The organism is Martinezella miluonensis (assembly GCF_900094545.1).
Taxonomy (GTDB): domain Bacteria; phylum Pseudomonadota; class Alphaproteobacteria; order Rhizobiales; family Rhizobiaceae; genus Rhizobium; species Rhizobium miluonense.
The window spans coordinates 1-55981 of sequence record NZ_FMAH01000030.1 but is presented as its reverse complement, the minus strand read 5'-3'; the positions used below and the strand labels follow the sequence as shown (position 1 = coordinate 55981).

The window sequence follows — 55981 nt, the reverse complement described above, 5'->3', positions numbered from 1 at the left end:
TGGCGCAGCGGCAGGGAAAGACCTCCTTCTATATGCAGCACCTTGGTGAGGAGGCGGTCAGTTCCGCTTTCCGCAAGGCGCTGAACAAGGGAGACATGAACTTCCCGACCTACCGGCAGGCGGGGCTGCTGATCGCCGACGACTATCCCATGGTCGAGATGATGAACCAGATCTATTCGAACGAGGCGGATCCGCTGCGTGGCCGGCAACTGCCGATCATGTATTCGTCAAAGGAACATGGCTTCTTCACCATCTCCGGCAACCTTGCCACCCAATATGTGCAGGCCGTCGGCTGGGCCATGGCGTCGGCCATCAAGAACGACACCAAGATCGCGGCCGCCTGGATCGGCGACGGCTCGACCGCCGAATCCGACTTCCACTCCGCTTTGGTCTTTGCCTCCACCTACAAAGCGCCTGTCATCCTCAACATCGTCAACAACCAGTGGGCCATTTCGACCTTCCAGGGCATCGCCCGCGGCGGCTCCGGCACCTTCGCCGCTCGAGGTCTCGGCTTCGGCATCCCGGCGCTGCGTGTCGATGGCAACGACTATTTGGCTGTTTATGCCGTTGCCAAATGGGCTGCCGAGCGCGCACGGCGCAACCTCGGCCCGACGCTGATCGAATATGTTACCTATCGCGTCGGCGCCCACTCCACATCCGATGACCCGAGTGCCTACCGTCCGAAGACCGAATCCGAGGCCTGGCCGCTTGGTGATCCGGTGTTGCGGCTGAAGAAGCATCTGATCGTGCGCGGTGTCTGGTCTGAAGAACGCCACGCCCAGGCGGAGGCCGAGGTCCTCGATGAGGTCATCGAGGCACAGAAGCAAGCCGAAAGCCACGGCACGCTCCATGCCGGCGGAAAGCCGTCGGTGCGGGACATCTTCGAGGGCGTCTATGCGGAAATGCCCGCCCATATCCGCCGCCAGCGGCAGAAGGCAGGATACTGACATGGCAAGAATGACAATGATCGAGGCCGTGCGCAGCGCCATGGACGTCTCGATGGGGCGTGACGACAATGTCGTCGTCTTCGGCGAAGACGTCGGCTATTTCGGCGGCGTTTTCCGTGCCACGCAGGGGCTGCAAGCCAAGTATGGCAAGACCCGCTGCTTTGATGCGCCGATCAATGAATCCGGCATCCTTGGCACCGCGATCGGCATGGCGGCTTATGGCTTAAAGCCATGCGTCGAAATCCAGTTCGCCGACTATATGTATCCCGCCTATGACCAGATCACCCAGGAGGCGGCACGCATCCGCTATCGCTCCAACGGCGACTTCACCTGCCCGATCGTCGTGCGCATGCCGACGGGCGGCGGCATCTTCGGCGGGCAGACGCACAGCCAGAGCCCCGAGGCGCTGTTCACCCATGTCTGCGGCCTGAAGGTGATCGTGCCTTCCAACCCCTACGATGCCAAGGGCCTGCTGATCGCGGCGATCGAGGATACGGATCCGGTGATGTTCCTCGAACCCAAGCGGCTCTATAACGGCCCCTTCGACGGCCATCACGAGCGGCCCGTTACGCCCTGGTCGAAACATGAGCTCGGCGAGGTTCCGGAGGGGCACTACACGATCCCGATCGGCAAGGCGGAAGTCCGCCGGGCCGGCAGTGCGGTTACCGTCATCGCCTATGGCACGATGGTGCATGTGGCGCTCGCCGCGGCGGAAGAGACGGGGATCGATGCCGAGGTGATCGACCTGCGCAGCCTCCTGCCGCTCGACCTCGATACCATCGTCCAGTCGGTGAAGAAGACAGGCCGTTGTGTCGTCGTGCACGAAGCGACGCTCACCTCCGGCTTCGGCGGCGAAATCGCTTCGCTGGTTCAGGAGCATTGCTTCTATAGTCTCGAGGCGCCGATCGTGCGCGTGACCGGCTGGGACACGCCCTATCCGCATGCACAGGAATGGGACTATTTCCCTGGCCCCGCCCGTGTCGGCCGGGCGTTGAAAGAAGTGATGGAGGGCTGAGGATGGGCGAGTTTGTCATCAAGATGCCCGATGTGGGCGAAGGCGTGGCCGAGGCCGAACTGGTCGAATGGCATGTCAAGCCGGGCGACCCGGTACGTGAGGACATGGTGCTCGCCGCTGTCATGACCGATAAGGCGACGGTGGAAATTCCCTCTCCGGTCGATGGTGTCGTCCTCTGGCTCGGCGCCGAGGTCGGCGACACAGTCGCCGTCAAAGCACCCTTGCTGCGCATCGAGGTTGCCGGCGAGGGCGGAGCCGAAGAGGCTCGAGCCACCACGATTGAGCCGCCGGTGAAGGTGGAAGAAGTCAAAGACAAGCCCGCAGAGGCGAAGTCGGCACCGTCGCCTTCGACCAGACCGTTGGTCGAAGCCTTAATCACCGAGCCGGAAAAATTCGCCGAGCATGCTGTCGCTCGCGAACCGACGGAGCGACCGCTCGCTTCCCCTGCCGTCCGCTTGCGTGCCCAGGAGGCCGGCGTCGATCTGCGCCAGGTGACCGGTACCGGCCCGGCCCGTCGCATCACCCATGACGACCTTGACCAGTTCATTGCGCGCGGCGCCCAGTCCGCCGCTGTTGCTCCAACCGGGCTTGCTCGCAAGACTGCCATCGAAGAGATCAAGGTGACCGGCTTGCGCCGCCGCATAGCCGAGAAGATGCGTTTGGCAAGCTCGCGCATTCCGCACATCACCTATGTCGAAGAGGTTGATGTTACCGACCTCGAGGACCTGCGCGCGACGATGAATGCCGGCCGCAAGTCTGATCAGCCGAAGCTGACCATCCTGCCGTTCCTGATGCGCGCGCTCGTCAAGACGATTGGCGAGCAGCACGGCGTCAACGCCACATTCGACGACGATGCCGGTGTCGTCACCCGCTACAGTGCCGTCCATATCGGCATCGCCACGCAGACGCCGTCCGGCCTGACGGTGCCCGTCGTCCGGCACGCAGAGGCCCGGTCGATCTGGGACGTCGCCGCCGAACTCACGCGCCTCGCCGATGCCGCTCGCAACGGCACTGCCGCGCGTGAGGAGCTTTCCGGCTCCACGATCACCATCACCTCGCTCGGCGCGCTCGGCGGCATCGTCACGACGCCGATCATCAATCATCCGGAAGTGGCGATCGTCGGCGTCAACAAGATCATGACCCGGCCCGTCTGGGACGGCACGCAGTTCGTCCCGCGCAAGATCATGAACCTGTCGTCGAGCTTCGACCATCGGATCGTCGATGGCTGGGACGCAGCGGTTTTCGTGCAGCGGATCAAGGCTCTGCTCGAAACCCCCGCACTAATCTTCATCGAAGGTTGATGACATGAAAGAAATCGTCTGCAAGCTCCTCGTCATCGGCGCCGGCCCCGGCGGCTACATCTGTGCCATTCGCGCCGGCCAGCTCGGCGTCGACACGGTCATCGTCGAATCGACGAAGGCCGGGGGCACCTGCCTGAACATCGGCTGCATCCCGTCCAAGGCGCTGATCCATGCGGCCGAGGAGTTCGAGAAAGTCAGCCAAATGACCAGTGCCAATGCGCTCGGCATTACGGTCGAGGCGCCGAGGCTCGATCTCGCCCAGACTATACGATGGAAGGATGGCATCGTCGGCCGGTTGAATAGCGGCGTGCTTGGCCTCCTGCGCAAGGCCAAGGTCAAGATCGTGCACGGGCAGGCGAAGTTCCGCGACGGCAAAACCGTCGAGGTTGAAACCGAGACCGGAACCCAGATCATCCGCGCCGATACGGTTGTGATCGCGACAGGCTCCGAACCGGTCGAGCTGCCGTCGCTGCCCTTTGGCGGCGCGGTCCTCTCTTCCACCGAAGCGCTGGCGCTGACGAGCGTTCCGGCCGCGCTTGCGGTTGTCGGCGGCGGCTATATCGGCCTGGAGCTCGGCACCGCCTTCGCCAAAATGGGCGCGCATGTCACTGTGGTCGAGGCAATGTCGCAGATCCTGCCGCAATATGATGCCGAGCTCGTCAAGCCGGTCGCAAAGCGCCTGAATGAACTGGGCGTGCGCGTTTTGACCGGCGCAAAGGCAAAGGGCTATTCCGGGGAGGCGTTGGTAATCGAGACCGCCGCCGGCGAGGGAGAGCGGATCGCCGCAGACAAGGTGCTCGTCACCGTCGGGCGCAAGCCGCGTACCGAAGGATGGGGTCTTGAAGAACTCGATCTCGATCGCACCGGACGCTTCATCCGCATCGACGAGCGCTGCCGCACGTCGATGCGCGGCGTCTATGCGATCGGCGACGTCACCGGCGAGCCGATGCTCGCTCATCGTGCCATGGCACAGGGCGAGATGGTTGCGGAGATCGTTGCCGGCCGCAAGCGCGCCTGGGACAAGCGTGCGATCCCCGCCGTCTGCTTCACAGATCCGGAGATCGTCACCGCGGGCCTTTCGCCCGACGAGGCCCGCGCCCAGGGTTACGAAATCCGTGTCGGCCTCTTCCCCTTCGCTGCCAATGGCCGTGCGATGACCACCCAGTCGGAAGACGGTTTCGTCCGCGCCGTGGCGCGCGTGGACACGAGCCTGGTGCTCGGTCTGCAGGCTGTCGGCGCCGGCGTCTCGGAGCTCTCCAGTGCCTTTTCGCTGGCGCTCGAAATGGGCGCGCGGCTGGAAGATATCGCCGGCACCATCCACGCCCATCCGACCCGCAGCGAAGGCCTGCAGGAGGCCGCATTGAAAGCACTTGGCCATGCCCTGCACATCTGAACCCGCAATGCGGGTCGAAGCCCCCTTTGGCGGAAGACCCTGATCGGCGCATCGGTCCGTCCGTCCGAATCCAGCTCAATCTGTCGGAGGCGCTGACAGCCTAACGCCTCCGCTCGTCCTCGGACTGTCTCTCGATCAATTCAGGTCAATCGACTTTGGCTATCATCAAGAGGTTGCTATCGAGATCCTCGAAGCTGAAATAGGCATCATGCGGGGTGCAAAATCCTTGCCATCGAGAACGAGTTTCGTCTCGCGGACCATGGGGACGGTCCAGAGATGGCCGAAGACCATGTCGCCCTGCGGTGCAGTATCGAGCGGGCGTGCATATCATGCTCGGGCGGCGATAATCTCGGGGCGGGAATGAAGACTGCGCCAATATCTCGGATGATCAAATTCTTCTCCACCGACTAAAGCCGGTTTGCCGCACTATGGCGCTGAAAATTGCGACAAGATTACATGAAGCGAAAACAATCGCTGATGGACGGCGGTTTGGCGGTGAAGCTGTTTGCTGCTTGTAGGTGCAACGAAACCACAGGGCTATCGCCGTGCATTCCGGCACGCCGTCAACGCGTCAGGGCATCACGCGGAAATCCGGCGGCAAGGCTATCGATGAATTTTCGCACAGCAGGTGGGAGGCCTCGTCTGGTGGTGAATACCAGATGCACCAATCCCCGCATCCCACTCCAGGCCGGCAGGACGCGAACGAGCGAACCAGCGTCGAGTGCCTGCCGACAGGTATGATCGGGGAGGAAGGCGACGCCCAATCCTGCGATCGCGGCCGAACGAACCGCAGAGAAATCGGCACAACCCATTCGCGGCGCATGCCGAAGAATGTGCGTACGACCGTCGTTTGTCGTCAGGTGCCAGTCGATCTCCCCTTGCTCCTCCGTGGTCGCCAGAGTTGGAAAATGTTTGAGATCGTCGATATCGGCCATCTTGCTTGCAAGCTGCGGACTGGTGACAAGGATGCGAACGGACTCCCCGAGCGACCGCATCGTCAGCGAGGCGTCGCTATCGAGCGAAGTCCGGACACGCAGCGCAACGTCAATCCGCTCTTCGATGAGGTCGACCGGTCGGTCGGCGACGACGAGCTGAAGACGAACTTTCGGATAGCGGTCGAGAAACTGCGTCAGGAGGGGCGAGATGGCTTCAATAAGCCCCGTCGGGCAGCTCATGCGTACAACACCGTGCGGTTCCGACTGTGCTTCCGCTATCAAAGCTTCGGCACGCTCGGCCTCCGCCAGCATGGTCTTACAGTGCTTGTAGAAGCTCTGGCCGACGTCGGTTACCCTGAAACGCCGACTTGACCGCTCGATCAAGCGGACGCCGAGACGCGCCTCCAGACCGGCAACGCGGCGGCTAAGCTTTGATTTTGGCTCGCGCAGCGCGCGACCTGCCGCCGCAAAGCCGCCATGCGCTACCACTTCGGCAAAATACGCGAAATCGTTCAGGTCAGTTCGCACCATCGTTCCTCATTTGGAACGATGGATATCATATATACTGACTATTTGCATCATCGTTCTCCTGGCATGCTCTTCATCAGCAGGCGATTAGACCGCGATTAAGGAGAATGACCATGATGAAGAGGTTCGAAAACAAGGCTGCGATTGCGCCAGGCGGCACGAGCGGTATCGGACCGGCCGCAGCAAAGGCCTCCGCCAATAATGGCGCTTCGATCGTCGTCAATCGCATCGAACGTTTCGTCGACGGCGGCGAGGCCAAGATCTGATCGCTATCCAGCTTCATCCTCACATTGGAGAACAACTATGTCCTATGACGTTGCTACCTTGCTTACCCGCAATCTTCACGAGGTGTTCGGCGAGGGCGATGATGCCCGTCGTCGTGCGGTAGTGAACGAAATTTTCACGGAGGACGCAGTGTTTTATGAACCGAACGGCGTCTATCGCGGCCGCGACGAGATCGTACGGATAGCCGGGGTGATCCGCGCCACTCATCCGAGCTTCCGGTACACGGCCCTAAAGGCACCCGAAGTTCTGCATGATCGGGCGGGCCGCGTCCAATGGGTCTCAGGCGCCCCGGGCGCATCGCCGGCATATGCGGGCACGGATGTGATTGTTGCTCGGCAAGGCAGGATCGCCGAGATCTATCTGTTTTTCGATCCCTTGCCACTCTAGCCGACACATCGGAGGGAAACTCCTGTGCGTGGTGAGGGCTGTTCTCAGCGACTAATGCGGCCAAATGCAAATTTGGTGGGTTGAGCTGACATCGTGCAGCGGCTATCTGGTGCCAACCCCGAAAGGGCTCTTCGCTAGCATTAAGGTTTATCGCGGCATGATTCCAAATTTCCTTATCACCCACTCCGGTGGCTTTCATGCTGATGAAATACTTTCCAGCGTCATCCTCACCCGGCTGTTCCCGCAGGCTCGCCTCGTCCGCAGCAGGGCTCCGGAATGGATCATGCCCGGCGCGGACCGCATCGTCTACGATGTGGGTGGAAAATATGATGCCGCAGAACGGATCTTCGATCACCATCAGCGCGGCGCGCCGTTGCGGGACGATGGTCAGCCGTTCAGCTCATTCGGCCTGATTTGGAAGCACTATGGCCGTGATTATCTCGTCGCCAGCGGCCTTCCCGAAGCGCATATCGAGGCGGTTCATGCCTCCTTCGATGCGAGCTTTGTGCTGCCGGTCGATCTGATGGACAATGGTGCAATCAGCCCCGCAATCGCGGGGCCGCTGGCCGGGCTCACTCTGCCGGCATTGCTGGAAACCCTAAAGCCTGTTTTCGACGAAACCGACCCGGAGGCCGACGATCGCTGCTTCCACAGCGCACTCGCCATTGCCCGCAGCTTCGTCGAGGCAAAGATTGCTCAAAGTGCCGCAAAGCTGCGCGCCGAGTCGCTTGTGCATCAGGCGATCAGGGATGCGGGTGAAGGACGAATTCTGGAACTGCGAATGGGAATGCCGTTCCGTCCCGCCATCGTAAAGGCTGGCGCCGATCATCTGCTATTTGTCGTGCATCCGCGCGAAAAGGATTGGTGCCTGACCGGCATTCGTCGCGCGGACGAGGGATTTGAGCTGCGCGCCGATCTGCCTGCGGCCTGGGCTGGTTTGACCGATGGCGACCTGGAGGCGGCTTGCGGCGTAAAGGGCGCGAGCTTTTGCCACAATGGCCGTTTCATTGCGGCTGCCAAGACCCGTGAGGCTGCTCTCGCTATGGCCGAGTTGGCGGTAAGGGAAGCGACCTCCAACCACTAGGCGTCGAGAATAGATGTCGCATTGGGCCGCGCCGCCTGATGATTGACGGCGTTGTCATGTGGTCGGCGAATGATGGGTGAGGGCGTGCCTGCCCACCTTTGCTCCCACTCCAAACGACACCTATCCACCCAAGCGGCAGCCCGCGCGAGCAAACATGTCCTCGACAATGATGGGGGTCGCGGGGATGTCAGCCGGCGATGTGCTCGGCGCGGCATGCGAACCGGTGACGAAGCAGGGTAAGGTCAAGGGAGTGAGGTTCGATACGCTCGAACGAATTTGCTGCTTTCTTGAATGCCAGCCGGGCGACATTCTGCGTTATGACCCTGACGATCCCGTCGAATGAGCCTCCGGCGTAGCGAGTGACCTCAGATCCGGCAATGCTTACCAAAGAGCAAGATGCCGTCACGGCCTTCGCTCGAGGCGCCGTGGCGAGCTCGGCCGTTAGCGTTTGGAACAGGGCTGAAAAGCGGAAAATTCCCCATGGAAATCAATTGGCTGGTTTGCTGATGCGGTCCATCTTATGGCAAGGTGAGCCGTGTGGCTGCCGGGCAGTCTAGCGCCTTAGATTTGCCATCCTCATAATCGAATTACGAGCAATAGGTTTGATCTTGTATTCATTTGATCGATTCATGCGATCGAAGTCGACTAAGTACAGCGTTGGTTCCGTCGACATAATTGTGTTTGGTGCATGCAGCGCCTCCATATGCGTATAGTGAAAAGCTCTCTGGCTTCGCAACAGATATGCCCAATGTTGCAGTTTCGAGACACGAACAGTGACTTAGATCCTTTGAAACTTCGGAACATACGCATGAACGCCCATTGGAAGCGATACAACTGTCGAGTCTAACATGTCGATCTCTTGATAATGGACGGTAGATGCTCTGTTGCCAAAGATCGTATATGCGGGCTGCCGCCAATACACTTTCCATAGGCCAATATGGCACGTAGTTCGAGCAACAAGCCAGCATGCCTTCAATCGGGAATTTCCTTTCCTGCCATATACATGCGATCATCATCCGATGATCTCATGTGATGCAGCTAATGGAATGCGCTTACAGGACAGCAGATCCTGTAGCTGTCGTCGTTAGGAGCGTGCGAGAAATGCACCAGTTCACCCCATCGGCAGGAACTGATCATAATGAGGATTTTGCTTGTTGAGGATGAGGAGCAGATGGCTGCTGCCCTTGCGGCGGTACTCGCGAAACAGGGCATTGTCATAGATCATACCAAGTTTCTGGAGGATGCGTTCGAGCTCACGTGTCAACACGTCTATGATGCTATTCTCTTGGACCGTCATCTGCCTGATGGCGAGGGTTTGACGATCATTCCGCGACTGAGAGCTAGGGGCTCTGATACACCTGTTATCGTTCTTTCGGCTAAAAACAACCCGCAGGAGCGGATCGACGGGCTCAACGCTGGCGCCGACGACTATCTTGGAAAGCCATTTCTGGTAGACGAGCTTATGGCTCGCTTACGCGCAGTCATTCGTCGCCCGCCGCACATAGCGGCTCCGCAAATCACGGTCGGCGATCTAACCATAGATGCACTGCATTTCAGCGCCACCGTTGCAGGGGTGGCGCTCGAACTGCCGAGACGAGAACTCCTCGTGCTTCTCACATTGGCGAAGCGCCAGGGAAAGACGACGACACGCACAGTCCTCGAATCGGCGGTCTACAATTATGAGGAGGAGATACAGTCGAACACACTGGACGCTCATGTCTCCAGACTAAGAAAAAGGCTGCTTGATGCCGGATCGGCTGTGACGATCCGCAATATCAGAGGTGTCGGCTTTCTGATGAGAGAAAATTGATGCTTATTTGTCGTGCCAAGCCGCAAGGGGCGGCCTGGGTGGTGAGACAGATGGCAACCAATCATCGAAGCCCCGTCGCCATCGTAAACACCTGCGGAAGGACCTCTGCAGCGCGGCCCAGCCTATCACATAACGCCGCCGCCGAGGCTTCACGTCAGACTATCACAATGATCCCCGGTTAAATCGTCTCCATCATTTCGATAGCTGCAGGGAAACGAATGGAACCGAATTTGACGATGCCTGGACCCGTGTACCATCACTGGCGCAAAAGGGGGGCGGTGATGTCCTTCAAGGTAGCTCCCCTTTTTGTCCTGCCTATAGCGATGGTGATGGTGGGGTGCAGCAGTATTCCCCTTAAGGACGCCGGCACGCTGTCAACCTATAAAAATCTCGGTCCAGCAAAGGGAAACACAAGCAAATCTCGAACTTTCGTTGACAAGAACGGACTGGCCAACGTTCGCACCGTCAAGATTTTTCCGACAAGCTATGGGTTTAATGCCGGCGCTCAAATCAAGGATCCGCAGGATCGGGCACTTGTCTCCAATGCCATCAATCGTGCCCTGTGTATCGCGCTGAGCAACAAGTATCAGATCGTCCCACTCGGCCAGCCGGCGGATCTGACCGTCAAAGCGGTCATCAGCGATATGGTTCCGACGAACAAGAAGGTCGCCGGAATATCGAAGGCGGCCTCCCTTGGATCCAGTGCCGTCATAGGGTTTGGAATACCGCGTCTTCCTATCGGGTTCGGAGGATTGGCGGTCGAAGGCGAGGCGGTCGATGCGTATGGCGTTCAACGCGCTGCAATAATTTGGGCGCGAGGAGCCAATTCTTTCACGACCGGCGCGCGAGTGTCGGATGTGGGGGACGCATACAGCCTCGCATCCAGTTTCGGCAATCAGTTTGCAGAAATGCTCAAAGACGGAAAGCAGCCCGGCGGCTTCAAGCTCTCATTGCCGTCTTCGGATCAGATCAAAGCCACACTGGGCGGGAAGCCAAAATATGCCGCGTGTGAGGCTTTTGGCGGCACGAAGGGTCTTGTCGGTGTGGTGGCCGGCGAGTTCGGAGCGCCGCCGTCCTGGACCGATCGCGCGGGCGCGGCTCCAGCGAAAGATCCCAGTCATCAGTAGCAACGATACATTGCCGGCGACAACTTTCAAAAGGTTTCTGCCCCATTGTCGGGATATTGGTCAGCCTCGCTTTCACGTATGCGCCATCTTCCCGCAAGATCGCCGTATCAAGCGAGGCAACATGTCTAACAGGCTGAAAACCCGTTTTCTCAGGTCTATTGCAGCTGTCGTTATCATGGTCTCGTTGCTTGGCGGCCCGGTTTTCATATTCATCTTAAAATATCAGCAGGTGATAGCCCCTATCTATTCGTCGCTGTACGAGAATGGAGCCTTGTCACTGCATTGCAGCTCATGCGTAAGGCAGAGGGCTTATAGACCATGAATGTGTTCCATCTATCTTTCACGTCAACAGCGTTTCAGTGTATCTCTTGAGGGGAACCATAGCCGATGACGGGTGCCTACAGGTCGATTTTCGGGCAGGAATTGCAAAAGTCGAAAGGTGGCAGACGGTTGACTTATACCGCTATCTTCGGTTTTTCTGTATTGCTGTCTATCGCTATCTCATTTTTGTTTGAGTTCTATCTACTCGAAGTCGGGATGTGGGGCTCTGCCTTCTTTCTCAGTTCTACGACTGCAGCTGGCCTGCTCTGTTTGTTGGTTGGTAGCCTCGCCGCAAGCAGTGAGCTAAAAAATGCGGCGTTCCAGTCTAAGTGGCTGCTAGTAATTGTACTTTCACTAACCCTCGGATATCTGGCCATAATATCTGGACAAAACCTGGGGGAATCGCTGCTGAGCCCGGACTTCATGATCTTTTGGGCGCTACCCTCATAATGACTGTGTGTTGTCAGTCGATCTGCCTGACGCGCGCAGGAAAGGTGGGAGACTGCCGAGAACCTTTCTTGATTGCCTGCGGCGCGACCAGATGGCGACAAGGAACCTGCGGCAACGACCCGTCACGAAAGCTTAACTTAAGTTTGGAATTTTGCCTCCGAAGCGGCAGCCAGGCGGGATAGGAAACTTGCCGACGCTGCACAGCCATCTTTGGCAAAGTACGCTGTCAAAGATACAAGCGAGGTAGGATTCCATGCAAGGAAAACAGACACGAACGCTGAGCTTTCAGCAGGTCGATGTATTCTCTTCTCATCCCCTGCGGGGTAACCCTCTGGCCGTCGTCATGGACGCAGATGATTTGCCGGATGCGCAGATGGCCGCCTTTGCAAATTGGACCAACCTGAGCGAAACGACCTTTCTCTTGCGCCCACAGCATCCGGAAGCCGATTATCGCGTTCGGATATTCACTCCCCAGACTGAACTGCCGTTTGCGGGACATCCCACGCTTGGCAGTTGCCACGCATGGCTCGTCGCTCGGGGAGAGGGCGCGAAGGGAGATATCGTTCAGGAATGTGCGGCCGGTCTCATTCGCGTGCGAAAGTTTGAGGATGGCCTGGCGTTTGCAGCTCCACCGCTCGTGCGGCAAGGCGACCTCGAACCGGCCTTGTTCAAGCAAATCTTGAGTGGCCTCCATCTTTCGCCCGAAGATGTCGTTGCGGCGCAATGGGTGGATAACGGCCCGGGATGGCTGGCCTTGCTCCTCAAAAGCCGCAGGGATGTTCTCGCTTTGAAGCCCGACTTCCGGGCAATCTCCGGCATTCGAGTTGGGGTCTGTGCCCCATGGCATCCGGACGAGGATGGCCGGGAGGCGGATTTTGAGGTTCGGGCATTCACGGCGGCCGGTTTCGAAGATCCCGTAACCGGCAGTCTCAATGCGGGAATAGCGCGCTGGCTGATTGGCAGCGGCATCGCCGGAACCGCATACATTGCGGCCCAAGGGACCGTCCTTGGACGTGAAGGGCGCGTCCGCGTGGTACAGGACAGCGATGCGATATGGATCGGCGGAAACGTGAGTACCTGCATAACAGGAACGGTTTCGTTTTAGGCCACGTAGCGGATCTTGTCGGTGGCCCGCCGGAGGAAGTCTTCGATCCCTGTGACGCTTGTCATGACCGTGCCTCTTCGGCGGGAACATGTGGGGCGGAGCGGGCGAGCCCGCCGAATGCGTCGAGAAGGCGATCACGCCAATGGAAGACCGGATCGTCGGCTGCGAGCAACTCGGCCGGGCTCGAGCAGCGTGCCCACATGAACATGCCGAACACGCAGTAATCGGCATAAGCGGGCTCCGAACCGCATAGGTAGGCGCGTTCCCTCAGGACATGCCGCAGCGGCGACAAGGCGCTCCGCAATGCCGAGAGATGAGCCGGCCGATCGGTGACGACGGCTTCGAGGCTCTCGCCGAAACGCTTTTCGCGCGATGTGCGGAAATAGGCTTGATCGACCGGCGCCAGACAGTCGTGAATGTCGCGCAGGATGATGCGGGCGATCAGGGGCAGCAAGGTTTTATCGGCCCAGGCATTGATGAAGCCGGCGAGTTGCGCGGCAGCGTCGCCTCCGAACAGGGTGGGCGTGTTCGGATATCGCGCTTCCAGATACTGTGCGATGTGCCAGGAATCGCTCACTGTCTCGGTGCCATTGACCAGCACCGGCACAAAGCCTTGTCCGGAAAAGGCGATGGCGTCTTTCTCCGTGAAGCGCCAAGGCCGGCTTTCCGCTGTAAGCCCCTTGTGCGCAAGCGCCATGCGCACCTTCCAGCAATGCGGGCTGAAAAGCAGATCGTCATCGCTTCCGGCGAGTTCATAGAGCACCATGCCCATGGTCACTGCTCCCCAACGGTCTTTATCGTCTGAGCGAAGAGGCCCTTCTTGCCATTCTCGGTAACCAGAGCGACGCGATAATGCTGCCGCATCTTCTCTGGAGAGGCCGTGATCTTCCGCCTGTTCGAAGTGTTCGAGCAATGGAGGTCGATCATTCTTTGGCCCTCAGCGGCAGCGTCCGTGGCCCTTCTTTGGTACGATCACCAGGTTTGACTGTCGTGTCAAGAATGAACCGGGATAACCAAGGCCTCCAGCTGTGTAGCCGTGACTTTCAAATGGGAAGCCGGGGCTGTCGATGCCGCCCCGGCCTGTTTTCTGATGCTGCTGTGATGGTTGGAACTCGCAGTTGCGAACGATTTCGGCGCGGGCAAGCTCCTCGCTTGTTCCGTGCGCAGGCGCTACTTGCCTTGCTTGCGCAACGCCTCGATCAGAAGTTCGGCAGCTGGGCCGGAAGACGCCGGATTCTGCCCCGTGATCAATCGGCCATCGACGACGGTGTGGACACCCCAATCCTTGACCTTCGAGAAGATGGCCCCGAGGCTCAGCAGCTCGTCCTCCACCAGGAACGGCACGATCTCGGTCAGGCCGACAGCTTCCTCTTCGCCGTTGGTGAAGCCAGTCACGCTCCGTCCGGTTACGAAGGGCGTGCCGTCGGAGTTCTTCACACGATGCAGAACGCCAGGCGCATGGCATACAAGAGCGATGGTCTTGCCGGCGGCGACGAAGGATTCGATCAGGCTGATCGAGTCCGGATCCTCAGCGAGATCCCACATCGGCCCATGGCCGCCCGGATAGAATACCGTATCGAAGTCCTCCTGCTTCACGCTGCTGAGGCGCACCGTGTCGGCGAGTTGCGCCTTGGCGGCTTCGTCGGCATTGAAGCGCCGGGTCAAGTCGGTCTGGAAAGAAGACTCGTCGCTCTTCGGGTCCAGTGGCGGCTGGCCGCCCCTGGGCGATGCGAGGGTAATTTCTGCGCCGGCGTCCTTGAATGCATAGTACGGTGCCGCCAGTTCTTCCAGCCAGAAGCCGGTCTTGCGACCGGTACTGCCAAGCTGATCGTGCGACGTCAAAACCATGAGAACTTTCATTTCAACCTCCTGATGTGTCCGGTCCAAAGTCGCTGTTGCTTTTCGATGCGGTAGTGACCAATCGCTTTTCTGCCGTCGTTCTCGTTCGGCTTGCGCCCGATTGATACTGCCGGCGACGACATGCCCCATGCTGCGTTTGCTAGGAGCCTCAAAGGAGGCTCCGCTTCTCAGGATGCACCGGCAAGTTCAGTTGCTAGTGCCATCTTCGTGGAGCTTCTTTGAAGCCGAACCTTGTGCGGCCAGCTTGTTGCGATACTCGGCAACGGGCATGCCACCCCAGCCCCAGTCTTCCATCTCCACTTCCTCGACAACCACCCAGGTCCATTCCGGCGGCTTGCCGAGCACATCGAACAGAACCTGGCTGATGCCCTTGTAAATCTCGGCCTTCTGCGCGGCCGTCGTGCGATCGACGCCGGGCTCCGTGCCTTCTCGGGTTAGTTTAACAGTAACGAATGGCATTGACGTGTCTCCTTTGGGACTTTCGATCAGTGGCCGGCGCTCTGGCCGCCATCGACATGCAGGATCTCGCCGGTCACGAAGGGCGTGGCTTCGAGATAGAGGACGCCATTGACAATATCGGTGATTTCGCCGATCCGGCCGACCGGGTGCAGCGCGCCGAGAAACTCATGGGTTTCGGGCTTGTGCATCGGGGTCTTGATCACGCCCGGCGCGACTGCATTCACGCGGATGCCGCGACGGGCATATTCGATAGCTAGGCTCTTGGTCGCGGCAGCAATGCCACCCTTCGACAGCGAAGCGAGAACGGAAGGAACCGAGGACAGCGCATGCTCGACCAGCGTCGTGGTGATGCTGACGATATGGCCGCTGCCCTGCGTCTCCATCGCTGCGACGGCTGCCTGAGTGATATAGAAAAAGCCGTTGAGGTTGGTCGAGACGACCTGGGCATATTGTTCAGGAGAATACTCGGTGAAAGGTGCTGCGAGGAAGATGCCAGCATTGTTCACCAGCGTATCGACGCGGCCGAACTGGCGAAGCGCCTCGGCGATGACGCGCTGGCCGGTCTCAGGATTGCCAATGTCGCCGGCGATGGTGAGAACGTCGGGATCGCTGGACGGTTTGATCGACCGCGATGTCGCGACGACGCGGTAATTGCGGTCGAGATAGGCCTTGACCAGGGCCTCGCCGATGCCTTGCGATGCGCCGGTGATGACGGCGACTTTGCGTTCCTTGCTCATGTTCGAACTCCGATGTTTGCGTTGATCCCGGTTCTTGACCGGACGCAAAAGATCTACATCTCATCGGAATTCGAGCGAATACCTACTATTCGGAAGATATTCTTCCGCCATTCGGTTGAATGCTGGCATGATCGGCCTCCACGCTTAAGCGTGCGAAATGAGCCTTGAGCCGCGCGATGGCGAAATCGGCGAAAGCGCGCACCTTGGGCACCTGAAGCCGACCGTGCGGCGCAATCAGATGCACGGGCAGCGGCGGCGCCTCGTCGTTCGCAAGCAGTATCTTGAGCGATCCGTCTCGCAGCTGCGGGGCGATATGATAGGAAAACATACGCGTGACACCCCGCCCGGCGACAGTGCTTGCAACCGCGCCACGAATGCTGTTGACGATCAGTCGCGGTGTAAATTGGACGGCACGCGGCACCGTCGACCCAGGGGCGGGCGGAAAACTCCAGCTATCGATGCCGAAATGCGTCATGGCGACGATCTGGTGGCGGGCAAGATCGGCCGGCTCACGGATCACTGGATTGGCATCGATATAGCGCGGCGAGGCGGCAACTACGCGGCGTACCTCGCCGACACGCAGAGCCACCAGCGTGGAGTCCGCAAGATGCGCGATACGCAGCGCCAGATCGATGCCCTCGTCGATCAGATTGGCGGGGCGGTCGAGGAAGTAAAGCCGGACATTGACAGCCGGATGCTCATCCATGAAGGCATCGACGATCGGCCGCAGGATCTCCTCGCCGGCCGCGACGGGGGCGGTAATGGTCAACAATCCCCGCGGCGCGGATCGCTCACCGGCCGCGGCGATGTCGGCCTCCTCGAGGTCCGTCAAGACGCGCCGGCAGGCGACGGCATAGCGCTCCCCTGCCTCGCTCAGCTTGAGCGAGCGCGTGGTGCGATGAAGCAGCTCCGTGCCGACCCGCTCCTCAAGGAAGGCGATGGCCCGGCTCACGGCGGCCGGCGACTTGCCGAGTTTGCGCCCAGCGCCCGCCAGGCTGCCCTCGTCGAGTGCCGCGACAAAGACCCTCATTGCATCGATGCGATCCATGGCATTCCGATTTGCGAAACAATCTCGGCCACAGCCTAGTCAACCGTTCAGAATTCGGCAATCAAGCAACCCGACAGAAGTGGTTGGGATAGTTTGACTTTGGAAGGAAAGCGGAACGATTCACAGGATGAGCGTCAGAGTTGTGTCCTCGCTGAGGAACCGGAAGGCGACGGCCGGCGGACGAAAACATTTCAACACGTTAGTTCCAACACGCTACGCTGGGGGTGAATGTATGGATCACCGATTCGATTTCGTCCAAGGCGCACAATCCTTGTTCGGGATTTGCAATCGGTTTGCCTGGGCCAACGCAAACTGGAAGGGGACCGTGTGAGAAAAAGAATGCTTGTTATCGCGGAGTTGGCGGCGCTGGTCGCAACGTCGGCTTTAGCCGGTCGTTTGACCAGTCAATCGACACTTGCCGAGTGGGAGAATAGCCGAAGGGATGCCCGGTTGGATCTAGCGAAGAGCATACTCGCGAGAACGGCCAAGCGCGATGTCGGCAAGGCGATGGATCTTTTTGCCTGTATTGAGAAAGTTGCGCGAGATCCGGCTCACGCGAACATTCCGATCCATAAGATTTCGTCGCCATGTCTGGTTCTGATCGGCGCCGAATAGCATGCAATCTCACGCAGAAGCGCGGCAGCGGTGTTCTATTTGCGCGTCCCCTTAGGCCACTCGCACCCCGCCATCGGCAATCTTTTCGGAAGGAAACGTCATCCTCATGCAGGCGCCTTTGGAGCCGGCATTGACGACTGCAATGCCGCCGCCGTGGAGCTGCATGATCTCCCGAACTAGATTGAGCCCCAATCCGGCACCGCGTCCGTCGGGGCCGAGGCGGTTAAAGGGTTCGAAGATCTGCTCGCGCGCGTCCCAGGCAATGCCGTTGCCTTCGTCGGAAACTTCGATGAAATGGCTTTTGCCCACCCTCACCGTGATCGTTCCGTGGCGTCCGCCGTGATCGATGGCGTTCTGGACAAGATTGGTCAAAGCCCGCTCCAGCGACGTCTGGTCGCCGATCACCAACACCTCGTCGCCTTCCGGCTCGAAGTTCACCTCATAGCCGGCACCCAGCGCCAGGGGACCGAGGTCAAATAGCACCTGCTTGGCCATAGCGGTCAGATTGACCGGTTGAAAGTGATTGCGCTTCTGGTCGAGGCGCTGAAGATCGAGCAGCTGACCGGCGAGCGTCGTCAGCCGCGCGGCGTCTTCCAACAGGTCGCGCTTGTCCGTGCCGGCGGGCAGAGCTGAAATGCGCGCATTCAGGATGGCGATCGGAGTGCGCAGTTCATGGGCTGCCTGGGCCAGAAAATGTTGATGCCGCTCGTAGCCTGCATCGAGGCGCATGAGCGCGTCGTTGACTGCCCTCACAAGCGCGCGGATCTCGATGGGCACGTCACTCGCCTGCAGTTGGGTGCCACGCTTGTCGAACTCGATGTGAGCGGCTTGTGCCACGGTCCGGCGGAGACCGGCCAGCGCCCGGCGAACCACCAGCGGGGTGGCGAGCGATGTTGCGAGCGCCATCAACACGATGACGGGCAGGATCAATGAGGTGAGCCCGCCTGAAATACCTCTTGCAAGTCGTTGCACCGACATCTGCCCTTTCGTGCCCGTCAGGATCTGGATCCGGCCCGCGGGGCTGTCGACCCATTTGATCACCGCGTCGGGTTTACCGGCCAATTCAGGCTGGTTGCTCAGCCGTGCGTCGCTGAGCTGGTCGAGCATCGCGATAGCAGGCAGATAGGCTGGCGGAATACTGCCCTTTTGCAGACGGTGCCCCTGTTTGTCGCGGATCGCGAACCACAGGTCGGGCGCCCCCGTCCGAAGATTGACGAGGTCAGGGGTCTCTCGCAGGACCAATTCGCCAGCCATGTCCCGCTCCGTCGCCTCGGCCAGTACGTCGAGGCTGGCACCTTCATAATCATCGAGCAGATAGCCGGTGCTCCAGAGCGCTGCCGTGATGATGAGCAGGGCGGCCGCGATCATGCATGCCTGCAGCGTCACCAGCCTGCTGACGAGCAGCCATTTCAGCGAAGGCTGTCGCATCATGTCGTCTCACTGAGGAGATAGCCGACACCGCGGATGCCGCTGATGGCGACACCGGCGTGGGCGTCGGTGAGCTTGCGGCGGAGGCGGGAGATATGCGTATCGAGCGCGTTGGACTCGATCTCATCGTTCATGCCGAAAACGGCCTCCATCAGCGTCTCGCGCAGCACCATGCGCCCCATGCGTCGCATCAGAGCTTCAAGTACGAGCAATTCCCGGCGCGGCATACGCAGGCGAACATCTTCCACATGCGCCTCAAGATGAGCGAAATCGAATGACATGCGGCCAAGTCTGACGATATCGGGCTGCAGTTGCGTCGGACGGCGCAGGATTGCGCGCAGCCGGGCCAAGAGCTCGTCGAAGGCGAAGGGTTTGCCAAGATAGTCGTCCGCGCCGCTGTCGAGACCGGCAATCCGATCGAGCAGGTCGCCCTTCGCAGTCAATACCAGCACCGGCACGATATCGCCCCTCGCACGCAGCGATTTCACCAGCGAAAGGCCGTCCCCGTCAGGTAATCTGCGATCCAGAACCACGGCGTCGTAAACGTCGTCATAAAGGGCGGTGTCGGCGTCCGCCAGGTTCTCCACATTGTCCACGACCATGCCGTGGCGCACCAGCCCGTTGCGCAAGACAGCGGCCATAGGTTTCTCGTCCTCGACCAAAAGCACACGCATTCAGTGAACTCCATCGCTTGCCCGCGTCGATAGGGCATTCACGCGCTATTAGCATCCCTCCATTGAGATAACCTTGCAGACCCGGTTCGATGCCGCGGTTTTTTAGGCCTCCGAAGGCAGCGCGCCTTGCTCATTTTAAAAGTCTTTCTACGTGACAGGTTTTCGCAATCCGGCTGTGTAAGACCTCACTTCCTCATTTCGAGAGGAAAAACCAATGCCCACAGCCTGGACTTTTCAGCCAGCTTCCGTCCATCGGATCGCCAAAGTGCGAGATTGCAGCGTCCCGAGCGATGCCGGATCCCTGGGGGCACCGCTCACATGACGGCGCACGAACTGATTGCACAGGCGCCCGGCGCTGTCACGCTATTGATGAGCTTCGGACTTGCAGGGATATTCTGTCTCGCTATCCTCGAGAAATTCGTCCCGCTTTTTCCGTCGTACATCCTCTTGATGCTCCTGGGACTGATGGTGCCCGATCTCTCCATGCTCGCCCTCTCCATTGCGGCGGTGACGGCGGGTTCGGTCGTTGGCGGGCTTGGCTGGTATGGTATCGGCTGGGTGTTTGGGCCGCATAGGGTAAGGCGAGCCGTCGCCAGCTATGGCGGATGCGTGCTGCTCAAGCTCTCCTTCTACGACCGGCTGGCCGATGCCTACCGCCGCAACCACTTCTGGGTAACATTTTCTGGTCAGGTCATCCCGGCTGTCAGGATCTATCTGGCCCTGCCGGCTGGTGCTCTGCGGCTCGAGCCCATGACCTTCATCGCGGCGACGTCGCTTGGTTGTTTGACGTGGAACGGGCCGTTCCTCTGCCTCGGCTATGTCTTGCGCCATAGTGGACGCGATGTGACCCAGACTGGCTTCTGGCTTGCCATCGCAATCGTGATAATCGAGGGGGCTGTGTTGATCGCCGTGAGCCTGCGCAACAAGGCTGCTAACGGCAGAGAGTACCATAGGCTATCGCCGGATCGGGCGGGGTCCGGGGGGAAAGGCCCGACCCGGCGATAGAGCCGGCGGGCGGGCCGGCTATGGAGTAGCGTCCGTCGACGCCAGTCCGTTGGAGGGTGGCCTCAGAGGACTGTCGCCATGGGCACACTCCCCGAAACCGCTATTGCAGCGCCTTAGTTGGCAGTCTCAATCTCGTCTGTGTCGCTCTGAGATGGGGCCGAATTTTCGGCTTTCCTTTCCAGTGCCTCGCGAACTTCCGCGATTTTTCCCGTGTTCGTTCCGACGCCGAGGATGCTCTTTGCTTCGGCGAGCTCCTGGTTCGTTACCGGCTTGTTCGACAGCTGCTGCAGCGCCGAACGCAAGGCGTTGTCGCTAAGCGCGGGATCTGTGGGCACGGCTGTCGTTCCGTATTTCGTTTCGAATTCGGCATATGCCTTCACATAGGCCGAGAGAGCCGCCATCTTGGGATCCTTCGAGTTCAAGTAGGCGTGGTAGTTCCTGTTGAGTGAATGGAGGCTGCCTTCGAACTTTTCAGTGTGTGTCTTCGCGCTCGCATGATGGGCCTTGGAATGCCTATCGGAATCCCTGTCAAAATGATGCGTTGTGAACGGCGAGGAAGTGCCCTGCGTCGTAGCCGTGCTCGCGGTAGTGCTGCTTACATCGTCGCGGTCGCGATCACGGCCAGACTTGTCGTGGTCGGATTTTCCCTCGCCATGACCTTCACCATGGCCTCCGCCGTTACCACCGCCGTTGCCGTCGCCACCTTTTGCGAAAGCAGCTTGTATGAAGCCAACGGCGGCTCCTCCCATGGGAGCGACAGCTAGCGCCAGACCGAGGCCAGCAGCACCAATGACAGAACGGATTTTCATGCGCACTTCCTTCATAAAAAGCTCGCCACCTGTTGCGGTGGGCGTATCCAGCAAATCACTGCGCACTACAATATTGCCGAAATCTCAGGTTTCTACACCGCTCGGACCTATGCCTTGCCTATTTGGACCATAGTCTGATTGAGTATCCCCGATGGTCTCCTAGATGGTATGTGCCGCGCAACAAGGCCATCTTGCGGTGACGATACGAGTGATGCCGACTTGCGGCAGTTGACACCCCATCCTGCTGGGATAGCTATAGGGGGTTGGGAGATCAGTGCGGACGATGCCAGTTCTGCAGACAAACAGTAAACACATGCTATCTCTGGTAAGTCTAATCGCAGGTTGGAACGCTCAATCCTTGGCGAGACAGTTCCTGCTGGCTGGCGGCTTCGTCGCCATCTGTGCAATGCTCGTTGTCGGCTCCATCGTTGCCAGTGTGATCGAAAATGCCGTGACACGCAATTCTGCGGCGACGACAGCGCTTTACGTCGATAGCGTCATCGCCCCGCTACTACCCGATATGCAGACCACCAAGGCTCTCGACGACACGGTAACGCGGGCCCTAGACGAGACGCTCGGCCAGGGAGCGCTTGGTGAGCGGTTGTTTTCGTTCCGATTATGGCGCGATGACGGGACGATCCTCTACTCCAACAACAAAAACCTCTCCGGCAAGCAGTTCCCGCTTTCGGACAGCCTCAAAACTGCATTTTCAGGCCAAATGGTTGCCAAGTTCAACCAGATCGACGATGTGGAAAGTGTTGCCGAGCGCGATAGCGGCAGGCCACTCCTTGAGATCTACAATCCGGTGCTTCAACCCTGGTCCGGCAAGGTCGTCGCTGTTTCCGAGTTTTACGAGGTTGCCAACGATTTCGAAGGGAGCCTCAATCAAGCCCGACTGTTGAGCTGGCTTGTGGTTGCCCTGTTCACGCTCACATTCTTCGCCCTGCTATCGATCATCGTCCTGCGTGGCAGTCGCACCATAGACAATCAGCGCAAGGCGCTTAACGGCCGCATCGCAGAACTCTCAAGGCTACTGGAGCAGAACAAGGCGCTTCGCGCCCGCGTTCAACGCGCAACGCAGCGCTCAGCCGCACTCAACGAGAGCTATTTGCGCCGTATCGGCGCCGACCTGCATGACGGTCCAGCCCAATTGGTCGCTTATGCCTCTCTGCGTCTGGACAGCCGGACGCTGACCAGTCCCGCCACCCCATCGAATGAGCGTGAGGCGTCGCTGCACACCATCAAGACCAGCCTTGATGACGCCATGACCGAGATCAGGAGTATCTGCAGTGGGCTGATGCTCCCTCACATCGAGACGGACAACCTCGCCGATCTCCTGCAGCGCGCGATCCGCGCGCACGAGCGGCGCACCGGTGTCGACGTCGCGCTCTCCACGGGCAATATACCAGCTGACCTATCCACCTCCGCAAAGATATGCGTTTATCGTTTTGTCCAGGAGGCCTTGAACAATGGCTATCGCCATGCCGGCGGGATCGGGCAAAAGGTCGTGCAATCTTTCGAGGATGGTCTGGTCGTCGTCGAAGTCGCCGATGAAGGGCAGGGGTTTGATCCGAAAGACGTCGGCCCACAAAAGCTGGGCCTTGCCGGCCTCAGGGATCGGGTCGAAAGCCTTGGTGGTACTTTTCAGCTTTTATCATCGAACCGGGGAACCACCGTTCGAATGTCTTTGAACATCGAAGAAATGGAGCAGGCATGACAGCTGCAATCAGTTTGGCAGTCATAGACGATCACCCGCTTTTCAGGGAAGGCGTCATCCGAAGCTTGACTGAAATGGATGGATTTAGCGTCCTCGGCGAGGGTAGCAGCAAGGAAGACGCGGTGCGCATCGCCGCGGAGTGCCATCCAGACATACTGCTTCTCGACATCTCGATGCCGGGAGGAGGGCTGGAGGCTATCCCGCTCATACTTGAACAGATGCCCGATCAGAAGATCGTGATGCTGACGGTCTCCGAGGCAAGCGATGACGTGATGGCTGCGCTCAAGAGCGGCGCGAAGGGTTATGTTCTGAAAGGCGTTGGGTCTCAGATGCTGGCGGATATCATTCGCAGCGTCGCGGCCGGTGACAGCTACGTCGCGCCAACCTTGTCAGCTCGTCTGATTTCGGAAACCGGATCACGCGCTCGGATCAATCCATTCAACGCGCTGACGGACAGGGAAAGGGAAGTGCTGGAACTGGCCTCTGCGGGGCTGAGCAACAAGCATATCGGCCTGAAACTCGATCTACATGAAAAAACCATCAAGCATCACATGACGCAAATCTTCACCAAGCTCGAAGTAAGCAATCGAACGGAAGCTGCGATGGCCTTCCGGGATGAGCTTGAAAAGCGCCGTCAGTGAAAGAAGGATTTGAGCCGCTGCTCGTCGGCTATGGTCGCATTGCGGTTGACGATCGTACGCCCCTTTGAATCCTGCATGACGTAGCGTCCGCTCTGTATTTTTTCGCTCATCCCATCTTTGTGGCGGACGCTCATGGAGCCATTGCCTTCATCGGTAGACTGATCGGAATCGACCTGGCTTTGCGTTACGCTCTTGGTGCTCGACGACTGGCCATTGTCGTTTCCCTTGCCTTTGCCATTACCACTGCCGTTCCCGTTGCCACCGCCATTACCGCTATTGCCACCGCCGTTTCCATTGCCTCCGCCATTTCCATTTCCGCCACCATTCCCGTTGCCGCCACCATTGCCGTTGCCCCCTTTGGCCTCCGCCAATTGCTGTACAACTTTCGCGGATACTCCTTGAATTTTCACGGTATAGGGGAGCGCCGTGCTGACCAAGGTCAGCGACAGACATGGCAAGACAGCAATAAGCTTTCGACGCAACTGCACCTGTAGCCTCCCGAGGCTCCAACTGGATTTGGCGGCGAGCGGATATCGTTCCCTGGCACGAAAGTGTGCCGCTCTACATCGCCGATTGACGAGATTCTGATCTCAATATCAGATCGCCATAAGACTGCGAGCGGTCAAGTTTTATCATACGAATAATGTCCGGCTTGGACTTCAGCAATCACGATCGGGACCTTTTACCGACATAGGATCAGACCAACGTCGGAAAATGGGGGCAGACCGAAGCCCAATTGCATGATCTCATTATTGAAAGCGTCCTCCTCCAGCCGATATGACTGCGGCATGCCGGGGTCTTGCCGACGCAGAATCGGCGCTTCGGATCCCAATAACGTCTCTGTAAAAATTGCCGCGCGCGATACATCCCTACCAGCGCGCTCGGTCCGATGAGAGGGGTACTATGATGACCCAACACTGGAGGATATTTCTGGCGCGCTCATCGCCGCCGGGCGCAGTATTGGATTTTTCCGCCGCCGAATTCGTCCTCGAGGTGGCCATCAATTTGCGGTATTGCCTGAACCTCGTCCAACCAACGCCGGAATGCCTCGATCTGGCTGATCTCGTCTTGCTGCGCGCCACAAATTACGGCGCAGCCAGAATGGGCGACAAGTCACATTTGTTCGCCGAGGCGGAAGACGCGCTGGCGCGGGCAACGAGGCTTCTTGAGATCGAGCTTGAATATTGCTCGCAACGGGTCGTGAAACAGAGCTGCGATCAAGCCGCATAAGTTTTTCACCGCGCATCTTAGAGCTCGATATCATTCTGTCAGCTGTGCTCGCTCTTCGCTCCGCTCCATCCGTCCGCAAGCAACAAGTGCTGCAGCAAGCAACGCGGCGAAGAGGGCAATGTCCGCCGCATTCGTCGCCAGCGTTACGATACCTGGAAGCGGGGCGGTGGTGCTGGCCGCATTAGCGCAACGAACGCAGAAGCGCTGCGCGATGCCGCCTTGTTGGGATTTGGCATCTTGGATTGCCAAGGCCTCTAGTTGAGGAAGACGTCCGTATGGGGCGTCTGCGGCAGAGCCTGAAAGAGTGGCGTCGGATGGCGAACCGATCCGCGTCCCTTTCCCGGCAAGCGCGGACCGCCGCCGACCTCCAGTTAGAGGATACTCGTCAGAAAGCGGTCGACACCTGTCGCAGGCTTGTAGAGGGCTTTGACCAGGGCCGCCGCGAAGATCGCCGTCAGCGCGCCGCCCATGACGTCGCTGATGTAGTGCGTACCGAGATAGACGCGCGACAAGGACACCAGAATTGCCGCCACAAGAAAGAAAAGGCCGCGTTTCGGCAGATTATGGATCAGGAAAGCCGCGGCGATCGCAAAGGTCGCCGTCGCATGGTCCGACGGAAATGAAGGATCGCTGCTGCGCTCGATCAGAAGTCGAGTGACTCCGGCGTCATAGGGCCGGATACGCTGATCGAAAAGCAGAATGACCTGGTTGATCCCAAGACCGATCAGAAAGGTCAGGCCGGCAGCGATCAGGATGTGGCGCGTTTTCGTCCGCTCGGGGCCGGTCCACCATTGGGCGGCCACGGCCAGTATGAGCAATGGGACGCCGAGGTTGGAGATGGTGATCAAGGCATGGTCGAGAAGGCTGTTTCCGGACAGGCTATTGATCCATCCGGTAATGGCGGCGTCGAGTTTGTACATTTGGTCTCCTGTCGTCTTGCGACGGGATGCCTTATTCGACTGACAGCTGCCTGAAGTATCAAGGCAGCATTGTGATCGCGGCCAGACAGTTCAAGCGCTTTTGAGGTGCTTTCTGAAAGCAAACAAGGTCAGGCCGGCTATGGATGCAAACGCTGCGCCGGCGGCAAAAGTGCTGTCGGGTCCGATCCATTCCCACAGTCCACCAGCAAGGATGCTGGCAAATAGCAGGGCGATACCGGAAACGAGATTGAAGAACCCGAAGGCCGTTCCTCGCAGATCGCTCGGAGAGGCGTCCGCAACCAATGTTGCAAAGATTCCTTGCGTGAAGCCCATGTGCAGGCCCCAGAGCAAAACGCCAAGTGCTAGGCCGGGGAGCCCAGGAACGAAAGCCAAGGCCAGATCGGCCGCGACCAGGAGCCCGACGCCGATCAAAAGCAGTGTGACGCGGTCAACCCGGTCAGCAAGCACTCCGACCGGATATGCCGATATCGAATAGACGAAATTCATGCCGATCAGCACAAGCGGTACCAACATGACGGGAATATCGAGCCGCTGGGCATCGAGCAGCAGGAAAGCTTCGCTGAAGCGAGCGAGGGTGAAAATCGCTGCAATCACCGTAACAAGCCAGTATGCGCTTGGGAGGCGCAAGAGATCGGCTTTCCGTAACGGAACTCGCGCGTCGCTATTGCTCGGGGATTTTGAAGGTTCTTTGACGAAGAAAAGGATGAGGCCGACCGCTACGAAGGCAGGTATAACCGCAATCCAGAAAACCGTGGCATACCGATTGGATGTCCACCACATCAAAAGCAGCGCGAGGACGGGGCCGAGGAAGGCGCCGACGGTATCCAGAGATTGCCGCAGTCCGAAGCTTGCGCCGCGAACTTCCGGTGGGGAAATGTCCGCAATCAGGGCATCTCGCGGCGCACCGCGAATGCCCTTGCCGATACGGTCGATGAAGCGGGCGGCGACAAGCCAACCGATCGACGGTGCAATCGGGAAGATCGGCTTGGTCAGTGCGGCCATCCCATATCCCAGCAAGACCAACAGCTTCCGCTTGCCGAGCCAGTCGCTTACGGCTCCTGAGAATACTTTCGTGATCGCAGCTGTAGCTTCCGCGATGCCTTCGATGATGCCGACGGAAAGCGTTGAGGCACCAAGGACGGTGACCATGTAGACGGGAAGCAGGGCGTGGATCATCTCGGAGGAGACGTCCATAAAGAGTGAGACGAAACCCAGTGCCCAAACGCCGCCGGGTATTGCTGGCACCGATCGCCGGCTTTTTGCAGTTACATCAACCACTGTCGGGTCCTTTCGGTGCATCTTGCTCAGCCGCCTTTGTTCTCTTCGTTGGCTTCGAAAACCTGGCGCGCGTAGTCATCGAGCAAGACTCCGCAGGCTTTGAGCTTCTCGCCAGCCAACGTCGCCAATTGTGCATCGTAGAAATCGAGCTTCTTGATCCGCTCAAACCACTCCTGGAGCTTCCTCAGGTCGGTGTCTTCCTCTTCCAATTCGGCATATGTGAATTTCTGCTTCGATACTTCCTTGGCGATTTCCTTCTCGAAGTCATCGCAGCGTCCGATGAACTCTCGGTAGAGTTCATCGCGGTCTGCGTTGAAGCGTTCGATCACTTTGTTGAGTTGCGTGTCATCGAGGGGTGCGGAGTCCAGAAGCACGGACTCTCCACCCATCTCGGAGATATCCAGCTCTGACATCTTTAGCCGTCGGAGGTTCTCGTCGGTGCGTGGCAGGAGACAAACCCCGTTCTGGAGGTAGATCGCGCCCAATCCCTTGAGGCGTCGCCAAAGAGCAACCCTTCGAGCCGCAGGTTCGGTGGGAACCTTGTAGGTGAGCAAGATCCATTGACTCAAACCGTTTCTCCATTTTGTAACGGCCGTTACATCCAATTCGTTCCATAACGGATGGACCATGTGGCCGTCAACTGCCGTTTGGGTGCAATCTACTTGACTATATCCTCTCCAGGGGGATAGGAATTGAGCAATCTTACGGCGCCGGAATAATGGTGGCCGGATAATCGATTTCAATGAGGATTTCATGTTCACGACGATTAAGGACTGGCTTGGTTTCGGTGTGCACGACCATCACGGTGCCGGTCACAGCCATGGGTCTCATGGGCATTCCCACGGCGATGCCGGGGGGCACGGCCACACCCACGGGGTTGTCGATCCAAGCATCGCGACGTCGGAGCGGGGAATCTGGGCCATCAAATGGTCCTTCGTCATCCTGGCGATCACGGCAATCCTGCAGTTGATCGTTGTATTCGTATCCGGCTCGGTGGCCCTGCTGGCGGACACGATCCATAATGTCGGGGATGCGACCACGGCCATTCCGCTCTGGATTGCCTTCGTGTTGGTCCGGCGCCCGCCTACGGCCAGGTTCAACTACGGCCTCGGCCGCGTCGAGGACCTGGCTGGCATGCTGATTGTTCTCATCATTCTGTTCAGCGCGATCGTCGCCGGCTACGAGGCCATCAACCGTCTTATCCATCCGCAGCCGATCGCTCAGCTTGGCTGGGTGACTGCCGCAGGCATCGTCGGCTTCATGGGGAACGAGATCGTGGCGATCTTCCGCATCAAGGTCGGCCGCGAGATGAACAGCGCTGCCTTGATTGCCGATGGCTATCACGCGCGAACCGACGGGTTGACGAGCCTTGCCGTCGTGCTGGGCGCAATCGGCGTCTGGCTGGGCTTTCCGCTTGCCGATCCGATCATCGGCCTTCTCATCACCATCGCGATTTTCGGCATCGTCTGGCAGTCGGCTCGCGCAGTCATCACGCGAAGCCTTGATGGCGTTGAGCCCGGCATTACTGATGAGGTGCGACATGCGGCGGAACATGTGCCTGGCATCCAGAAGATCACTGACGTCAAGGCGCGCTGGCTCGGCCACAAGCTACACGTCGACGTGACGATTGCGGTGGAGCAGGAGAAATCGATCGCAGAGGCAAATGGCATCGCTCTTGCCCTCCGCGAAGAGCTGCATGTGCATCTTCCGCCGCTTGGCAGCGCAACGATCCAGTTCGACATGGCGGGTACTTCGGCCGTGATCGCAAGTCATGCTGGCCATGGGCATCATCATGCTCCGGATCCCTTTGCCGTCAGCTCTTCGCTGGCGACCGGGCTTCTCGAGATTATCGACACTCCCGATGGCGAACGGATGCGGCTGTCGATCGCCAGCCACGCACATGGCCTGCAAGCCGTCGTCAACATACAGCGACCGGGTGGTATCGTAGAGACGTTGACGCTGTCGCCGTCTCCGAAGGACCATCATGCGATGCTGAGCGCGCAGACCCCGGACGAGCCGCATGAGTTCGATGCCGAGCTCGTGCTCACAGCAGGGGACGAAGTCGAAGTTCTGCCGTTCCGGATGGAGGAGCCAGAGGGCCATCATCATTAACCTCACGCGACTTGGTCCGGCGACCCCTTGTCCCCTCAGTCAAGTGCGCTGTCGTCGGCTACGTCTGCGCCATTGGCACTACGCTGGCAAACCAGCAACCACTGAACGCGTGCATGACGCGTTCGCGCTTTCAATGGTTGTGCTTCCGCTGCAATGCCGCCAGCGTTGACAGTGATCCCCTCTAGGAGGATACAGACAGTCATGACAGAGCACACACATGCCACCCATCCCGAAATCGTCAAGCGGCTCAAGCGAGCTCACGGGCATCTGAAGAGCGTCATTGCCATGATCGAGGACGGCAAGCCATGTCTCGATATCGCTCAGCAGCTATCGGCGGTCGAGAAGGCGATCATCAACGCCAAGAGAACCCTCATCCAGGACCATCTCGATCATTGCCTCGAGGAAACAGTCGGAGCTCTCCCGCGCGACAAGCGGCAGTCCATCGATGGGTTCAAAGCGATTACGAAGTACCTCTGACGGTAAGGCCGAGCTGCTTGCCTAGCCGTGTAGATCTGGCTTGGCCGCCACCGCACGCTAGAGCTTTTCCGCTTTTCTTCGAATCGCGAAAACGCCCTATCTTCGTGTTTCCTTGCGCATTCCGGACGGAAAACCGCTGCGCACTTTTCCTGGAAATGCTCTAGGAGCGTGATCAGGATGGGTCGACTCTAGCGCGCTCAAGTCGGTGTTGCGCACGGTTGTCGATTGCCCGCTCTGCCGAGAGGTATGATCCGCACGGTCGTCTGTATCAGATGGCTTTCGGGCTCATCTGATACTTAGACTGGCGGCGGCTCCGTCACCCACGCGGATCGACGCAAGGCGCCGGGTCGGATGGCGAAGTGGCGTTGGAGCGCCCGGCTCAGCGCCGCCTCGGATTGATAGCCGACATCTGCAGCGATCTCGCCCAATGCATCGGCCGTGTGCGTAATGCGGTTCCGCGCGATTGAAAGTCGCACTTCCGTCAGGAACGCCAGGGGCGGCATGCCGCATATGCGCCGAAAGGCGCGCACCAGTGTCGCGCGCGAAACCGCAGCGATGGCAGCCAGTTCGTCCAGGCTCCACTCCCGAGCGGGATCGCCCAGCATAGCAAGGGCGGCTTTTGCCGTCTCGCGGTGGCCGAGCAGCGCCAGGAGCCCGTCCGCCGGCGGCTCCGCTTCCAGATGCACCCGCAACAGCATGACGAACAGTGCGCTGGCCAGGTCGCGCGCGATAGCGGCCGCGCCTGCGCGGTCGGCGTCCAATTCGTCACGGATGGTCTCCACCAGCCTGCTGCAAGCTTGCTGCCCGCTGAGCCGAAGGACGATGGTATGCGGCAGCAGGCGCAGCAGCAGATCGTCCGTGGCGCTTTCGAGGTATAGCCGGCCGCAGATCAGTTCGGTCTCGAACTCCGCCCCTTCTGTCTCCTTGACGCGGATGGCGTTCTTTTGGGTGGTCCCGATGATCTGCTGAGGGCTGCGCCCGTCGCCGCCACGAGCGACATGCGCGTCACCATGGGGCAGCAGCAGTACGTCGCCCGCCTCCAGGCGAACCGTCGGTTGTCCCTTGCGCTCTACGGAGCACGCACCCTTCGTGAGGATATGGAATGCTGCCCAGCCTTTTGCTTCGGACTGATGTGGTGAGCTCCAGTCACCGCCGAAGCGGCAGAAGTCTTGCAATTCGGGCCGCACCCTGAGCATGGGCGCAAGCAGGCTCAGTACGTCACGGTGTGGGCTCATGGGCGCTCCAGATCTTTTTGATCCGTTCGGTCATATCGTTGCGCCTGGCGGATATCAACATTGGAGCAGGTCGGACGCATTATCTCCTCACCAACAAAGGAGGCCTAAAATGCATATGATGGATTGGAACGCCTATCGAAATCAAGTTCTCGCCGGGGTCGGCGATGTGGCAAAACTCTCGCCGGATACGGTGAAGGGCTACGCTCAGTTGAGCAATGCCAACGCCAAGGACGGCCATTTCGACGCGAAGATGCGAGAACTGATTGCTCTCGCCGTCGCCGTCACGCTGCGCTGTGACGGCTGTATCACGGTCCACACTGCCGCGGCCAAGAAGGCTGGCGCCACCGCGAGCGAGATCGCCGAAGCGCTCGGTATCGCAATAAGCGTCAACGCCGGCGCCGCGCTGGTCTACACGACCCGGACGCTCGACGCTTTCGCCGCCGCTGCAGAGCAGGGCTGAACAGGGCTTTTCGGGGTTCGAAGGGGTGCGGCGCCTGTGGCGGCGCATCCCGTTTCCATGCCGGTGACCTACGTGAGGCTCCCTCAGATGCCAAGCGTGTTGAGCCAGTCGCCAAATGTCGCTGTTTCCATCATCCGCGGCAGATGTTCGGCCTTGCATTCCCCCGTGTGCCTGCGGACCTCACTTGGGCTGTAGCCGAATTCATGTGTGAAGGCTCGGCTGAAATTGGCCGCCGATTCAAAGCCAAGCTCCTTTGCAATGTCGGCTATTCGTTGACCGTTATCCAGGTCTGCAAGTGCGGAACGTGCTGCCAGAAGTCGTTTTCTGCGGACATAGTTCAAGACGCCGCCTGATGCCTGGAACAGTTCATAAAGTCTGGTGCGTGAGATCGCCAGTTCACGGCTCAATGCTTCAGGGGTTAGATCTGCCGATCCAAGATTGTTCTGGATGTAGCGGCGAGCTTTGGCCATCAGTCCGATTTCGGAGCTGTGGTCGCTGATCATGCGACTGTGCACGAGCGGTGCGACGCTACTGAAAATCATCTCCTGAAGCTGGTTGCGCACGCCGTGCAGATCATCTCTCGTCATGCGGCTGAGGTTCGCTTCGAGAAAAGCGATATAGTTCGCCAGCAGCTCGACGCGTGCGCCTCCCAAAATAACGTTGTTGCTTGAGCCGGGCAGTCCACCGTGATCGGCAAAGAGATCGGAGGGCAGAATGAGTGTGACTGACTGCGCGCTTAAGGTGCGACCATAAAACGGGCAGCCAAGCGCACGGATCTCCATCATGCCCGGCTCGTTTTCGACAACAGTCCCATTGACGCTGGTCCACGTCTTTCCAGTGCGCAAGAACGTGATCTGCCAATGATCTATGGCGCTGAAACGGACTTTGTGCGGCGAGCGCTCATAGCTGAAAGCCGGCGTCTCCTGCTGGATAAAAAGCGCTCCTTCCAGATTCCAGACGGTCTGATCTGCTGCAAAGCAATCGGCAGCTCGGGAACTTTCTGGAAGATAGGTATCTATCAGCGGCGCCATACGCTCTTGCCAGGCGGAGAATTGGTAACCGGGGATTGCATCTGAGGTGGAGAATGGCAAGGAGTCCAGCTTTGGCATGTCTATGAGAGTATTACAGAGCGGAGCTTGCGAACTGCGAGGCCACCGACGTCTCTCCACAAAGGTTGATTGCCCGGAGGAAACCTCGGTTTTATTCCACATCATTATGGTGGCCTTTCGATAGTGCAGGGTAAGTTGGCTGATCGCTTTCGCTGTGCGCTCGCTGCAGGCGAACAAATGTCCGACTTCCACACTGCCGAGCATTTGAGGCCAAAAACGCATCTCGCGCGGATAAAGCTGGCATCAAATGGCTTCCTCGCCGTCGAAGTGTCGCAAAACAGCCCGAATTTGAGTCCATCCGACCGGCCGGAGGCCGGCGGATAGACGTAAAGGAAGCCACGGCATCATATGTTGTGAAAAGAATTCCGGCTTGCGGTGCGTATTGGTAGGCAAACCGAAAGAAGGCTGTGGATGCCTGATCGAAGGCACTGTGCAGCCGTCTAATATCGCGCCAAACTAATATTGCAGTGGGAAGCATCCTCGTGGATCCCAACCTAAAGCCTGAATGGGAAAAATTAGACGATTTCTTTAATATTTTCAAGATATTTAAAGAAGTCGTTTAAATATTTTCCGGCAAAATGGACGAAACGAAACCGAAAAGGAGAGTAAACTTATGGGTTTGAACCAAGATTTTCGCAATCTAAATCTTTATAATCGTAAAATTGGAATTCTTATATCGTCAATGCTTTCGATTGCATCTTTGGTGTCAGCGCCTTTGAATGCAAACGCTGCCGAAAGTTCACATGTGAAGAGTAAGACTGTTCAGTTGTATATGAAGAAGTATGAGAAGAACAATGTTGTCTTCTATAGCGGAAGATCTCTTTCCAGAACGACTTCTGTCTCTTCCGAAGATTACTTCAAAGGATCACCCTACATTTGCACGCCAAGCGGGTTTGGAAGAACCTCGCATTGCCACAATCGTAGCGGGTTTTAACATGCCTGCAACAATCCCAAGAGTTGCTGTCAATAAAGAATAGGGGCATTGCTCGGATGACGGTTCGACTGAACAAGTGGAACGTAGGCCGCTCCGCCATCCTCGTATATGCCCCTATATAAGCATTCCACTTCAACCGGGTAGATGTTTGTGGACATAATCGCCCAGTCGAAGTTTCAGAATCTCGTCATCATGTTTCGTCGGATTATGACGGAATACATACCATTTTCCGCCTGATGCTCGTTTCTGATAGATGATCCCAGCTCTCTTGCGATGCAGGAAGCAGGAAACATTAGGTGCAGCGCTCTTCTTGCTATACCAGATGGCGCTCATGCAGAGCCTGCCGCGATCGGCCGCATACCAGGTACCTTTTGCGTAAGATCTTTGGCCATGCGAGTGCGACCAAGCGGCAAAGCGGCTATGATGGCGCGAGAAATAGCCCGCCCCATCCTTCCATATCCACGAACGCCCCGAGTAGATTTTTCTCAACTCCGTAGCGCTCATTGGTTCAGCCCGATGGGCCGAGCGTAAGGTCATTTTGTCGATTTGATGCTGGGTTGCCGCGTTCGCGGTGCCGACCAACGCGAGCACCGAGAACAGGGCACCCATGACGACGAAGCGCAACGAAGACATGTCTTTCTCCTCAACCTTTCAACATGACCGTTAGTTCAGCAGGGCACTGGCAACACGCCAGTCCGGCCGGCCCAGGCCATACGGCCAAGGATAGACCTCGCGGTCGTTGAAGTAGACGACTGCCGTCAGGTCGGGGAATTCGGAATGCGGCTTGTTGGCTTCCTCGGCCCATGCGTGAACATAGGCTTCATTTCCCTGGTAGCCGAGTTCCGCGATTACGATGGGTTTCTTGAAGCGCTTGACGCGGTCATAGCCGGGCTTGGTTGCGTCCACGAAATTCGAATCGTGCCCAAGAGTTCGCTGATCGAATGGCTGGTAGCCGAAGACTGACAACCCGACGACGTCGACAAATGAATCTCCGGGATAGTAGGCTTCAAGCCCTTCCTTCCCCATCGGCGACCACATGTATTTTGCCGTGGGCAAGCTCTTGCGACATACGGTGACGGCATGCCTATAAGCCTTCACATAGTCCTCAGGCGTCCAGTAGGCCCATGTGAACTGCCCGTTTTTCTCGTCCATTTCGTGAGCCCAGCGAATGGTGACGGGCTTGTTAAGTTTGGACACCGCCGTGCAGATCGCCGACATGTTGGAATCGTAGTGCCCCGCCATAATCCCATTGAAGAGATCGGTTGGCGTGACGCGCCAATCGCGCGCCCATGACCACGGCTCGATCGTGATCAGCAGTGAGCGCCCCCGCTTGTTTGCGTAGTCATTCGCTACGCTCAGGGTTGATAGATCGACATCTTCCCAGGGCAGGAAGAGGTGCTCGATCTTGGGATTGGGGTCATTGGAAAAGTCGCCGTTTGGGTCGTAGGCGCCGCCCGGCAGCGATTGCGGTGTGATGATCGGCCTCTTGTCGTTGAAGAGAGGCCGGGTCTCGGTCTTCATGTCTGAGCCATTGTTGGCGGCGTACACGCCTCCGCAGAGGACGCCAGTCGCAAGCAACGCCGTCGTTAGTTTTGATAGGGTTTTCATCGGATTGCCTCCTTCCTTCATTCGGCCTTATGCACAGTCAAAACCGAGGCTTTCATAGCCTCCAGCCGCTGTGAGACTAGGTCGTCGGCGATCAACTTCGCCGCTTCATCCGTGTCTTTGGTCACGGGATGGCGAAACACGAACCATGTCCCGCCAGTCTCTCGTTTCTGATAGATCGTTCCACCCAAGATGCGATGCTCGAAGCAGGTTTGGGCCGGGAACTGGCCGTTTGCGGCGTGCCAGGTTGCATCGAGACATAGACGACCCGTATCGGTCACGGCCCAGCGCCCCTCGGCCCAGGATTGCCCGCCGCTTCCGTCGACCCAGGCGGAAAACCGCCGGTCGATATTCTGCATTCGCCCTGCGCCGTCGGCCCAACGCCAGGTCTTGTCACGATAGAGCGTGTAAAGTTCGACTGCCGTCATGGGCCTTGCCCCGTTGGGCACCTTGTTGGCCGTGCCCGCGGTTGCCGCATTGCTCCCCGTTGCAAGTCCAAGAACAATCGCGAATGCCAGCGATGTTACCGGGGCAGTGGAGATCTTCTTCTTCGATGGCTTCATGTCATTTCTCCCGTATTGTGGTTGGGATGAGCTTGTCGCCGCTGTCGCCATAGCCCGCTGTCGGTGTCGTTGTTTGGATGTTCCCCTCAAGCTGCCATGCCTGCTTGCTGACTTGTCATTGGCTGGGACACGAAGGCCGATTTGCCTGGCGGCTTCATAGTCCTTCACGCCGGCGACGCGGCTACTCGGTTCGGCGAAGTCCGTGCCGCGGTCCAAGCCCATATATTCGGTTCCAGTAACTGCTATTTTCATTTGCGTTCCCGCCAATAGCGTCCTTCCCGTCATGAACCTCAGTTATCCGTATCCTTCACGAACCAGTTCAGATTGAGCACCATCCTGTGCAGTCCACGACCGCCGCTCCCGGCTCCGGCCACAGAAAAGCGCTCCTCGAACAGCACGTATCCATCTCTATTCCAGGCCAGTGATTGAATTCCGTCGTGGCCGCGCTCGACGATGCCGGCAAAAGGCAGGGCCATCAGGGCAAGCAGGCCGCTGGCGAGCGCCGGGCGATAAAAGCGCACGTTATCGCTGACCGAGTTTTCGCGAGCGTGTTTAATGATGATGACCAGCAGCAACAGCGTGTAGATGGCAGCATTCATCGTTGCGAAAACATAGAAGCCGCCAGCCTCACTTGCATTGTTGACCAACAGCACCGGCACCATGGAGACCAACGAAAGCACGGCATAGGGTGCCAGAACGCGAAACGGTATCGGATCCACGTCGGACGTTCCCTTTGGGGTGACGCGGAAATCTACGAAGGATCCGGTTGCCCAATCGCGAATGGCTGCCAGACCGCCCACAAGAGCCCAAGGCCAGCGGGCAAACAGGAACAATGTCATCTCCCAGCTCAAGATCTTGGCATCGAACGGTCTGAATGTACGAGTGCTGCGCCAGCGATAGGCAAACAGGATCAACAATACAGACTGCGGCAGAAAGTGAACCAGGAAACCAGGGTAAGAGACATCAACGAAAGTCTTGCCTCTGGTCAGCGCAATCATAGGCAGGATGAACATCAACGCCATAAAGAGTGAGAAGAGGGAATACCACAGCTGAGAAAACAGAAACTGGATCCTCAGACGCATCGGTAGCCGCGGGAGCAAAGTCGGAGAATACTGCAGCAAGACCATCATCAGGCTGCGCGACCATTGAAACTCCTGCGTGATGAGATCGGAAAAGGTGCGCGGACCATCGCCGTGAGCAATGGCGTCGAGCGCATGAACGCCACGCCAGCCGTGTGCATTCATCATAAGCGTGGTGGAGTGATCCTCCGCCAGTTCGGGGCCAAGCCCGCCAATGCTGCGCAGGGCTGTGGTGCGAACGGCATAGTGCGAGCCGATGCAAAGCGGCGAGAGCCCGCTGTTGAAGCCCGCCTGAAGCGATCCATGCATGCTGGCTTCCGCATAAAGGCGGCCGCGGGCGGACCAGCTCGTGCTGGCATTCTGGTCGCAGATGCTCGGTGCAGATACATAGCCAACTGCCGGATCGGCAAAGGGGCGAAGCATCTGGAAAAGATATCCTTGCTCGGGAACGTGATCGGCATCGAGTTGTACGACGAAGTCATAGCCTTCGTAGCCGTAGTGATCGTAGAAGAAAGCAAGGTTACCTTCCTTGCAGCGGGTGCGCCGCGGCCAGGTCTGGCGGTGATAGTCTTCGCGTCCCTTGCGGGTGGAAACCTGGACGCCATGTTTGCGGCACCAGTCGAGCGTCGAGGGTGACGGATCCTCATCCGCAAGCCAGGTATCGTGCGGCACATCTTGCTCAAGCATGGCACACAATGTGCGGGCGACCACCGCAAAAGGCTCGGATGGCGCTTTCGTGACAACCATGGCGACGCGGCTGCCGGCGGGCAGCCGCAAGCGCCCGTTCGGTTTTTGAGCGCGAAAGAAGACGATGATGAAATAGGCCGGAATGATCGTCACCCAAGCGAGCACCAGGGTCAACAAGACCGACCCTACAGGGTCGACATGGTGGGCGGGTGTAAACCACCAGCTCCAGAAATAGACGAGTGCGGCAAGCCACAGCGTGGCGCAAACGGCATATTCCGCGCGCTTGCGACCCTGCAGGATCGGCGTCATCAACGCCTCGTCTTTCATCACCTGAGCTCGTGTCCGGATCGATGTCATCCCCGCACCTCCAGCCCGAAGAAGGGAGCTGCGGTCCGGATGATCGTTTCGATGTCCGAATGAACAGCGCGGAAGCCGAGTTTTTCAGCAGCGAGGTCAGACGCTGCATAGAGGGTAGGGGGATCGCCGGGACGACGCATGCGCATGGCGACGGGGACCTCACGACCGCAAACGCGCTCGATCGCGCTCACAATCTCCTTGATCGACGTGCCGCGCCCGGTTCCCAGATTGACGGCAAGATTTTCGCCACCTGCCAGCAGATATTCGACCGCCAGCACATGCGCCCTGGCAAGGTCCGTTACATGGATATAGTCACGGACGCATGTGCCGTCCGGCGTGTCGTAATCGCTGCCATAGACATCCAAAGTCTCGATCGCGCCGCCGGTTGCCAGCAAGGCGCGAGGAATGAGATGCGTTTCCGGATCATGCCATTCGCCAAGCTCCTGTTCCGGATCGGCGCCCGAGGCATTGAAGTAACGCAAAGCCACATAATGCAGTCCATAGGCGGCCGAATAATCGGCAAGCATATGTTCTGCAATCAGCTTCGTCCTGCCATAGGGATTGATCGGCTGCGGCGTTTCGCTTTCGCGGATCGGCAGGCGGGTCGGAATTCCGTAGATCGCGCAGCTTGATGAGAAGATCAGCTTGTCCGTTCCGACGCTGCGGGATGCTTCCAATACCGATAGCGTGCCGCCGACATTGTTGGCGTAGTATTTTGCGGGATTCTCTACGGATTCCCCGACATAGGCAGAGGCGGCAAAATGGATAATCGCCGCGGGTCTGTGACTTTCAATCACGTCGGCAAGACGCCGCGTGTCGAGAATATCCCCTTCCACGAAGGGTCCCCAGCGCACCGATGTCCGGTGTCCAGTCGACAGGTTGTCGTAGACGAGCGGCTCGAAGCCCTGCTTATGGAGGAGCTTCGCAGTGTGGCTGCCGATGAAACCGGCGCCACCCACGACGAGTATTTTTTGCCTGGTCATCACACAACCTCGAGGAGCTCGCTGCTGGGACGAACCAGTTGACGCTCAAAATAGGCAATGGTGGATTTCAGGCCCTCTGCCAGGGAGACCGACGGCTCCCATCCCAATTCCCGCTTTGCGCTCGAAATATCGGGCCGGCGTTGGCGCGGATCGTCGATCGGCAGGGGCTTCTGGACGATCTTCGACGAGGATCCGGTCATGGCGATGATCTGCTCGGCAAGGTCGCGCACAGTGAACTCGCCTGGATTGCCAAGATTGACGGGCGTATGGATAGTCGTCTGATTGCCCATCAGTCGGATGAAGCCTTCGATCAGATCGGTGACGTAGCAGAACGAGCGCGTCTGCGATCCGTCGCCGTAGACCGTAATGTCTTCGCCCTTGAGCGCCTGAACGATGAAATTGGAAATGACGCGGCCATCGTCGGGGCGCATGCGCGGTCCATAGGTATTGAAGATGCGCGCAATCCTGATATCGACGCCATGTTGGACATGAAAGTCGCGGAACAGCGTTTCGGCGGAGCGCTTGCCTTCATCGTAGCAGGAGCGGGGACCGAAGGAATTGACGTTGCCCCAATAATTCTCCGGCTGCGGGTGCACCTGTGGATCTCCATAGATCTCCGAGGTCGAAGCCTGGAAAATGCGCGCTTGATGAAGCGTGGCGAGCTCCAGCAGATTGAGCGATCCGAAAACGCATGTCTTCATCGTATGGATCGGATCTGCCTGATAATGCGGCGGTGAAGCCGGGCAAGCCAGATTGTAGATTTCGCTGACCGGCAGATCGAGCGATGCGATGATGTCGTGGCGGATAAAACTGAACGTATTGTAGCGCAGCAGATGCCTTAAATTATCCATCCGCCCGGTTGAGAAATTATCGACGCAAATGACTTCGTTACCATCTTGCAAAAGTCGATCGCAAAGATGTGACCCAAGAAATCCTGCGCCTCCTGCAACAAGAACCACACGTCTCTGTGTATTCTTCGGAGTTATGCTTGCGGATTTGAACGCGATGCCCATAAAACCCTCCCGGAAATCTAAACACACAGCCGAGCATGCAAGGAAAACAGAACTTCTGTCCTTGTATGAGGCGTCCACAAATTGGAATTATTTCTGCAACTTGGATTTCAGTTTACTAATATTTAACTATGCTGTCGTTATCAGGGAATTCGGACTCTTTACATTCTGTCCATTTTTGTATCTCGAATTTTGATTCGCTGAGCGTCAGAAAAATATAATGTAAATCTTTGTTTATACTGAATTCTTTGCGGTAAACTAAGGATGTATTCTTTAAGGTTTAGTTTAATTTTACGTATTCTGGTTTTGAAGATAATATATCCCCGTCTGGTGGAAAAACGCGCGAGGCTAGGGAGAAGGCCGGAGACGACCGAGTTCACACAAACAGGTATGTCACGCTGTGTGGTGGCGTGCTTATCCACAGGTTTTGCGTGCGGATCGCCAATTTTGCCGCTTCGATCTCGATTTTATTGAAGCGCCTGAGCAAACGGGCATTCGAAAGCTCTGCGCAATTCTCAACGCAAAACTTTCTCCTGGTCCGATAATGAGCGGCCATTGCTAGGTTAGACGCAAATCCAAGTGTGGGTGAAGCTTCTTCAGGTTTGGCAGCGATTTCATCTGCCAGGGAATTTGCGATGAGCCGCATACGGTAAGGTGGACGTCCGGATTCTTGCGCGCCTCTATCGTCAGCTTGGCGAGCAGGTTAATACCCGAAGAGTTCAGAAACTGCAGACCGGTCAGATCGAAAGTTGCCTTCCCACTGCCTCCATGAAGGATCGTCCTGGCCAGATCATAGACCGGTGCATAGGCGTCGGGACCTGCAAGCCGCATCGTCCCATCAAAATACAAGGTGCTGCCTTCGGACCAGACGCGGAATGCTTCTTCTTTAATTTCCATGAAAGGGGCCTCTTGCGTGTTGACGACTATGAAATTGCCATGGTGGCATAGGTCTGTAGTTTAGTCCGCTTATGCAGACCATCCTCATCGAAACGCCAGGCCAATTGAACCTGATAGTCGCTCATCAAAGTCAACAGTCCTAACCCGGACGCATTGCCGCCTGCAAGAACGTTCGCCTCAATCTGTTGTATGAGGAGGTCGCTGGGATCGCCGCCCGTCACCTTCAGCAACAGCTGCTGGAAGCGGGCTGTCGCATCGTGGTCGATCAGGTTGGCAATCCGCATCTTGAAACTATGCGCCTCCGTCAGCGCTTCGATAACGATCTCGCCAGAAACACGGAACTTGATGGAGTTTTCAATGAGCTCGTTCGTCAGATAGCCGATATCGTGCCGCGCCATCTTGTACTGGCGCTCGGAAGAACGGAAGTCGAGCGCCATCGTCTCTGCTATAAAGTCCGATGTCATGGCCGAATGCCGCCATGCCAAATGAAGCGGCCCGTCGAATAGGCAGATCCGCAGGGCGTTGGCAGCGTCGAACGAAGCTAGATGTTGCATGCCAAATGTTGCAGTTTTCATCTCTCACCTATGTCGCATCACCACAAGAGTAATATCGTCATGGATCTTCTGCGTGCCGATGTAGGTCATCAGGTGGTCGAGTATGCCTTTGACCACTTCCTCGGCGCTCCCGCCATGCAGGCGGCGGGCGTCCTCCAAAAGCCTTTCGAAGCCGAACAGTTCGCCCTTTAAATTTTCCGCCTCGGTCACGCCGTCGGTATGCAGGACGATCATGTCGCCCTTTTCGAAGGCGATTTCCCGCGTAGCGATGAAGGAGGCTATATCGGGTTCGAGACCGACCGGAAAACCGAGATCCCCGGTTTCGATCCGCTCCACCCTGCCGTCCTTGCGAACGATGATCATGTCTTCGTGCTGGCCGGATATCGTCAGCCGCTTGCCGTCATAGTCGAGGAATGACAGGGTGAGGTGCTTGTCCGTTCGCGTGCGTTCGATGTTCTTGAAGATCGTACGGTTGAGATCCGCCAGGAATTTTGCGGGATCCATTTCGCCGGCTTCTTGCAGTGCGCGCGCGATCGACTGCACCATCAGCATCAGCACGCCGCTTTCAAGTCCGTGCCCGGTCACGTCGCCAATGCCGATCTTTAAATTGCTTCCATTTTGCAGAACATCGTAGTAGTCGCCTCCGACTTCGTCAGCCGGCCGCATATAGGCGGCAATTTCCATGTTCTTGTTTGCCGCAAGCTCCTTGGCGCGCGGCAGGACCATGAGCTGGATCTGACGGGCGACATTGAGTTCGGCAGCCAGCCGCAGATTTTCGCTCTTCAGTTGGCCGTTGAGGATTGAGATCTCCTCCTTGGCCGCCTCGATCTCCTGGGTCCGGTCAGAAACGAGCTTCTCGAGATTCTCGGTGTGGAAGCTGATGTCTTCGGCCATGCGGTTGAAGGCAATGCCAGCTTCACCGACCTCGTCCTGGGTCGAAATATCGACCCTGACGGAATAATCCTTGGCCTGTATGCGCTTGGCGGCGGTTGCCAACGCGCTGATGCCGCCGGTGACGCGCTTGGAAGCGGCAAAGACTGCCGCCGTGACGATCATCAGCGACACCAGAACCGCCATGATCTGATAGAGCAGGATGCGATTGGTCGCGCGTGATATCTCCTCCTTGGCGGCAATGAGCGAAGCGTAGATCTCGCGCTCGGGCACGACTATTCCAAGCGACATGACCTCGCGCTGTATAGGCCCTTCCACCCAGAGATTGGTGGGGCGCAACTGCTTGATGACCACGAGATAGGGGACAGCCTCTCCCTGTTCGGTAAGGGAGATGTGCTGGATGACGCCGTCTGCATCGAGCGGCAGCGTCGTGACGGCCTTCTGCAGGCTGTTGCGCAACGATCGGTCAAGGCCGGTGACCCCTTTTGCCGCCGCGTCGCTCGCAGCACGCAGGCCTAAGGTTTTTTCACCGATGGGATTGATAGCGACGACATTTCCATTCGACATGGTCAGGAAGCCGAAGCCGCTTTGGGCGACTTTCACGTTCTCGACGATTTCGGCCAGCTGGGTGAGAGTGATATCGGCACCGGCGGCGCCAGCGACGTGCTGCCGATCCGAGGTCCAGAGCGGATGGAAAAAGCTGACGATCAGCTTTCCGGTGATAGCATCGGTGTAGGGGGCTGTCTGGGTAATGTAATCGGCAACGGGGCGCGATGATGGGCTGGAGGCCCACTGCTGCCAGGATTCATAAAGACCCGGGAAGAAGAAGGTCCAGAAATCCGCGCTGTTGTGGCCAGGGTAGAGCTTGTCGAAGGTCTGCGCCTGCGTCGTATAGGGCGCCGTCCGGAAGATCGGACGCTCCCTCGGGCCGATATAGTACATCTGCAGCTTCGATGCGCCATTGTGCAGCAAGGACGGCGCAACCAGGTCCAGCACGGCGCTCCATTCGATGTCGGCCTGAACCTGGGGTAGGGGGCGGTGGTCCTTGTCCAGCAGATAGCCCCACACACTGATGACGGATGGTGTTCCGGGGGCGTTTTGCGCCCACTGGCCAACCGGGTCATAGGTCACCGTGACGGTGCCGGGAGAGGCCTTGTCCATCGCAGAACCAATAGCCCCACTTCTTGTGGGGTCGTCGATTTGCGCTTGCAATACGCCGGCGAGCGCCTTCACATCGGAGTGGACCTGATTGATGAGAAGGCCGACCTGGGTGGCCGTCGAGTTCACGTAGGAGCTGATGTAATCCTGGCTCGCCTTCTCAAGGCCTTGCCCGACTTCGGTCGTCGCGTTGCGCGACAGGCGCTGCACGTTCCAGAGAGCAAGGCCGCCGCTGACCATAAGATCGAAAAGAACGGCTCCTCCGACGACGATCAGAAACTTGGCGCGAAATGAGCGCAATCCGAGTCTTCGCTTGGCGCTTGTCGTTTCCGTCATAGCGGCTTCTGCCCCGATGTGGCCCAGATCGGCCAGCCGGCATAGCCTCTTGGGTGGAGCGCTGCGAAGATATGATCGGCAAAGCCCTGCTTGAACTTTTCTATGAACGCAGGTGAATCACCTCTTCTGACCGCCATTTCATCGGCGTAGACATTTTGCCATGCGGTGATGATATCGGCGAAATCCTGGGGATCGCCGTCAAGATTGGTGACCATAAAGCTTTCCATTCTCACGTCCGTGAATCCGGCATCCAGCAGCATGCGGCGACCCTTCGGGCCCATCTCGACATCCATATCGAAATGGGCAAACAGTTTGGCGACTTCGGTGTAGGTCCACTGGATGCTGTCGGCTCTTGGTTCTCCAAGGCAATGGGAATTCTTCTCATTGGTGATGTAGACCCTGCCGCCAGGCTTGCATATGCGATACAGCTCCCGCAGCAGGACATCGGGGCGGTCGAAGATCTGCAATGAATGCCTGCAGGTCACGAAATCGAATTGATCGCTCTCGAACAACATTTGGGATGCGTCGCCATAGGTGTATTCGATATCCCGGACATCGAAGTCCTCTGCCACCTTGCGAGCATATTCCAGGCTGGGTATCGAATGGTCGAGTGCGACGATCCGCGCCGGTTTGAAGCGCTTTCTCAACAGCATCGCAAAATCGCCGATGCCGCAGCAGATATCGGCGACCTGCATTCCCTCGCGAAGGCCATGGCGCGGCAACATCTCGCGCTCATGCCGCCACGTCATTTTTGTCTGCGTCCTGAGGATCGGTATGAAGCTTTGGTTCTCAACGAATGTCTGGCCGGGATAAAAGGCGGAATCGTAGATGTCGACGACGATGTTGGGCGAAAGGTCGCTCAAATGGCGAAACAGGCGCGACGCCCAGGCAACGACACTGGAAGCGATGACCGTCAGCTTGAGATCCGGCCTGGATCGGGTCGCGTCGAGCAGCACATGCGTCAAGGCACGGAATGCCGTGTTGTTCATATGAGTGACGCGCTTCAGATTAATATAGCAGACGCCGTTTACTGTTTCGATGCCGTTGCGCAGCAAGGCGAGATCATCCGCAAGCTCGGCAACCGAATGCGGCCTAAGGACGCCCGATAGCGAGAACTCCTGATTGTTGGCATCGAATTGCGCCGTGAAGCGGTCAGACGAATGGTTGCTCAATTGAGGAGCCTTTCGAGTGCTAGATCCACCACAAAGGTCAACATCCCAGCATCCTGTTCAGACAGCTTGATGTTGGCATCGTAATTGATCGCAAGGCCAAGAAGGATTGCATGCTCGGCGCGCACGGCGTCATTGGTGATGACATCTAGATAGTTTGCGAGCGCCTGGCCGCTTCCTATGCGCTCAACGATCGCCTCGTAAAAGCTGCGCTGCTCAGCCGAGCAGGGGAGGGTCAATTCGATCCGCTCGGTTGAACCATTTCGATGGAAGCGGCAGGTAAGGGCGCCGGTGGATTCCTTGGTATGGAAGGACAACTCGAAGAGTTCGTTCAAGGCAGCCGAAAGCAGATTGGCATGGCGGATGGGATCGTGACGATCGTGGCTGACCATGCGGGCCACATAGGCGGCGCATTGGTCGCAACGCAACCAGTCCGCCCCCAGGGTCGCCATTTCCATCTCCATCTCCAGCAATGGTTCGAAAGCAGCATCCGCTTGCAATTCCATAGTATCCACGTGAGAAACTCCTGAATGAAATGGGTTTCAGAAATTTACGGTTCGGCGCGAAGCTCATCGAAGGTGGTAGGCGGCTGACTGCGGGTGGCCTGCCCGATGAAGGCATCAAGCCTGTCGGCGCTGAGCGGGGGACTGATGCAATAGCCCTGCAATCGATCGCAGCCTTCCTTGTGGAGCCAGGTGGCCTGTTGCTGTGTCTCGACACCCTCTGCGGTCACCCGCATATCCAGACCGTGCGCAAGACCGATCACGGAGCGTACGATGGTTTGGCTCTTGGTGTCCTGCATGAGATCCCTGATGAAGTACCGGTCGATTTTGATCGTATCGAAGGGAAAATTCTTGAGGTAGCTGAGCGAGGAATATTCAGTACCGAAGTCGTCGAGCGAAATCTGTATCCCGAGCACGTTAAGCGTGTTCAGCGTATCCAGATTGTTGATGGTCCGCTCCAGCAACACGCCTTCGGTGATCTCCAGCTCCAGGCGCTCGGCAGGAAATCCAACGATGTCGAGTGTTTGCGAGATGCGATCGGTAAGGCCAGGCGTCAGGAACTCGGCCGGCGAAAGGTTGACCGCAAGGCTGTAGTGCGGTGGCCATGCAAGAGCTTCGCGGCAGGCCTCCTCCAGCATCCACTGGCCGATTTCGCGCATGAGACCATCGGCTTCGGCCATGGGAATGAAAGCTGCCGGCGGAATGGTTCCCAAGGTGGGATGCCGCCAGCGTAGCAGCGCCTCAAAGCCCACCACCGTGGATGGAGGTTCTACCAACGGCTGATATTCGATGAAGAATTCATCCCGCTGGAGTGCCACGCGCAAGCTGCGCCGCAGCAATTCCCTCTGCTCGACCACGATCAGCATGCCCGGATCGAAGGTGCGCGCCCGTCGACGTCCCTCCTTCTTTGCCGCATAAAGCGCAACGTCGGCAGCTTTCATAAGCTGCTCGCTTTCGTTACCGTCGCGTGGTGCAATTGCGATCCCGACGCTAACGCCGACGAAGAGGGAGATGCCGCTGACGGTGAAAGGCTTCTTGAACTCCGTAACCAGCGTTTCCGCCAGCCTTTCTGCTTCGAAGGCCTGCTGCGGCCCGGCCTGGATGATCGCGAACTCATCCCCGGCCAGCCGGTAGACGGTCCCGTCCCGACCCAGCGTTTCCCTGATCCTTTCGGCGGCGAGTTTCAGCACGATATCGCCGGCACCATGTCCAAGAGTGTCGTTGACGGGTTTGAAGTCATCAAGATCGAGCTGCATGAGCACAGGCCCGATCCTGCCGCTCGCCGGAAGCAGTTGCGCCAGTTCCGCGCTGAACTGGCGACGATTGGGCAATCCAGTCAGGGCATCATGTGTCGCCTGATGAATGAGCCGGGCTTTTTCATTGTCGTCGGATGACAGGCTCCCGTCGGCACTTGCGCGGTTGGTTTCGATAATCAGCAGCCCCGTCCGGATATAAGAGACAAGGAAATTGCACTTTCCCTGCTTCGGAACATCGATCTGGATCGTGCGGGGCTCGCCGGTATCGATTACCTGCCGGATGAGCGCGGCAAGCGCCGGCTTGGCAAGCGCCGGATAGGCTTCCCACAATGTCACCCGTTTCCGAGAGGCAAGGCCGATATGCTCCTTAAACTTCTTGGAAGAATCGAGCAGTCTCAGGTCGAGGTCCCAAAGTGAGATCATCGCCTCTAAACCGTTGTCAGATTCGGATTCTCCTGGAACTTGCTGCGACCGATCCACTCGGTTCTCCGGCATATGGCCTCGTCCTCCCGTGCCCGCCACACAAAGTCTGACCGCCATCCAGTTTGAGCTGGCCTATTCGCATCGGAGATTGCGCATCAGCAATCGCATCAAGCGTGTAGGCGCAGTTCGTAACTTACCAGAACATGGCAACTGCTTTAAGCGAATATATTACGAGACGTTTATTTAGCAATGATTGCTAGGGTGTATGCTGATTAAAAGGATGGTCGGCGCCATCGTCCTGCTCCATTCTCGAGCAGAAATGGTTGCGTCATCTTTATTGGTATCGCATAGATTGTAGTGTTTCGTCGGCCGAGGCGGCCGTGACGTAAAGTCCCTGCCGGACGAAAGGGCAGGCTTTCCGATTCGTTGCCATTGAGTGGCAAAATGCGGCCATCTTCGGATGGCGCCATGTGATTCGGAAAGATTAGGCCTGCCTTGGTGCTCGGCCGCGAATTTCAAAGCAGGAAGCGGTGGTTTCCAGGAGACGAACGGATTGAGCTTGCAGCTACAGGAGCTGCCGGAAGCGACGTAGGTGACCGGATAGACCAGGTTCGCTACGTCGCCCGGCGTGGGCTTGGCTTGCAAGACGCGCAAAAGTCCAGCTTCAGGCGCTACGCACCTTGAGTTGCCTCGATTTCTCGCGACCGCCGATCAGCACCAGTGCGAGCCCCGTGGCCGCCAGAAGACCACCAGCGATCGCAACTGCGGCGTAGCCGAGCCCCATGCTGATGACACCTGCCCCAACGGCGGCGCCGAGCGCGTTGCCGAGATTGAAGGCGCCGACGTTGATCGAGGATGCCAAGCCCGGTGCTTCCGATGCGGCTTCCATCACCCGCATCTGCACGGGCGGAACGATGGCGAAGGCGGCAGCGCCCCAGATCAGAAGACCGATCGCTGCTCCCGTATGGCTGGGGAAAACCAGCGGCAGGACAAGCATGATTGCCGCAAGCGCGCCGAGGAATATCTTCGTGGCACCGTCGAGCGACCAGTCGGCCAATCGTCCTCCGAGCCAGTTGCCGATCGTGAAGCCTACGCCGATGAGGGCAAGCCCGAAGGTCACGAACTTGTTGGACGCGCCGGTGAGCGTCTCGAGGGTAGGGGCGACATAGGTATAGAGTGTGAACATGGCGCCCGCGCCCATCACGGTCGTTGCCATGGAAAGCAGCACGGCGGGTCGAGTGAGCACGCCGAGTTCGCGACGCACGTCCGGCATAGCACCGCGCTCACCCTTCGGAAGGGCGGCCCATAGTGCGGCGATTGCGGCGATACCGATCAATGCCGTTCCGGCAAAAGCCATGCGCCAGCCGATCTGCTGGCCGATCCAGGTCGCAGCCGGCACGCCGCCAATATTGGCGATCGTCAGGCCCATGAACATGGCGGCGACCGCGCTTGCCTGCCTTTCCTTTGGTACGACGCTCGCTGCCACCACGGCGCCGAGGCCGAAGAAGGCCCCGTGGTTGAGGCTCGTGACCAGCCGAGCGGCGATGAGCGTGAAGTAGCCCGGTGCCATGGCCGACATCAGGTTGCCGATGGTGAAGATGCCCATCAACAGCATCAGCGCAGTGCGCTTGCCGAAGCGGCTGAAGGCGAGCGTCATGATCGGCGCCCCGACCATGACGCCGATGGCGTAGGCGCTGATGAGAAGACCGGCCGTCGGGATCGATACGTCGACCCCTTGGGCAATGACGGGCAAAAGCCCCATCGGCGAGAATTCGGTCGTGCCGATGCCGAAGGCGCCGATTGCAAGAGCGAGAAGTGCCCAACGGGCAGACGAGGATGTTTCGGCCGTCGCTGCGGCCGTTGTGATATTGACGTTCATGGTGATTGTTCCTTAAGCGTCCCAGGCCGGAGCGAGGCCGGGAGGGCTGACGATGCGCCCGTCGGGGCGTGCAAGCCCTGCGACGGCAGCCATATCGGTTTCATCAAGTGTGAAGTCGAAGATCGCGATGTTTTCGGCCACGCGTGCGGGGTTTGCCGTCTTGGAAAGAGCGACGAAACCCTGCTGCACCAGCCAGCGTAAGCCGACCTGGGCAGCGCTCTTGCCGTATTTGGCGCCGATGCGCTGTAGCACGGCATCCTTCGGCACGGCGCCGTCGGCCATGCCGTAATAGGCGGTGATAGCAAGACCACTATTCTTGGCAGCTGCGACCAGCGCCTTCTGAGGCAGATAGGGATGCAGTTCGACCTGGTTGGTCACGATCGGCGCCTTGGAGCGCTCGATGGATTCCCGCATCTGAGCGATGTTCTGGTTGGAGACGCCGACGAACTTGGTCCTGCCGGCGGCCAGTACGGCATCCAGCATGTCGATCTGCGCGGCGACCGGAACCTTGTCAGCAGGCCAATGCAGGAGAAGAAGGTCGACCTGGTCGACTTTCAGCTTGTCGAGGCTTTCGTCGACCGATGCCGAAAATTTGCTGGGGCTGTAGTTGTCGACCCAGACCTTGGTGGTCAGGAACAGATCTTCACGGCGGGCGCCGGCGCGGCTCAATGCCCGGCCGAGCGCGGCTTCGTTCTGATAGATCTGTGCGGTGTCGAAATGGCGGAAGCCGGCTTCGAGGGTCGCCGGAATAACGCGCTCCACTTCCTCGTCCGACATGCGGAACACGCCGAAGCCGAGGGCGGGGATCACCGCGCCATGAGCGGTAACGGTTTGCATTGAAATCTCCTTTGAAAACGTCAGGCGGCTTTGGCCGAATTGCACTGGTTGAGCGCCGGCATGATGTCGGACGCGATTTCATCGAGAACTTCGGCCGGCGCGCGCCGCGACTGCCGAAGGTTGATCGCGAGATGGTCGACGCCTGCGTCGGCCAGCGCCCGGAAATGGGTAAGAATGGCGTGACGGCCTCCCCGAGCGCCGAAGCGGATCGGCATGAGCGGTGCTGAGGCGTCGCTGTCGAGATCGAGGTGGAACGCGCTGATGAAGGCTGCGCGGTCCGCCGTCGCTTCCGCCCAGCCTGCGGCCTGGGCACGCAGGCGATCGACACCGTTCGGATAGACGAAGCGGCCATCCATATATGCCGCAAGCCAGGCGTCTTCCTGCTGGGCCTGACCGGCGACCACCAGAGGAATGGTTGACTGCGCCGGCCGGGGCAGAAGGTCGAGCTGCGGAACGCGTTTGCCATTGACGGGCAAACCGCCGAGCTGCCAGGCGGCGCGGATATACTCCACCGTCTGCCTGAACATCTCGCCGCGCTTTTCGAAATCGAGCCCGAGAAGCGGGTATTCGACAGGCCGGTCGCCCGAAGCGACGCCGAGGATCAGCCGGCCATTCGACAGCGCGTCGACGGAGGCTGCCGCCTTGGCGATCATCATCGGATGGCGGATCGGCAACACGACCGCGGCCGTGCCAAGCGCTATGCGCCGGGTGATGCCGGCGAGATAGCCGAGCAGGACGAAGACGTCGTGGATGGAGCCGGCGTCGCCCATATTGACCTGATCAAAGACGGGGACGTCGCGCATCCATACCGCCGAGAAGCCGAGGTTTTCGGCTTTGCGGACCAGATCGGCCTGGGCGCTAAGATCCGGAACGCCATGCGGGCGGCCCGAGGCGACGCGGCGTGCTTCGCCGGCCGGCGACCAGTCATTATCAAGCGGCAATTCGATGCCGAGGGTCATGCGTTTGGGAACGCGGATGAGGTCGAGTGCGGATGTGTTTGTCATGAGGGATTAAATAAAGCGCCGGTTCGGGCTTGATAATCCGTCCGATTTCCACATCATTTGTGAAATAAAATCATAGATGAGGCGGCCATGGACAACCGGACCGGAGAGATGCAGGTGTTCCTGCGCGTGGTGGAGACAAGGAGTTTTTCCGAAGCGGCACGGCTGCTGCGCATGACTCCGTCGACCGTCAGCAAGCTGATCTCGCGCGTGGAGGCACGGCTCGGCGTGCGCCTTGTCGAACGCTCCACAAGGCGCTTGTCGCTGACCGCCGAAGGGCAAATCTATTACGAGCGCAGCCAGGCGCTCCTCCAGGACCTCGATCTGATCGAGCGGGAGCTGTCCCAGGGGGCTGCCGCGACTGACGGCACGATCCGGGTCAACGTCTCGGTTGCGCTCGGAGTACTGGGCCTGGAGCCGCTATTGCCGGAATTCTGGGGCGCCTATCCCAATATCGTTATCGATCTCTCGTTGTCGGACGAGATCGTCGATCTTTATCTGGACCGGACCGACATCGCGTTCCGGGTGGGACGGCTCCCCGATTCCGGCATGGTCGCCCGTCACATCGGCACGGCTCGCCGAAAGATCGTGGCTTCGCCTGCCTATCTCGACCGATACGGGACACCGCGCAAGGTCGAGGATCTCTCCCGGCACAATTGCCTGGGTTTCAACTTCCGTCGTCTCGCTCCGGTCTGGCCGCTCAAGGAAAGCGGGCGGATCGTCGACCGCGTGGTGAAGGGCTCGCTGCTTGCCAATAATGGCGAGACGGTCAGACGCATGGCGCTCGCCGGTGTGGGGCTGGCGCGCATGGGTGACTATCATGTGCGAGCCGACCTTGCCGCCGGTCGTCTGGTCGAGGTTCTCTCCGACGCCATCGAGCCCGATCAGGAAGAGATACACGCCGTCTTTCTCGGCGGCGCGCGAATGCCCCAACGCGTCCGCGTCTTCCTCGATTTCATCGTGCCGCGTCTCCAGCGCTTTCTCAGCGAGGAAGCAGTCTCGCTTTAAGAAAATGTGCCGGAAGTTTCTGCGATGATCTCGCCCTTTGGGATATCGGATGGACGTGAAGGCCATGACGTTCTCGTCTGACAATGTATCGTCGGCCATGGAGAGGTATCCCGATCCTCAGATTCGGCGAAGCGGTGCGGTTCCATCGCCCTATGAATCGGAAAAACCGAAAGGCGCTTCAGGCCGGCGGAACGTGTCGGCGAGAATTTGCCGGCCAATGGGTGGCTCCGAGCGTGAGGTGCACGCCGTCCTATGACAGAGACGGCAGGCAATTCCGATTGGCGTTGGAGAATTTGCCTGCTGGTGGTTGCGGCTATAGACGAGCCGTTCGGCATATTGAGCCTCGCAGACCAGGGCGACCGCTCTCTCGACGGTCGCCATATTATAACCTCCGCCCCCGGAGGTCACCGTGCGCGCGATCGAAAAGAAGCGCTGGCCGTCCGGCAATTCGAGCCACTGGGTCACGATCCGGCGCGGGGTGGTGAAAACCTGATGAACGCTCCACAGCGGACAGCCTCCGCCATGGCGGGCAAAGGGAAAGGTACCGCTGTTCAGCCGTTTTGAAACATTGCCGGCGGCATCCACGCGGATGAAGAAAAAGGGAATGCGCTCCTGTCCCGGCTTCTGCAGCGTCGTCATACGATGTGCCGTCTGCTCGAAGCTGGTACCGAACTGCCGCGACAGCATGTCAATGTCATAGCGCCGGTTCTCGGCGGCTCGGGCGAAGGCCGCATAGGGCATGATAATGGCGGCGGCGCAGTAGGCCGCCAGCGCCCTATGTGCCAGCCGACGGCTATTGTCATTCTCGAATTTGGCTTCATTGACCGCCGCCTGAATGTCCTGCTCGAATTCCAGGTAGGCAAGCTGTTGCGCCAATTGGAAATTCTGGCTGGCGACATCAAGCGCTTCATCCAGCAGCAGGTCTTTTCGGTGCCAGTCGAGCCGTCGCAGCGAGCCGGTCATGACATCGGACGGCATGCGCCGGACGCGCAGACCGTGCTGTGTTTTCAGATAGGCGACAAGCCCGCCCGTTTCGGCGATTTTGGCAGACAGTTTTTCGGAGGTAGCATCGAGCAGCGGGAAGCAGTTCCTCCGCGCTGAAAGGAAGTTGCGAACCGCAGCCACCGGATCGCCGGCGATGCCGTCTTCCAACGCTCCCTGCCTGTAATCGGCGATGGCGAATTGCTCCTCCTTATAGGCCGCGTGAAGCCGCAGCATGGCTTCCGCAAAGCCGGGAAAGCTATGGGCGACATCGGTAATTTCCAGCGAGCCAAAATCGATATCCGCCAGGATCGGATCGCGCACCACCGCCTGCAACCGGCTTGCCAGATCAGGCCCCGCATCATTGGCGAATTCATTGAAATCAATCTTGTAGGCCTTTGCCAGCCGCAAGAGCGTTTCGGCGGTAACGGGCCTTTGGTTGCGCTCCATCAGCGCGATATAGGACGGTGATATTTCCAGATCCGCGGCCATGTCCGCCTGTGTGAGGCCCAGGTCGCGCCGCAGGCGACGCAGCCGCGGTCCAAGATAGACGCCTTGCTTTTCCACGCGATCTCCTCCCAGTGCAGCGGCATTACAACATTACAAGATATCTTTGTAAAGTTTGACACGTTGACTTCGTTTGCTCTCCCATGAGGGAAAATCCCGTCATATGTCTTTTGCATCGCAACATGACGAATTTGGAGGAACCATGTCGTACGAAAGCTTGATCGAAAGCGCCGGGAAGCTGATCGGGTCGAACCCGCAATGGACTGGGGTTACGGCTGAAGCGGTCGCCCGCATGCGCCTGCAGAACCGGTTCCGCACAGGCCTGGACATCGCCCGCTACACGGCCGCCATCATGCGCAAGGATATGGAAGCTTATGATCGCGATCCGGCGAAATACACACAATCGCTCGGCTGCTGGCACGGTTTTATCGGTCAGCAGAAGATCATTTCCATCAAGAAGCACTTCGGTTCCACCGAACGTCGCTATCTCTATCTCTCTGGCTGGATGGTCGCAGCATTGCGATCGGAGTTCGGCCCGCTGCCGGACCAGTCGATGCATGAGAAGACTTCCGTTCCGGCGCTGATCGAGGAGCTCTATACCTTCCTGCGCCAGGCCGATGCACGTGAGCTCGGCATGCTCTTCCGCGAGATGGACAAGGCACGCGCCGCCGGCGAAGGCGTCCGCGAAGCCAATCTCAAGCATCAGGTCGCCAATTTTCAGACGCATGTCGTCCCGATCATTGCCGATATCGATGCGGGCTTCGGCAACGCCGAGGCGACCTATCTTCTTGCCAAGAAGATGATCGAGGCCGGTGCCTGCGCCCTGCAGATCGAAAACCAGGTGTCCGACGAAAAGCAGTGCGGCCACCAGGACGGCAAGGTCACGGTTCCGCACGAGGATTTCGTCGCCAAGATCCGCGCCTGCCGCTACGCCTTCCTCGAGCTCGGCGTCGATGATGGCGTCATCGTTGCCCGCACGGATTCGCTCGGCGCCGGCCTGACGAAGCAAATCGCTTTCAGCGCCAGAGAGGGAGATATCGGCGACCAGTACAATTCTTTCCTTGATTGTGAGGAGATTGCCGATGCGACAAGCCTAAACGGCGATGTCGTCATCAATCGCGGCGGCAAGCTTGTCCGGCCAAAGCGGTTGCGTTCCAACCTCTTCCAGTTCCGCCCGGGTACGGGTGAAGACCGCTGCGTGCTCGATTGCATCAACGCCCTGCAGAACGGCGCCGATCTGTTGTGGATCGAAACGGAGAAGCCTCATATCGAGCAGATCGCCGGAATGGTCGACCGGGTGCGCGAGGCCATTCCCAATGCGAAGCTGGTCTACAACAATTCGCCTTCGTTCAACTGGACGCTAAACTTCCGCCAGCAGGTCTTTGACGCGTGGAAGCAGGGGGGCAGGGACGTTACGGCTTATGATCGAGCCAGGTTGATGAGCGTAGAATATGATGAAACCGAGCTGGCGGCCGAGGCGGACGAAAAGATCAGAACTTTCCAGCGGGATGCAGCCGCCCGCGCTGGCATCTTCCATCATCTGATCACCCTTCCGACCTATCACACGGCGGCTCTCTCGACCGACAATCTGGCCAAGGAGTACTTCGGCGACCAAGGCATGCTCGGCTATGTCGCCGGGGTTCAGCGTCAGGAAATCCGGCAGGGCATCGCATGCGTCAAGCACCAGAACATGTCCGGCTCCGACATCGGTGACGACCATAAGCACTACTTCTCCGGCGAGGCTGCGCTAAAGGCCGGTGGCGAGCACAACACGATGAACCAGTTCGCAGCGTGATCGACGCAACCTCTCGAGGGCCGGCATCGCACGGCCCTCGAGAACTTGCACTGCAAGAAGTCGCGTGAATACGAACTCGGAAACAAACCGATGCAGCCAGCCCCAGCATGTAGCCGGGCTGTTTTGCGCAGGAAGACTTCGCATTCTAACGCTCGGCCTGCCGCCAGCTCAATCCTTCCCCATAACCCGGGTAAAACCCACCTAAGCCATAGCGCCTATCTGATCGAACTCTATTTGGGGTCCTCATAGTTATAAAGTGCGCACATTTCAGCGCTGCTCTTGGGCGCGCGCTTGCTCGTGAAGACGGCAATTGCCGTCATTTCCGATCCACCAGCCCACGACGCGACGAAAGTGACGTCGCCGGAGCCGCAGAGTTGATTGCCATTCTGCAACTCCGGATCGGCGGGTTCTTTGACGCGATAGACCGATGCCGGCACGGTTCGGCCATCGACGCTGAAATGATCGGCGACGAGGTCAGAGAATTCGAGCACCTCGCCATTTTCGAACTTGATGCTGAAATCGTCCAGCCAGACGTCGCCGGTGATGCTCATGGCTGTATTGCTCGTCGCCGTATAGTGATCCGCTTGTTGGGCGGATGCTGCGGACGCGGTGAGGATCGCCAGGAAAGAGGAAAGCAGAAAGCGGCGCATTTTAATCCCTGAGGTAATCGCATGAGCGGTTTTGGTTGAGACCCCATGTCCTTGGCCGGCAGGGTGGCTCGTCTCGCATTATGTTCAGAACGAGGGTTAGCTGCAGAGCCAGAGCCTCAAACATAGGAGACGAGCCGTGGTCGATGATATCGCACTTTACGTTGGTTTGGATGTGAGTAAGGAAAAAATCGCGATCGGTCTGGCGGAAGCAGGCCGCAAAGGCGAGGTTCGCTATTACGGCGAAATCGCCAACCGTGCCGATGCAGTGCGCAAATTTGTCGACAAGCTTGCCGGACGTCACGGACGCCTGTGCTTTTGCTATGAGGCCGGCCCGACAGGCTACGGATTGTATCGTCAGCTTTCAGCACTGGGTTATGACTGCCTTGTCGTTGCGC

55 protein-coding genes and 1 pseudogene (1 of these 56 cut by a window edge) are annotated in these 55981 nt (G+C 58.6%); 23 read left to right on the top strand and 33 right to left on the bottom strand.

Features of this window, described 5'->3' with window-relative positions:
* The 4 genes in view from GA0061102_RS21790 to lpdA are tightly spaced (at most 4 nt apart) and all read left to right on the top strand, a layout consistent with a single transcriptional unit that may run on beyond the window.
* Positions 1-947, top strand: the 3' portion of a protein-coding gene (locus tag GA0061102_RS21790; protein ID WP_092853110.1) for a 3-methyl-2-oxobutanoate dehydrogenase (2-methylpropanoyl-transferring) subunit alpha. The gene continues 286 nt to the left of window position 1, outside the view; only the last 947 of its 1233 coding nucleotides appear in the window; its start codon lies beyond the left edge, outside the window; the stop codon is at positions 945-947.
* A gap of 1 nt (position 948) precedes the next feature.
* Complete coding sequence (locus GA0061102_RS21785; protein WP_092853109.1) at positions 949-1962, top strand: alpha-ketoacid dehydrogenase subunit beta; 1014 nt, start codon at positions 949-951, stop codon at positions 1960-1962.
* 2 nt (positions 1963-1964) lie between these two features.
* The gene (locus GA0061102_RS21780; protein ID WP_092853107.1) at positions 1965-3263 is read left to right on the top strand and encodes a dihydrolipoamide acetyltransferase family protein; all 1299 of its coding nucleotides are present in this window, start codon (positions 1965-1967) and stop codon (positions 3261-3263) included.
* Positions 3264-3267: 4 nt separating this feature from the next.
* Complete coding sequence (gene lpdA, locus GA0061102_RS21775; RefSeq protein WP_092853105.1) at positions 3268-4656, top strand: dihydrolipoyl dehydrogenase; 1389 nt, start codon at positions 3268-3270, stop codon at positions 4654-4656.
* A gap of 563 nt (positions 4657-5219) precedes the next feature.
* On the opposite strand, the gene GA0061102_RS21770 is transcribed toward lpdA, so the two are convergent.
* Complete coding sequence (locus tag GA0061102_RS21770; protein ID WP_092853103.1) at positions 5220-6122, bottom strand: LysR substrate-binding domain-containing protein; 903 nt, start codon at positions 6120-6122, stop codon at positions 5220-5222.
* A 110-nt stretch (positions 6123-6232) separates the two neighbouring features.
* On the opposite strand from GA0061102_RS21770, the gene GA0061102_RS32980 reads away from it, so the two are divergent.
* The 8 genes from GA0061102_RS32980 (at position 6233) to GA0061102_RS21735 (ending at position 12688) form a co-directional block, all read left to right on the top strand.
* Positions 6233-6385 (top strand): hypothetical protein, encoded by a 153-nt coding sequence (locus GA0061102_RS32980; protein ID WP_159432196.1) that lies wholly within the window; start codon positions 6233-6235, stop codon positions 6383-6385.
* A gap of 37 nt (positions 6386-6422) precedes the next feature.
* On the top strand, positions 6423-6791 hold the full coding sequence (locus GA0061102_RS21765; protein WP_092853101.1) for a nuclear transport factor 2 family protein: 369 nt from the start codon (positions 6423-6425) through the stop codon (positions 6789-6791).
* 157 nt (positions 6792-6948) lie between these two features.
* A complete protein-coding gene (locus GA0061102_RS21760) occupies positions 6949-7875 on the top strand; it encodes an MYG1 family protein (protein ID WP_092853099.1) in 927 nt (308 codons plus the stop codon).
* A gap of 184 nt (positions 7876-8059) precedes the next feature.
* Positions 8060-8218: a helix-turn-helix domain-containing protein gene (locus tag GA0061102_RS21755; RefSeq protein ID WP_425348557.1), complete on the top strand. Its 159-nt coding sequence runs from the start codon at positions 8060-8062 to the stop codon at positions 8216-8218.
* A 795-nt stretch (positions 8219-9013) separates the two neighbouring features.
* Entirely contained in the window at positions 9014-9685 is a 672-nt protein-coding gene (locus tag GA0061102_RS21750) for a response regulator transcription factor (RefSeq protein WP_092853096.1), read from the top strand.
* A gap of 281 nt (positions 9686-9966) precedes the next feature.
* On the top strand, positions 9967-10812 hold the full coding sequence (locus tag GA0061102_RS21745) for a DUF3313 domain-containing protein (protein WP_245298105.1): 846 nt from the start codon (positions 9967-9969) through the stop codon (positions 10810-10812).
* 387 nt (positions 10813-11199) lie between these two features.
* Positions 11200-11583, top strand: a complete 384-nt coding sequence (locus GA0061102_RS21740) for a hypothetical protein (RefSeq protein WP_092853094.1) — start codon at positions 11200-11202, stop codon at positions 11581-11583.
* Between the two features lie 253 nt (positions 11584-11836).
* A complete protein-coding gene (locus GA0061102_RS21735; RefSeq protein WP_092853092.1) occupies positions 11837-12688 on the top strand; it encodes a PhzF family phenazine biosynthesis protein in 852 nt (283 codons plus the stop codon).
* 61 nt (positions 12689-12749) lie between these two features.
* Here GA0061102_RS21735 and GA0061102_RS21730 read toward each other — a convergent pair whose 3' ends face one another.
* The 6 genes from GA0061102_RS21730 to GA0061102_RS21710 all read right to left on the bottom strand — a co-directional run bounded on the left by GA0061102_RS21730 (position 12750) and on the right by GA0061102_RS21710 (position 16792).
* Positions 12750-13460, bottom strand: coding sequence for a glutathione S-transferase family protein (locus GA0061102_RS21730; protein ID WP_092853090.1), 711 nt, complete (start codon positions 13458-13460; stop codon positions 12750-12752).
* A 2-nt stretch (positions 13461-13462) separates the two neighbouring features.
* Positions 13463-13615 carry a hypothetical protein gene (locus GA0061102_RS32975; protein ID WP_159432195.1) on the bottom strand — a complete coding sequence of 51 codons (153 nt, stop codon included), beginning with the start codon at positions 13613-13615 and terminating at the stop codon, positions 13463-13465.
* A 243-nt stretch (positions 13616-13858) separates the two neighbouring features.
* On the bottom strand, positions 13859-14548 hold the full coding sequence (locus GA0061102_RS21725; protein ID WP_092853088.1) for a type 1 glutamine amidotransferase domain-containing protein: 690 nt from the start codon (positions 14546-14548) through the stop codon (positions 13859-13861).
* A 186-nt stretch (positions 14549-14734) separates the two neighbouring features.
* On the bottom strand, positions 14735-15007 hold the full coding sequence (locus GA0061102_RS21720; protein ID WP_092853086.1) for a tautomerase family protein: 273 nt from the start codon (positions 15005-15007) through the stop codon (positions 14735-14737).
* Positions 15008-15033: 26 nt separating this feature from the next.
* A complete protein-coding gene (locus GA0061102_RS21715; protein ID WP_092853084.1) occupies positions 15034-15744 on the bottom strand; it encodes an SDR family NAD(P)-dependent oxidoreductase in 711 nt (236 codons plus the stop codon).
* 85 nt (positions 15745-15829) lie between these two features.
* Positions 15830-16792, bottom strand: a complete 963-nt coding sequence (locus GA0061102_RS21710; protein WP_092853082.1) for a LysR family transcriptional regulator — start codon at positions 16790-16792, stop codon at positions 15830-15832.
* Positions 16793-17131: 339 nt separating this feature from the next.
* On the opposite strand from GA0061102_RS21710, the gene GA0061102_RS21705 reads away from it, so the two are divergent.
* Positions 17132-17407, top strand: a complete 276-nt coding sequence (locus GA0061102_RS21705; protein WP_092853080.1) for a hypothetical protein — start codon at positions 17132-17134, stop codon at positions 17405-17407.
* Between the two features lie 51 nt (positions 17408-17458).
* Here GA0061102_RS21705 and GA0061102_RS21700 read toward each other — a convergent pair whose 3' ends face one another.
* Together GA0061102_RS21700 and GA0061102_RS21695 are read right to left on the bottom strand one after the other, a co-directional pair.
* Positions 17459-18835, bottom strand: coding sequence for a sensor histidine kinase (locus GA0061102_RS21700; protein ID WP_092853187.1), 1377 nt, complete (start codon positions 18833-18835; stop codon positions 17459-17461).
* Positions 18835-19509, bottom strand: a complete 675-nt coding sequence (locus GA0061102_RS21695) for a response regulator transcription factor (protein WP_092853078.1) — start codon at positions 19507-19509, stop codon at positions 18835-18837. The genes GA0061102_RS21700 and GA0061102_RS21695 overlap by 1 nt, the downstream gene beginning before the upstream one ends.
* Before the next feature lie 318 nt (positions 19510-19827).
* Here GA0061102_RS21695 and GA0061102_RS21690 point away from each other — a divergent pair, with 318 nt between their 5' ends.
* A complete protein-coding gene (locus tag GA0061102_RS21690) occupies positions 19828-20514 on the top strand; it encodes a DedA family protein (protein WP_092853076.1) in 687 nt (228 codons plus the stop codon).
* Between the two features lie 113 nt (positions 20515-20627).
* On the opposite strand, the gene GA0061102_RS21685 is transcribed toward GA0061102_RS21690, so the two are convergent.
* Positions 20628-21323, bottom strand: a complete 696-nt coding sequence (locus tag GA0061102_RS21685; RefSeq protein WP_092853185.1) for a hypothetical protein — start codon at positions 21321-21323, stop codon at positions 20628-20630.
* Between the two features lie 283 nt (positions 21324-21606).
* Between GA0061102_RS21685 and GA0061102_RS21680 the strand changes: the two genes are divergently transcribed.
* Together GA0061102_RS21680 and GA0061102_RS21675 are read left to right on the top strand one after the other, a co-directional pair.
* Positions 21607-23040 (top strand): sensor histidine kinase, encoded by a 1434-nt coding sequence (locus tag GA0061102_RS21680; RefSeq protein ID WP_208858685.1) that lies wholly within the window; start codon positions 21607-21609, stop codon positions 23038-23040.
* A complete protein-coding gene (locus GA0061102_RS21675) occupies positions 23037-23681 on the top strand; it encodes a response regulator (protein WP_092853074.1) in 645 nt (214 codons plus the stop codon). Before GA0061102_RS21680 ends, GA0061102_RS21675 begins: the two co-directional genes overlap by 4 nt.
* On the opposite strand, the gene GA0061102_RS21670 is transcribed toward GA0061102_RS21675, so the two are convergent.
* Positions 23675-24169 carry a hypothetical protein gene (locus tag GA0061102_RS21670; RefSeq protein WP_092853072.1) on the bottom strand — a complete coding sequence of 165 codons (495 nt, stop codon included), beginning with the start codon at positions 24167-24169 and terminating at the stop codon, positions 23675-23677. The genes GA0061102_RS21675 and GA0061102_RS21670 overlap by 7 nt on opposite strands.
* A 415-nt stretch (positions 24170-24584) precedes the next feature.
* Here GA0061102_RS21670 and GA0061102_RS21665 point away from each other — a divergent pair, with 415 nt between their 5' ends.
* A complete protein-coding gene (locus GA0061102_RS21665; protein WP_245298104.1) occupies positions 24585-24911 on the top strand; it encodes a hypothetical protein in 327 nt (108 codons plus the stop codon).
* A 371-nt stretch (positions 24912-25282) separates the two neighbouring features.
* Here GA0061102_RS21665 and GA0061102_RS21660 read toward each other — a convergent pair whose 3' ends face one another.
* The 3 genes from GA0061102_RS21660 to GA0061102_RS21650 form a co-directional block, all read right to left on the bottom strand.
* Positions 25283-25831, bottom strand: coding sequence for a phosphatase PAP2 family protein (locus GA0061102_RS21660; protein ID WP_092853070.1), 549 nt, complete (start codon positions 25829-25831; stop codon positions 25283-25285).
* A gap of 90 nt (positions 25832-25921) precedes the next feature.
* Positions 25922-27130: an MFS transporter gene (locus GA0061102_RS21655; RefSeq protein ID WP_245298103.1), complete on the bottom strand. Its 1209-nt coding sequence runs from the start codon at positions 27128-27130 to the stop codon at positions 25922-25924.
* Positions 27131-27156: 26 nt separating this feature from the next.
* A complete protein-coding gene (locus GA0061102_RS21650; protein WP_092853066.1) occupies positions 27157-27699 on the bottom strand; it encodes a Chromate resistance protein ChrB in 543 nt (180 codons plus the stop codon).
* A gap of 184 nt (positions 27700-27883) precedes the next feature.
* Here GA0061102_RS21650 and GA0061102_RS21645 point away from each other — a divergent pair, with 184 nt between their 5' ends.
* A complete protein-coding gene (locus GA0061102_RS21645; protein WP_092853064.1) occupies positions 27884-29242 on the top strand; it encodes a cation diffusion facilitator family transporter in 1359 nt (452 codons plus the stop codon).
* A 201-nt stretch (positions 29243-29443) separates the two neighbouring features.
* On the top strand, positions 29444-29719 hold the full coding sequence (locus tag GA0061102_RS21640) for a metal-sensing transcriptional repressor (protein WP_092853062.1): 276 nt from the start codon (positions 29444-29446) through the stop codon (positions 29717-29719).
* 296 nt (positions 29720-30015) lie between these two features.
* Here the strand turns inward: GA0061102_RS21640 and GA0061102_RS21635 are convergent, their stop codons facing one another.
* Entirely contained in the window at positions 30016-30954 is a 939-nt protein-coding gene (locus GA0061102_RS21635) for a cupin domain-containing protein (RefSeq protein WP_092853060.1), read from the bottom strand.
* A gap of 109 nt (positions 30955-31063) precedes the next feature.
* Between GA0061102_RS21635 and GA0061102_RS21630 the strand changes: the two genes are divergently transcribed.
* Positions 31064-31414 (top strand): carboxymuconolactone decarboxylase family protein, encoded by a 351-nt coding sequence (locus tag GA0061102_RS21630; protein ID WP_208858684.1) that lies wholly within the window; start codon positions 31064-31066, stop codon positions 31412-31414.
* An 83-nt stretch (positions 31415-31497) separates the two neighbouring features.
* On the opposite strand, the gene GA0061102_RS21625 is transcribed toward GA0061102_RS21630, so the two are convergent.
* The 16 genes from GA0061102_RS21625 to GA0061102_RS21545 form a co-directional block, all read right to left on the bottom strand.
* On the bottom strand, positions 31498-32628 hold the full coding sequence (locus GA0061102_RS21625) for a helix-turn-helix domain-containing protein (protein ID WP_092853177.1): 1131 nt from the start codon (positions 32626-32628) through the stop codon (positions 31498-31500).
* A gap of 961 nt (positions 32629-33589) precedes the next feature.
* Entirely contained in the window at positions 33590-34090 is a 501-nt protein-coding gene (locus tag GA0061102_RS21615) for a DUF995 domain-containing protein (RefSeq protein ID WP_092853056.1), read from the bottom strand.
* 30 nt (positions 34091-34120) lie between these two features.
* Complete coding sequence (locus tag GA0061102_RS21610) at positions 34121-35065, bottom strand: glycoside hydrolase family 26 protein (protein ID WP_092853175.1); 945 nt, start codon at positions 35063-35065, stop codon at positions 34121-34123.
* Between the two features lie 17 nt (positions 35066-35082).
* A complete protein-coding gene (locus GA0061102_RS21605; RefSeq protein ID WP_092853054.1) occupies positions 35083-35625 on the bottom strand; it encodes a DUF995 domain-containing protein in 543 nt (180 codons plus the stop codon).
* Positions 35626-35915: 290 nt separating this feature from the next.
* Positions 35916-37748 carry a glycosyltransferase family 2 protein gene (locus GA0061102_RS21600; protein WP_092853052.1) on the bottom strand — a complete coding sequence of 611 codons (1833 nt, stop codon included), beginning with the start codon at positions 37746-37748 and terminating at the stop codon, positions 35916-35918.
* Positions 37745-38731, bottom strand: coding sequence for a UDP-glucose 4-epimerase GalE (gene galE, locus GA0061102_RS21595; protein WP_092853050.1), 987 nt, complete (start codon positions 38729-38731; stop codon positions 37745-37747). The genes GA0061102_RS21600 and galE overlap by 4 nt, the downstream gene beginning before the upstream one ends.
* A complete protein-coding gene (locus tag GA0061102_RS21590; RefSeq protein ID WP_092853048.1) occupies positions 38731-39744 on the bottom strand; it encodes a UDP-glucuronic acid decarboxylase family protein in 1014 nt (337 codons plus the stop codon). Before GA0061102_RS21590 ends, galE begins: the two co-directional genes overlap by 1 nt.
* 555 nt (positions 39745-40299) lie before the next feature.
* Positions 40300-40638, bottom strand: a complete 339-nt coding sequence (locus GA0061102_RS21585) for a slr1659 superfamily regulator (protein ID WP_092853046.1) — start codon at positions 40636-40638, stop codon at positions 40300-40302.
* A gap of 26 nt (positions 40639-40664) precedes the next feature.
* Entirely contained in the window at positions 40665-41213 is a 549-nt protein-coding gene (locus tag GA0061102_RS21580; protein WP_167668037.1) for a slr1658 superfamily regulator, read from the bottom strand.
* A gap of 3 nt (positions 41214-41216) precedes the next feature.
* Positions 41217-43577, bottom strand: coding sequence for a SpoIIE family protein phosphatase (locus GA0061102_RS21575; protein WP_092853042.1), 2361 nt, complete (start codon positions 43575-43577; stop codon positions 41217-41219).
* Entirely contained in the window at positions 43574-44749 is a 1176-nt protein-coding gene (locus GA0061102_RS21570) for a class I SAM-dependent methyltransferase (protein ID WP_092853040.1), read from the bottom strand. Before GA0061102_RS21570 ends, GA0061102_RS21575 begins: the two co-directional genes overlap by 4 nt.
* Entirely contained in the window at positions 44746-45261 is a 516-nt protein-coding gene (locus tag GA0061102_RS21565; protein WP_425348555.1) for a ubiquinone biosynthesis methyltransferase UbiE, read from the bottom strand. Before GA0061102_RS21565 ends, GA0061102_RS21570 begins: the two co-directional genes overlap by 4 nt.
* A gap of 35 nt (positions 45262-45296) precedes the next feature.
* Complete coding sequence (locus GA0061102_RS21560) at positions 45297-47000, bottom strand: putative bifunctional diguanylate cyclase/phosphodiesterase (protein WP_092853036.1); 1704 nt, start codon at positions 46998-47000, stop codon at positions 45297-45299.
* Between the two features lie 592 nt (positions 47001-47592).
* On the bottom strand, positions 47593-48807 hold the full coding sequence (locus GA0061102_RS21555; RefSeq protein WP_208858683.1) for an MFS transporter: 1215 nt from the start codon (positions 48805-48807) through the stop codon (positions 47593-47595).
* Between the two features lie 12 nt (positions 48808-48819).
* Positions 48820-49644, bottom strand: a complete 825-nt coding sequence (locus GA0061102_RS21550) for an aldo/keto reductase (protein WP_092853034.1) — start codon at positions 49642-49644, stop codon at positions 48820-48822.
* 20 nt (positions 49645-49664) lie between these two features.
* The gene (locus GA0061102_RS21545) at positions 49665-50648 is read right to left on the bottom strand and encodes a TIGR03571 family LLM class oxidoreductase (RefSeq protein ID WP_092853032.1); all 984 of its coding nucleotides are present in this window, start codon (positions 50646-50648) and stop codon (positions 49665-49667) included.
* Between the two features lie 87 nt (positions 50649-50735).
* Here GA0061102_RS21545 and GA0061102_RS21540 point away from each other — a divergent pair, with 87 nt between their 5' ends.
* Positions 50736-51653, top strand: a complete 918-nt coding sequence (locus tag GA0061102_RS21540) for a LysR family transcriptional regulator (protein WP_092853030.1) — start codon at positions 50736-50738, stop codon at positions 51651-51653.
* 150 nt (positions 51654-51803) lie between these two features.
* Here GA0061102_RS21540 and GA0061102_RS21535 read toward each other — a convergent pair whose 3' ends face one another.
* The gene (locus GA0061102_RS21535) at positions 51804-53201 is read right to left on the bottom strand and encodes a helix-turn-helix domain-containing protein (protein ID WP_092853028.1); all 1398 of its coding nucleotides are present in this window, start codon (positions 53199-53201) and stop codon (positions 51804-51806) included.
* A gap of 142 nt (positions 53202-53343) precedes the next feature.
* Here GA0061102_RS21535 and GA0061102_RS21530 point away from each other — a divergent pair, with 142 nt between their 5' ends.
* A complete protein-coding gene (locus tag GA0061102_RS21530) occupies positions 53344-54936 on the top strand; it encodes an isocitrate lyase (protein ID WP_092853171.1) in 1593 nt (530 codons plus the stop codon).
* A 230-nt stretch (positions 54937-55166) separates the two neighbouring features.
* Here the strand turns inward: GA0061102_RS21530 and GA0061102_RS21525 are convergent, their stop codons facing one another.
* Positions 55167-55586 (bottom strand): hypothetical protein, encoded by a 420-nt coding sequence (locus tag GA0061102_RS21525; RefSeq protein WP_245298100.1) that lies wholly within the window; start codon positions 55584-55586, stop codon positions 55167-55169.
* A 136-nt stretch (positions 55587-55722) separates the two neighbouring features.
* Here GA0061102_RS21525 and GA0061102_RS21520 point away from each other — a divergent pair.
* A pseudogene (locus GA0061102_RS21520) lies at positions 55723-55981 on the top strand (IS110 family transposase); the annotation flags it as partial.

Bases quoted from the DNA above. Each gene is read 5' to 3' on its own strand.
- GA0061102_RS21785 (WP_092853109.1), top strand. From the start codon at position 949: ATGGCAAGAATGACAATGATCGAGGCCGTGCGCAGCGCCATGGACGTC.
- GA0061102_RS21780 (WP_092853107.1), top strand. From the start codon at position 1,965: ATGGGCGAGTTTGTCATCAAGATGCCCGATGTGGGCGAAGGCGTGGCC.
- lpdA (WP_092853105.1), top strand. From the start codon at position 3,268: ATGAAAGAAATCGTCTGCAAGCTCCTCGTCATCGGCGCCGGCCCCGGC.
- GA0061102_RS21770 (WP_092853103.1), bottom strand. From the start codon at position 6,122: ATGGTGCGAACTGACCTGAACGATTTCGCGTATTTTGCCGAAGTGGTA.
- GA0061102_RS32980 (WP_159432196.1), top strand. From the start codon at position 6,233: ATGATGAAGAGGTTCGAAAACAAGGCTGCGATTGCGCCAGGCGGCACG.
- GA0061102_RS21765 (WP_092853101.1), top strand. From the start codon at position 6,423: ATGTCCTATGACGTTGCTACCTTGCTTACCCGCAATCTTCACGAGGTG.
- GA0061102_RS21760 (WP_092853099.1), top strand. From the start codon at position 6,949: ATGATTCCAAATTTCCTTATCACCCACTCCGGTGGCTTTCATGCTGAT.
- GA0061102_RS21755 (WP_425348557.1), top strand. From the start codon at position 8,060: ATGTCAGCCGGCGATGTGCTCGGCGCGGCATGCGAACCGGTGACGAAG.
- GA0061102_RS21750 (WP_092853096.1), top strand. From the start codon at position 9,014: ATGAGGATTTTGCTTGTTGAGGATGAGGAGCAGATGGCTGCTGCCCTT.
- GA0061102_RS21745 (WP_245298105.1), top strand. From the start codon at position 9,967: ATGTCCTTCAAGGTAGCTCCCCTTTTTGTCCTGCCTATAGCGATGGTG.
- GA0061102_RS21740 (WP_092853094.1), top strand. From the start codon at position 11,200: ATGACGGGTGCCTACAGGTCGATTTTCGGGCAGGAATTGCAAAAGTCG.
- GA0061102_RS21735 (WP_092853092.1), top strand. From the start codon at position 11,837: ATGCAAGGAAAACAGACACGAACGCTGAGCTTTCAGCAGGTCGATGTA.
- GA0061102_RS21730 (WP_092853090.1), bottom strand. From the start codon at position 13,460: ATGGGCATGGTGCTCTATGAACTCGCCGGAAGCGATGACGATCTGCTT.
- GA0061102_RS32975 (WP_159432195.1), bottom strand. From the start codon at position 13,615: ATGATCGACCTCCATTGCTCGAACACTTCGAACAGGCGGAAGATCACG.
- GA0061102_RS21725 (WP_092853088.1), bottom strand. From the start codon at position 14,548: ATGAAAGTTCTCATGGTTTTGACGTCGCACGATCAGCTTGGCAGTACC.
- GA0061102_RS21720 (WP_092853086.1), bottom strand. From the start codon at position 15,007: ATGCCATTCGTTACTGTTAAACTAACCCGAGAAGGCACGGAGCCCGGC.
- GA0061102_RS21715 (WP_092853084.1), bottom strand. From the start codon at position 15,744: ATGAGCAAGGAACGCAAAGTCGCCGTCATCACCGGCGCATCGCAAGGC.
- GA0061102_RS21710 (WP_092853082.1), bottom strand. From the start codon at position 16,792: ATGGATCGCATCGATGCAATGAGGGTCTTTGTCGCGGCACTCGACGAG.
- GA0061102_RS21705 (WP_092853080.1), top strand. From the start codon at position 17,132: ATGCTTGTTATCGCGGAGTTGGCGGCGCTGGTCGCAACGTCGGCTTTA.
- GA0061102_RS21700 (WP_092853187.1), bottom strand. From the start codon at position 18,835: ATGCGACAGCCTTCGCTGAAATGGCTGCTCGTCAGCAGGCTGGTGACG.
- GA0061102_RS21695 (WP_092853078.1), bottom strand. From the start codon at position 19,509: ATGCGTGTGCTTTTGGTCGAGGACGAGAAACCTATGGCCGCTGTCTTG.
- GA0061102_RS21690 (WP_092853076.1), top strand. From the start codon at position 19,828: ATGACGGCGCACGAACTGATTGCACAGGCGCCCGGCGCTGTCACGCTA.
- GA0061102_RS21685 (WP_092853185.1), bottom strand. From the start codon at position 21,323: ATGAAAATCCGTTCTGTCATTGGTGCTGCTGGCCTCGGTCTGGCGCTA.
- GA0061102_RS21680 (WP_208858685.1), top strand. From the start codon at position 21,607: ATGCCAGTTCTGCAGACAAACAGTAAACACATGCTATCTCTGGTAAGT.
- GA0061102_RS21675 (WP_092853074.1), top strand. From the start codon at position 23,037: ATGACAGCTGCAATCAGTTTGGCAGTCATAGACGATCACCCGCTTTTC.
- GA0061102_RS21665 (WP_245298104.1), top strand. From the start codon at position 24,585: ATGATGACCCAACACTGGAGGATATTTCTGGCGCGCTCATCGCCGCCG.
- GA0061102_RS21660 (WP_092853070.1), bottom strand. From the start codon at position 25,831: ATGTACAAACTCGACGCCGCCATTACCGGATGGATCAATAGCCTGTCC.
- GA0061102_RS21645 (WP_092853064.1), top strand. From the start codon at position 27,884: ATGTTCACGACGATTAAGGACTGGCTTGGTTTCGGTGTGCACGACCAT.
- GA0061102_RS21640 (WP_092853062.1), top strand. From the start codon at position 29,444: ATGACAGAGCACACACATGCCACCCATCCCGAAATCGTCAAGCGGCTC.
- GA0061102_RS21635 (WP_092853060.1), bottom strand. From the start codon at position 30,954: ATGAGCCCACACCGTGACGTACTGAGCCTGCTTGCGCCCATGCTCAGG.
- GA0061102_RS21630 (WP_208858684.1), top strand. From the start codon at position 31,064: ATGCATATGATGGATTGGAACGCCTATCGAAATCAAGTTCTCGCCGGG.
- GA0061102_RS21625 (WP_092853177.1), bottom strand. From the start codon at position 32,628: ATGATGTGGAATAAAACCGAGGTTTCCTCCGGGCAATCAACCTTTGTG.
- GA0061102_RS21615 (WP_092853056.1), bottom strand. From the start codon at position 34,090: ATGTCTTCGTTGCGCTTCGTCGTCATGGGTGCCCTGTTCTCGGTGCTC.
- GA0061102_RS21610 (WP_092853175.1), bottom strand. From the start codon at position 35,065: ATGAAAACCCTATCAAAACTAACGACGGCGTTGCTTGCGACTGGCGTC.
- GA0061102_RS21605 (WP_092853054.1), bottom strand. From the start codon at position 35,625: ATGAAGCCATCGAAGAAGAAGATCTCCACTGCCCCGGTAACATCGCTG.
- GA0061102_RS21600 (WP_092853052.1), bottom strand. From the start codon at position 37,748: ATGACATCGATCCGGACACGAGCTCAGGTGATGAAAGACGAGGCGTTG.
- galE (WP_092853050.1), bottom strand. From the start codon at position 38,731: ATGACCAGGCAAAAAATACTCGTCGTGGGTGGCGCCGGTTTCATCGGC.
- GA0061102_RS21590 (WP_092853048.1), bottom strand. From the start codon at position 39,744: ATGGGCATCGCGTTCAAATCCGCAAGCATAACTCCGAAGAATACACAG.
- GA0061102_RS21585 (WP_092853046.1), bottom strand. From the start codon at position 40,638: ATGGAAATTAAAGAAGAAGCATTCCGCGTCTGGTCCGAAGGCAGCACC.
- GA0061102_RS21580 (WP_167668037.1), bottom strand. From the start codon at position 41,213: ATGAAAACTGCAACATTTGGCATGCAACATCTAGCTTCGTTCGACGCT.
- GA0061102_RS21575 (WP_092853042.1), bottom strand. From the start codon at position 43,577: ATGACGGAAACGACAAGCGCCAAGCGAAGACTCGGATTGCGCTCATTT.
- GA0061102_RS21560 (WP_092853036.1), bottom strand. From the start codon at position 47,000: ATGCCGGAGAACCGAGTGGATCGGTCGCAGCAAGTTCCAGGAGAATCC.
- GA0061102_RS21555 (WP_208858683.1), bottom strand. From the start codon at position 48,807: ATGAACGTCAATATCACAACGGCCGCAGCGACGGCCGAAACATCCTCG.
- GA0061102_RS21550 (WP_092853034.1), bottom strand. From the start codon at position 49,644: ATGCAAACCGTTACCGCTCATGGCGCGGTGATCCCCGCCCTCGGCTTC.
- GA0061102_RS21545 (WP_092853032.1), bottom strand. From the start codon at position 50,648: ATGACAAACACATCCGCACTCGACCTCATCCGCGTTCCCAAACGCATG.
- GA0061102_RS21540 (WP_092853030.1), top strand. From the start codon at position 50,736: ATGGACAACCGGACCGGAGAGATGCAGGTGTTCCTGCGCGTGGTGGAG.
- GA0061102_RS21530 (WP_092853171.1), top strand. From the start codon at position 53,344: ATGTCGTACGAAAGCTTGATCGAAAGCGCCGGGAAGCTGATCGGGTCG.
- GA0061102_RS21525 (WP_245298100.1), bottom strand. From the start codon at position 55,586: ATGCGCCGCTTTCTGCTTTCCTCTTTCCTGGCGATCCTCACCGCGTCC.